Here is a 57,671-nt window from a genome sequence, read left to right on the forward strand (position 1 = left end):
GGCTCGCGGGGCGCGGGGCGGCTCGCGGGGCGCGGGGCGGCTCGCGGGGCGCGGGGCGCGGGGCGGCTCACGGGGCGCGGGGCGGCTCGCGGGGCGCGGAGCGCGGGGCGGCTCACGGGGCGCGGAGCGCGGGGCGGCTCACGGGGCGCGGAGCGCGGAGCGCGGGGCGGCTCGCGGGGCGCAGCGTCCGAACGGAACTGCGAGCCGATGGCCGCGGCCGGACCGGATCCTGGTGCCGGAGGATCGGTAGGCCGGACCGGTTTTCGCGGGTGGTGACCACCCGCGGATCCGCAGCCGCGGGAGCCGCGGGACGGGACCACGCCGGAAGCGGGAAATCTGGGGTTAAAAGCGGTTTCTGGGGGTCAGCCCGCTTTTGGGGGCTTCACCGCGCGGAGTTTGCGGCCTACCTGGCCTTCGCCGAGGTCGGGGACGGCGCCGAAGCGGCCGGCGAGGTAGGAGGTGGGGAGGTCTTCGTGGCGACCAGGCTGGGCGGCGGTGAGCGGGAAGATGTCGCTGCAGCCGATTTTGTCTTTTTCGACGAGCCAGACCTGGCCGGGTTCGAGCAGGCGTTTGCCGCTGGGGGTGCTGAGCACGCTGACGTCGTGGGCGGTGAAGAGGAGCTGGGCGTCGTTCGTGTTGACCTCGGGGTCCTGGAAGAGGCGGACGACCTCGGCGGCGAAGCGCGGGTGGAGGCTGGAGTCGAGTTCGTCGACGAGCAGGACCGCGCCCTCGTCCAGCGCGAGCAGCATCGGGCCGAGCATGGCGAACCAGCTGCGGGTGCCGAAGGACTCGGATTCCCAGGGCATGGGGTACGCCGTGCCGTCCGCGCCGGTGTGGATGAGCTGGACGTCGGTGACCGTGCGGCCGGCGACGCGCGTCTCGATCGGCTCGACGCCCTCGATGCCGAGGTCGGCGGCGCGCAGCAGCGCCTCGATGCGGTCGCGCTGCGGGCCGAGCACGGCCTGGCGGGTGAACTCCTCGCGCTGGTAGCGCTCGTCCTCGGGGGTGAGGAACCAGAGGTTGCGCTCGAACCAGTAGAAGACCGGTGTCAGCTCGGGGTGGTTATTGGTGGCGGCGACGGTGAGGAAAAGCGCGTTGGGCCGGGTCAGCTTCACCATTGCGGCGCGGTCCTTGAGCCGGTCGCCGGGGAATTCGAAAGGCTGGCGGCGGGAGGCGTCGCGGTCGAACCAGACCTGGCGGCGGCCGCGCGGATAGGCGTGCAGCCATTCGGCGACGACGCGATCCGGGCCGAGCTCGAAACCGTAGGTGTAGCGGATTCCGTCGTTGACGAAATCCAGCTCGTACAGCGAGGTCTCGCGTTCCGCGGCGGGGTCGAGCGCGAACAGTTCGCGGGGGACGCCGCGCTGGGTGGCCCACTGATAGTAGGAGTCGAGGACGGCGGTGCGCATCTCGACGAGGCCTTTGAGCAGATTCGACTTTCCGGAGGCGTTCGGCCCGAAGATGCCGATCAGGGGGTAGACGTCCAGCTGCCGTCCGCCGGCCACCGGGACCTGCCGGGATGCGTGGGCGGTCTTGCCCGCGGGAACGGCGAAAGCCAGCTCCCGCTCTTCGCGGAAGGACCGGACATTGGCGACCCGGAACTTCAGCAGCATCTGATCTCCTCAGTCGCGATCAGCGTTGCCTGCCCTCTGGATTCTGATTCGCGGTAGAACTGTGCGCGTGCACGCGGGTGGGCCCTGACGCGACGGCAGCACCCAAAGATGATGCCAGCACCGAGCGGAATCAACAAGATCGTTCGCGTTTTGGTTACTCGCGGGTTCGAATACGTGACGGAATGCTGAAGCCGCACCCCGCAATGAGTGACGGGATGCGGCTTCAGACGATAATTCCTAGATCGATAGCGAGTGTGCCGCCGCACCGACCGGCGCGGGCAGCTGACCCGCCGCGCCGAGGTAGTGGTGCACGGCCGCGGCGGCCGCGCGGCCCTCCGCGATCGCCCAGACGATCAGCGACGCACCGCGGTGCATGTCGCCGGCGACGAACACGCCCTCGGCCGCGGTCTGCCAGGTGTCGTCCGCGTCGATCGCACCGCGCGGGTTGCGGGCGATGCCGAACTGCTCCAGCAGCGGCTGCTCCTCGGTGCCCTCGAAGCCGATCGCCAGCAGCACCAGGTCGGCCGGGAGCACGCGCTCCGAGCCGGGCTTGACGGTCAGCACCCGGCGGCCGTCAATTTTGCTCACTTCGACTTCGGCGATGCGCACGCCGCTGACCTGGCCCTCGCCGTTGTCGACGAACTCCTGGACCGCGACCGCGAACTCGCGGACGCCGCCCTCCTCGTGCGCCGGGTAGTTGCGGATCACGTAGGGCCAGGTGGGCCACGGGTCCCGGTCGCCGACCCGGGCGGACGGCGGCTCCGGGTAGATGTCCAGCTGGAAGACCTCGGTCGCGCCCTGCCGGTGCGCGACGCCCAGGCAGTCCGCGGCCGTGTCGCCGCCGCCGATGATCACGACGGACTTGCCGGCCGCGTCGATCGGGGTGGTGTCCTGCAGGCCCGCGACCACGCGGTTCGCCGGGACGAGGTGGTCCATGGCGAGGTGGACGCCCTTGAGCGTGCGGCCCGGCGTCTCCGGGGTGTCGCGGCCGGCGAGCGCGCCGGCCGCGAGCACGACGGCGTCGTAGTCGGCCTTGATCTGGTCCGCATTCACGGAGACCCCGACGTTGACCCCGGTCCGGAAGACGACGCCCTCGGCCTCCATCTGGGCCATCCGGCGGTCGATGTGCTCCTTCTCCAGCTTGAAGTCCGGGATGCCGTAGCGCATCAGGCCGCCGATGCGGTCGTCGCGCTCCAGCACCACCACGTCGTGACCGGCGCGGGCCAGCTGCTGCGCGGCGGCCAGACCGGCGGGACCGGAGCCGACCACCGCGACCCGCTTGCCGGACTTGGTGACCGGGGGCTGCGGCGTGACGTACCCGTTCGCGAACGCCCGGTTGATGATCTCGACCTCGACCTGCTTGATCGCCACCGGGTCATCGCCGATGCCGAGCACGCAGGCGCCCTCGCACGGCGCCGGGCACAGCCGCCCGGTGAACTCCGGGAAGTTGTTCGTGGCGTGCAGCGACTCGATCGCGCGCGCCCAGCCGCCGGTCCGGACCAGGTCGTTCCAGTCCGGGATGCGGTTGCCGAGCGGGCAGCCCTCGTGGCAGAACGGGATGCCGCAGTCCATGCAGCGGGTGGCCTGCTCCTGGACGAGCTGGTCGCTCGCCTCCGGATAGACCTCCCGGTAGTCCCGGATCCGCACCGGCACCGGGCGGCGGGCCGGCAGCTGCCGGCCGTAGCGCAGGAAACCGTTCGGGTCAGGCACGTGCGACCTCCATGACTGCCTCGTCGACGTCACGGCCGGCGGCTTCGGCGGCACGGATCGTTTCGATCACTCGCTTGTAGTCACGCGGCACCACCGCGACGAACTCCTCGACCGCGTCCGACCAGCGCTTCAGCAGCTGCTCGGCCACGGCGGAGCCGGTCTCGGCGGCGTGCCGCTGGACGAGGCCGTGCAGGAGGGCCTGCTCCTCGTCCGAGAGCGTGGTCAGCTCGACCAGCTCCGGGTTGATCCGGCGCTTGTCCGGGCGCCACAGGAACGCGGTGCCGCCGGACATGCCGGCCGCGAAGTTGCGGCCGTGCGCGCCGAGCACCACCACGGTGCCGCCGGTCATGTACTCGCAGCCGTGGTCGCCGATGCCCTCGACGACCGCGGTCGCGCCGGAGTTGCGGACCGCGAACCGCTCGCCGGCCCGGCCGCGGATGAACAGCTCACCCTGGGTCGCGCCGTAGAGGATCGTGTTGCCCGCGATGATCTGGTCCTCGGCCGTGAACGGCGCGTCCGCGTCCGGCCGGATGACGATCCGGCCGCCGGAGAGGCCCTTGGCCACGTAGTCGTTCGCGTCGCCGAAGATCCGCAGCGTGACGCCGCGCGGCACGAACGCGCCGAACGACTGGCCCGCGGTGCCGTGCAGCGTGACGTCGATGGTGTCGTCCGGCAGGCCCGCGCCGCCGAAGCGCCGCGCCACCTCGCCGCCGAGCATCGCGCCGACGCTGCGGTGGTCGTTGCGGATCCTGGTGGAGATCGTCACCGGCGAGCGGTCGTCCAGCGCCGGCTTGGCGAGCGCGATCAGCTCGTTGTCCAGCGCCAGCTCCAGGCCGTGGTCCTGGTCGCGGACCTTGAACCGGGCCGCGCCCTCCTCCAGCTGCGGCACGGCGAGCACCGCGCGCAGGTCGAGGCCGCGCCCCTTCCAGTGGTCGATCGCGGGCGCCAGGTCCAGCGACTCGGCCTGGCCGATCGCCTCCTGGAGCGTGCGGAAGCCCAGCTCGGCCAGGTATTCGCGCACCTCCTCCGCGATGAACATGAAGAAGTTCTCCACGAACTCCGGCTTGCCGGTGAAGCGCTCGCGCAGCACCGGGTTCTGCGTGGCGATGCCGACCGGGCAGGTGTCCAGGTGGCAGACGCGCATCATGATGCAGCCGGAGACGATCAGCGGCGCGGTGGCGAAGCCGAACTCCTCCGCGCCGAGCAGCGCGGCCACGATCACGTCCCGGCCGGTCTTGAGCTGGCCGTCGACCTGCACGGTGATCCGGTCGCGGAGCTTGTTGATCAGCAACGTCTGCTGCGTCTCGGCCAGGCCCAGCTCCCACGGCGTACCGGCGTGCTTGAGGCTGTTCAGCGGCGAGGCGCCGGTGCCGCCGTCGTGGCCGGAGATGAGCACCACGTCCGACTTCAGCTTCGCCACGCCGGCCGCGACCGTGCCGACGCCGGACTCGGACACCAGCTTCACGTGGACGCGGGACGCCGAGTTGACGTTCTTCAGGTCGTGGACCAGCTGCGCCAGATCCTCGATCGAGTAGATGTCGTGGTGCGGCGGCGGCGAGATGAGGCCGACGCCGGGCGTGGCGTGCCGGGTCCGGGCCACCCAGGGGTAGACCTTGTAGCCGGGCAGCTGGCCGCCCTCGCCGGGCTTCGCGCCCTGCGCCATCTTGATCTGGATGTCGTCCGCGTTGACCAGGTATTCCGTGGTGACGCCGAAACGGCCGGACGCGACCTGCTTGACGGACGAACGCCGGGCCGGGTCGTACAGACGGTCGACGTCCTCGCCGCCCTCGCCGGTGTTCGACTTGCCGCCCAGGTTGTTCATCGCGATCGCGAGCGTCTCGTGCGACTCCGCGGAGATCGAGCCGTACGACATGGCGCCGGTCGCGAACCGCTTGACGATCTCGGTGGCCGGCTCGACCTCGTCCAGCGGGATCGGGGTTCCCGGCTTCAGCTGGAACAGGCCGCGCAGGTGACCGCCCTCGGCCGCCAGCGTGTCCACCTTCGCGGTGTAGCGGCGGAACACGTCGTACTGCTTGCTACGGGTGGCGTGCTGGAGCAGGAACACCGTCTCCGGGTTGAAGAGGTGGATCTCGCCCTCGCGGCGCCACTGGTATTCCCCGCCGACCTCGAGCGCGCGGTGCGTGCGCTCGGCCGGATTCACCGGGTACGCCTTCGTGTGCCGGGCCGCGATCTCCGCGTGGATCTCGCCGAGGCCCGCGCCGCCGATCTTGCCGGGCGTGCCCGCGAAGTAGCGCTCCACCAGCCGCCGGTCCAGGCCGACCGCCTCGAAGACCTGCGCGCCGCAGTACGACGAGACCGTCGAGATGCCCATCTTGGACATGATCTTCTGGACGCCCTTGCCGAGCGCCTTCACGTAGTTGCGCACCGCCTTGCCCGGCTCCACACCGGACAGCGCGCCCGTGGAGATCAGGTCCTCGACGGACTCGAACGCCAGGTACGGGTTGATGGCGGCGGCGCCGTAGCCGATCAGCGCGGCCGCGTGGTGCACCTCGCGGCAGTCGCCGGACTCCACGACCAGCGCCACCCGGGTGCGCGTCTGCTCGCGCACCAGGTGCTGGTGCACCGCGGCCGTGAGCAGCAGCGACGGGATCGGCGCCAGGTCCGCGTTGGAGTCCCGGTCGGAGAGCACCAGGATGCGCACGCCGTCCTCGATCGCCTCCGAGACGTGCCGGCAGATCTGGATCAGCCGCGCCCGGATGCCCGCGGCGCCGTCACGCAGCGGGTAGAGGCCGGAGACGCGCACGGCCTTGAAGCCGGGCAGGTCACCGTCCTCGTCGATCGACAGGATCTTGGCGAGCTCGTCGTTGTCGATGATCGGGTAGGGCAGCACGATCTGCCGGCAGGACGCCGGGCCCGGGTCGAGCAGGTTGCCCTCCGGCCCGATCGTCATCTGCAGGCTGGTGACCAGCTCCTCGCGGATCGCGTCCAGCGGCGGGTTCGTCACCTGGGCGAACAGCTGGTGGAAGTAGTCGTAGAGCAGCCGCGGCCGCTTCGACAGCGGCGAGATCGGCGTGTCCGTGCCCATCGAGCCGAGCGGCTCCGCGCCCGCCTTCGCCATCGGGCCGATGAGGATCTTGAGTTCCTCCTCGGTGTACCCGAACGTCTGCTGCCGGCGCTGCACCGAGTCGTGCGTGTAGACCGTGTGCTCGCGGGCCGGCAGATCCTCAAGGTTGATCAGGCCGGCGTGCAGCCACTCGTCGTAGGGCTGCGCCGCGGCCAGCTCCGCCTTGATCTCGTCGTCCTGCACGATCGTGCCGGCCACGGTGTCGACCAGGAACATCTTCCCCGGCTGGAGCCGGCCCTTGGCCACCACTGACGCCGGGTCCAGGTCCAGCACACCGGCCTCGGAACCCACCACCACAAGCCCGTCGCGGGTACGCCACCAGCGCCCCGGACGCAGGCCGTTGCGGTCCAGCACGGCGCCGACCACGGAGCCGTCCGTGAACGCCACCGCGGCCGGACCGTCCCACGGCTCCATCAGGCTCGCGTGGAAGCGGTAGAACGAGCGCTTCGCCGGATCCATGTCCGGGTCGTTCTCCCAGGCCTCCGGGATCATCATCAGCACCGCGTGCGGAATGCTGCGCCCGGACAGGTGCAGCAGCTCCAGCACCGCGTCGAAGTTGGCGGAGTCGGACGCGTCCGGCGGGCAGACCGGGAACAGCCGCTTGATGTTGCCGGGCAGGTTCTTCGACTGCAGCGCCGCCTCGCGGGCCGCCATCCAGTTCTTGTTGCCGCGGATCGTGTTGATCTCACCGTTGTGGGCGATCAGCCGGTACGGATGCGCGAGCGGCCACGACGGGAACGTGTTCGTCGAGAACCGGGAGTGCACCAGCGCGATCGCGCTGTCCACCCGCTCGTCCTCGAGGTCCGGGAAGAAGACCGGCAGCTGGTCCGGCGTGAGCATGCCCTTGTAGACGAACGTGCGCGAGGACAGCGACGGGAAGTAGGCCGGGATGCCGCGCTCGGCCGTCTCCCGCTCCGCCTGCTTGCGCACGCAGAACGCCACCCGCTCCAGGTCGAGCCCGGACAGCGGCGTGCCGGCCGGGATGCCCGGCGTGGACGCGAGCTGCTCGGCCGCGATGAAGACCTGCCGGATCAGCGGCCGGGCCGCGTCCGCGGAGGCGCCGAGGTCGTCGCTGACCACGGGCACGTCGCGCCAGCCGAGCACGTCCGCGCCCTCGACGAGCGCGTACTTCTCGAAGATCTGCGTGGCGCGGGCCGCGTCGGCCTCGGCGCGCGGCAGGAAAACCAGGCCCGTGGCGTACTGCCCCGCGGGAGGAAGTGCGAAATCGGTGACCGCACGGAAGAAATTGTCCGGTACCTGAATCATGATGCCGGCACCGTCGCCGGTATTCGTCTCGGCACCCCGCGCGCCACGGTGATCAAGACGGATCAACGCGGAAACGCCCTTGGCGACCACATCATGCGAACGCCGGCCGTGCAGGTCCGCGACGAACGCGAAACCACAGGCGTCATGCTCGAACGACGGGTCGTACATCAGGCCGGCCGTTCCGGGGAAACTGCCCGTTGGGGCGGCTCCGGTAACGGGAAGCTGAGCTCCCTGAGGGTACGGAAAAGCCACCGGGCCTCCTGTCGTCGCTCGCTGGTTGAAGATGTCGGGACGACGTCGGCCCTGTGCAGAGTCTCTAGAGTCTACGTGAGTCCGCGCCGTTTCCCACCAATACAGATTGATCACACGTCCACGATCTGAGACATGCGGGCTCACTCGATGTCTGTCGCGGATTTCGATGCATTGGCGCTCTTCATTGGCAGTGACGACGCGTATCCGCTATATGCACGGCCCGCATTGTCGGCGGGAGAAAACGCCGTCCGGCACAGACATTACCGTCGTACGGCGGCGCCGTCGCGGCATCGGCACGCCCGGCGAGGATCCCGGATCCGCTGGCCGCGGCCGGGACGACCGGGCCCGGCGGGTGTGCGGCGCCGCTGACGGCGCTGGATCCGATGACGAATGCATTTCGCCACCGTTAATCACGCGTCAGGCGGGCGGGCGCCAGTCCCCCGCGGTGGTGGCGACGCTGCCCAGCAGGCGGGGCGTGATCGTGCCGAGCGCGGCGTCGCGGGCGCGCAGGGCCAGCCGGCCGCGCGCCTGGATCACCGCGGACATCCGGCGTGTCTGACGCACGATCGTCGCGGTGCGCGGCCGGCGGGCCCGGCTGTACTGCTCGATCGCGGTGGTCAGCGTCCGGCCCGGCACCGCCTCCGCCATCACGGACCGCAGCGTGGCCGCGTCCTCGAACGCGAGGCAGGCGCCCTGGCCGAGGTGGTGCGGCATCGCGTGCGCGGCATCGCCGAGCAGCACCACGCCGCCGGGGCCGGAACCGAAGCCGTACTGCCGGGGCAGCGGGCGCAGCTCCCGTACCTCCTGCTGGATCAGATCCTCCGGCTCGGTCGCGTCGAGCAGCGCACCGATCGGCGCGTGCCAGTCGGCCAGCCAGCGGCGCAGCAACTGCAGCTGGGTGGCGGGCGACTCCGGGCGCGGCGCGCCGGCCACGGTGGCGACCCAGTAGATGCCGCCCCGGGAGGAGCCGCCGGCCGAGCCGCGCTCGCCGAGCGACACCGCCACGAACCGGTAGCCGGCGCCGAGCGTCTCGCCGTTCGGCGGCATGTCGTCGGGCAGGCGGGGGGCGCGGTACCAGGGGATGACGGCGCGCCACGCGGCACAGCCGGAGCTGACCACGGACGCCTCCGGCGCCAGGTGGCGGCGCAGCACGCTGTCGATGCCGTCCGCGGCCACGATCAGGTCGGCCTCGTAACGCTGCCGGCCGTGCCCGACCGACGGCCGGTCACCCTCGTGCAGGTGCACGGTGTCGATCGGCACGCCGGTGCGGATCTCCACGCCGTCGCCGAGCCCGGCGATCAGCGCGTCGTGCAGATCCTCGCGGTGCACCACGATCGGCGGCAGCGTGTCCGGGCCGGGCTGGCGCGGCTGGACGAGCCACTGCCCGTCCGGCCGCCGCACCCCGCGATCGCGCAGCGGCGTGGCGATCGCGTGCAGCCCGTCGCCGAGACCGAGGGAGCGCAGCGCTCGGACGCCGTTCGGCCAGAGGATCAGCGCGGCCCGGTCCACCGGGACACGGTCGCCCCGCTCCAGCACCGTGACCTGCCAGCCGCTCCGGGCGAGAGCGCCCGCCGCGGCGAGACCGCCGATCCCCGCACCCACCACGATCGCCGTGCGCATCATGGATCCCTCCGGCTCGTCCTACTTGTCGTCGCCGCCCGGCGTGGCAGGAGCCTCGTCGGCCGTCTTCTCCCCGTCGTCCGCTTTCTCTTCCGCGACAGCGGGCGAGGCGGGTTCCGGGTCCGGGATCTCGCCGGTCCGACGGTACGTCTCGAACTGTTCCTCGGACACCACGGTGTACCCGGTCGGCGCAACCTGCTGCGCCTTGGCCGGCTCCTCCCCCTCGGTAACCGCGGCCGGCGCCGTCACCGGCAGGACCGGGATCAGGAACTCGCGCGGCCCGCGCGTCCGCAGGAAGTAGATCAGCGCGCCCAGGAACACGACCACGGAGGTGAACACGTTGAGCCGGATGCCGAAGAACGCGTTGGCCGGGTCGGTGCGCATGATCTCGATCCAGAACCGGCCGACCGTGTAGCCCATCACGTAGACCGCGAACGCGCGGCCGCGGCCGAACTTGAACTTCCGGTCCAGCGCCAGGACCAGCGCCGCGACGCCGAGGTTCCAGACCAGCTCGTAGAGGAACGTCGGGTGGTAGAGGCCCGGCTGCAGGATCGGGTTGCCGTCCGCGTCGAGCAGCGCGTGGCCGGGGTTGTCGTCGTCCATCTTGTGGATCTCCAGGCCCCACGGGACCGTGGTGAGGCCGCCGTACAGCTCGTTGTTCCACCAGTTGCCGAGCCGGCCGATCGCCTGCGCCACCGGCAGGCCCACGGCCACCGCGTCCGCCAGGACGCGCAGCGGGAGGCCGTACTGCCGGCAGGCGAACCAGGCGCCGAGCGCGCCACCCGCGATGGCGCCCCAGATGCCGAGGCCGCCCTCCCAGATGTAGAGCGCGCGGATCGGCTCACCGCCCTCCCCGAAATAGGCCTGGGGGGACGTGATGACGTGGTAGATCCTGGCCCCGATGATGCCGGTCGGCACCGCCCAGACCGCCACGTCGAGCGTGACCCAGGGCGCCGCGCCGCGTGCCCGGAGCCTGCGCTCCGTGATCAGCACGGCGGCGACGATGCCGAGAACGATGCAGAGTGCGTATGCCCGGATCGGGAAGCCCGCGACGTGCCAGACCGCGACGCTGGGGCTAGGGAGTGCCTCAATCACGGTTGCACACGCTACCTGCGCGTCGTCGCGCTGCGTACCCCCGGGTTATGCCAAGCGCAGTCCCCGAAAAGGGGTACTGAGCTTATGGTCGTCGCTCCGCTCCTCCGGGCTCGGCGCCGCTCCCGGCGACGACGGGCAGATCCAGACGAAACCGTGTCTGGATCTGCCCGCCGTCTCTGGTCGCCCGCGCCTCACGTGGGTCGCTGAGTTCCGCCGTGGCCGAGGAAAACTGCAGACAAAACAGATCGGCGCCACTCCCGGCGACGACAGGCAGATCCAGACGAAAACCGTGCCTGGATCTGCCCGCCGTCTCTGGTCGCCCGCGCCTCACGTGGGTCGCTGAGTTCCGCCGTGGCCGGGGAAAACCGCAGACAAAACAGATCGGCGCCACTCCCGGCGACGATCAGCGGGTGACGGAGCGTGCGCCCTTGGCCAGGTCGGCGCCCAGGTCGCGCAGGGAGGCCAGGCCGGCCGCGCGGTCCGGGGCCTCCAGCACGCGACGGATGAGCGCGCTGCCCACGATCACCGCGTCCGCGTAGGCGCCCACCTCGGCCGCCTGGACGCCGTCGCGCACGCCGAGGCCGACGCCGACCGGGATGTCCGCGTCCGCGGCCCGGATCCGGGTGACCAGCTCCGGCGCCTCCGAGGAGACGGCCTCGCGGGCGCCGGTGACGCCCATCAGCGCGGTGGCGTAGACCCAGCCGCGGCAGTGCGTGAGCGTCATCGCGAGCCGGGCGTCCGTCGACGACGGCGAGACCAGGAACGTGCGATCCAGTCGGTACGCGTCGGAGGCGGCCAGCCACTCGTCGGCCTCGTCCGGGATCAGGTCCGGCGTGATCATGCCGGTCGCGCCGGCCGCGGACAGGTCGCGCGCGAACGCGTCGACGCCGTACCGCTCGACCGGGTTCCAGTAGGTCATCAGCACCACCGGCGCGCCCGCCTTCGCGACCGCCTCGATGATCCGGAACGTGTCCCGGGTGCGCACGCCGTGCGCGAGCGCGATGTCGCTGGCCTTCTGGATGACCGGCCCGTCCATCACCGGGTCGGAGTAGGGAAGCTCGACCTCGATGACGTCGATGCCGGACTCGACCATCGCGACCATCGACGCGATGCTGTCGTCGACCGTCGGGAAGCCGGCCGGCATGCAGCCGACGATCAGCGGCCGCCCCTCGGCGCGGGCCTTCTCGAACGCGCCGCTGAGGCTCACAGGTTCTCCTCCGGGACGATCGTCTCGTTCTGGTCCAGGATCCCGAAGTACGCGCCCGCGGTGTGCACGTCCTTGTCGCCGCGGCCGGACAGGTTGACGAGCACGACCGGCTCGCGGCCCAGCTCGTCACGCAACACCGGGATGATCTTGACGGCGCCGGCCAGCGCGTGCGCGCTCTCGATCGCCGGGATGATCCCCTCGGTCCGGCAGAGCAGCTGGAACGCGTCCATCGCCTCCCGGTCCGTGACCGGCGTGTAGGACGCGCGCCCGGTGTCGTGCAGCCAGGAGTGCTCCGGGCCGACGCCCGGGTAGTCCAGGCCGGCCGAGATCGAGTGCGACTCGACGGTCTGCCCGTCCTCGTCCTGGAGGATGTAGGTGCGCGCGCCGTGCAGCACGCCGGCCGAGCCGCCGGTGATCGACGCCGCGTGCCGTCCGGTCTCCACGCCGTCGCCACCGGCCTCGAAGCCGTAGAGCCGCACGTCGGTGTCCGGCACGAACGCGTGGAAGATGCCGATCGCGTTCGACCCGCCGCCCACGCACGCCGCGACCGCGTCCGGCAGCGCGCCGGTCTGCGACAGGCACTGCGCGCGCGCCTCGATGCCGATGCCGCCCACGAAGTCGCGGACGATCTCCGGGAACGGCGCCGGCCCGGCCGCGGTGCCCAGCAGGTAGTGCGTGGTCTGCACGCTGGCCACCCAGTCGCGGAGCGCCTCGTTCAGCGCGTCCTTGAGCGTGCGGGAGCCGTTCGTGACCGGCACGACCGTGGCACCGAGCATGCGCATGCGGGCCACGTTGAGCGCCTGGCGCTCGGTGTCGACCTCGCCCATGTAGACCACGCACTCGAGGTCGAGCAGCGCGGCCGCGGTGGCGGAGGCGACGCCGTGCTGGCCGGCGCCGGTCTCCGCGATCACCCGCTTCTTGCCCATCCGCTTGGCGAGCAGCGCCTGGCCGAGCACGTTGCGCACCTTGTGGGCGCCGGTGTGGTTCAGGTCCTCGCGCTTGAGCAGGATCCGCGCGCCGAGCTTCTCGGACAGCCGGCGCGCGGAGTAGAGCAGTGACGGCGTGCCCGCGTAGTCGCGCAGCAGGCCACCGAACTCCTCCTGGAACGCCGGGTCCTGCTTGGCGGACCGGTAGGCGGCATCCAATTCGTCCAGCGCGCCGATCAGCGCCTCCGGCACGAACCGCCCGCCGAACCGCCCGAAGTGCCCGGAAATATCCGGCAGAGCCGGATAACCGGGTAGCGTCGGCGCGGTCATCGGGCCGGCCTCGGCGTCGCGGGGTGGTTGCCGGCGTTGACCAGCGCGGCCACCGCGTCACGGGGACTGCTCTGGGTCACCAGACCCTCGCCGACCAGCACCGCGTCGGCGCCGGCCGAGGCGTACCGGATCAGGTCGTGCGGCCCGCGCACCCCCGACTCGGCGATCTTGACGACCTCGTTCGGCAGGCCGGGCGCGATCCGCTCGAACACGGTGCGGTCGACCTCGAGCGTGCGCAGATTGCGCGCGTTCACGCCGATCACCCGGGCGCCGGCTTCCAGCGCGCGGTCCGTCTCGTCCTCGTCGTGCACCTCGACCAGCGCGGTCATGCCCAGCGACTCGATCCGCTCCAGCAGGCCGACCAGCGCGTTCTGCTCCAGCGCGGCGACGATCAGCAGCACCAGGTCGGCGCCGTGCGCCCGCGCCTCGTGCACCTGATAGCTGGAGACCACGAAGTCCTTGCGCAGGATCGGCACGTTCACGGCCGCCCGCACGGAGTCGAGATCGTCGAGCGAGCCGCCGAACCAGCGGCCCTCGGTCAGCACACTGATCACCCGGGCGCCGCCTGCCGCGTAGTCACGCGCCAGCACCGCCGGGTCCGGGATGTCCGCGAGTTGCCCCTTGGACGGGGACGCGCGCTTGACCTCGGCGATCACGCCGACGCCAGGCTTGCGCAGGGCCGCGTACGCGTCGATCGGCGGTGGCGCCTCGGCACACAGCTCTCTCAGTCGCTCCAGAGAGACCTGCTGCTGCCGGATCTCGACGTCCTCGCGCACTCCGGCCAGGATCTCGTCGAGCACACTGCCGCCGCTGTTGTCCGCAATACCATGCTCAGCTGTCACCAAGGACTCCCCTCTCCGGGTGTCATGGGCCGATGCTAGGTCGCGCCCTGCCGCAGGCCACGCTCGGGGTATGGCGTGCCTCACCGGGTGGGCTCCGGCATAATGCCGGACCTCCCGTAAGTGCGGGGTGACGGTGGGTGTCCGGAATCACCCCGCACGCCGCATTCACCAGCATGATCGCGGCGACCTGGGCATCCATTGATCACTTTGCGTCACGACCATCGTCAACCTCACGGTCATTGACCGGAAACACACCTCGGGCAGCATGGGGAGCAGGCACACTAGTCCGCGGGCCCGTTCCGGCGCCCGTCAGCCAGATCCACCGTGCGGGGTACTCACATGACTTCCCAACGCGCCAACGGCCTCGTTCAGATGACGCGCACCGTCTGCTCCGTCGCGTCCGACCTCGCGGAGAACGTGGAGCGGGCCGTCGTCGGCCACGCCCGCGTGCGCACCGCCAGCGGAAACGCGTGGGAGGCCGTCTGCGCCGACCGCGACCGGGCCCGCCGCCAGGAAGAGATGCGCCGCGTCGCGGAAAAGCTCGCCGCCGCGCGCCGTTAGAAGAACTTTCAAAAATCTGCGGGGGTACGCCGTACCCCCGCAGATCTCGGTCATTCGCCCGTGGGGTCCTCGCCGCGGTCCAGGGCGTCCCAGGCCTGGCGGGTGCCGCGCGGACCGTTCATCGCCGGCTGCGGCTCCTGCGCGGCGCGGGCCGGGCGCTCGTAGCGGGCACCCATCGAGGGCCAGTCCGGGCCGCGGGCGGCCGTCCAGCCACCGGCCGCGAGCACGGCCAGGCCGCCGATCAGCGTCAGCACCGGCCACACACCCACGGACAGGTTCGCGGCGGCGCCGGCCACGATCGCCAGCCCCAGCACCGCCAGCAGCGCACCGACCAGCCGCCGGACCAGGCCGCGCGTGGCGATCACCGCACCCGCGCCGGCCAGCGACACCACGGCCAGCGGCGGCAACCAGGACAACAGATCCCCGCCGGTACGCTCCGCGCGCACCGGCGGCAACGGGGCCGCCCGCGTGGTCACCTCCACCAGCCACACGCGCGTGACGGCGTAGAGCGCCAGGCCCGCGCCGGCCACGCAGAGCACCAGCGCGATCGTGAACGCCCTCCGGTGTGCGGCCGTGCTCATCGCGCCGGGCGCAGGGTTTCGGCGGCCGCGATCGCGGCGAGCACCGCCGCGGCCTTGTTCCGCGTCTCCAGCTCCTCCGAGACCGGATCCGAGTCCGCCACGATCCCGGCGCCCGCGCCCACGTAGGCGTAGCCGTTCCGCAGCAGCGCGGTCCGGATCGCGATCGCCATGTCCATGTCGCCGCCGAAGCCGAAGTAGCCGACCGTGCCGCCGTACAGGCCGCGGCGCGTCGGCTCCAGGCTCTCGATGATCTCCATCGCCCGGACCTTCGGCGCGCCGGACAGCGTGCCGGCCGGGAACGTGGCGGCCAGCGCGTCGAACGCCGTCTGATCCGCGCGCAGCTCGCCCAGCACCGTGCTGACGATGTGCATGACGTGGCTGTACCGCTCGATCGTGGCGAACTCCGGCACCTGCACCGTGCCCGGACGGCACACCCGGCCCAGGTCGTTGCGGCCCAGGTCGACCAGCATCACGTGCTCGGCGCGCTCCTTCGGGTCGGCCAGCAGCTCCGCGGCGAGCGCGGTGTCCTCGGCCGGGGTGGCGCCGCGCGGACGCGTACCCGCGATGGGGTGAAGCAGTGCCTTCTTGCCGTTGACCTTGAGGTGCGCCTCCGGCGAGGAGCCCACGATGTCGAAGTCGTCGAACCGCAGCAGATACATGTACGGGCTCGGGTTCGTGGTCCGGAGCACGCGGTAGACGTCGAGCGGGTCCGCGGTCGTCGGGCGCTCGAACCGCTGCGCCACCACGATCTGGAAGCACTCGCCGTCCCGGATCGCCTCCTTCGCCACCTCCACGGCCTTCTGATATTCACCATCGGGGGTACGGCTGAGCGGCGGTGCCTTCCGGATCGACTCCACGGTCGAGACCATCGGCGGCGTCGGGCGGGACAGCGCGGACGTCATCGCGTCCAGCCGGCCGATCGCCTGGTGGTAGGCGGCGCTGATCTCCGCGTCGTCCGCGTCCTCGCCCACTATCGCGTTCGCCACCAGCGTGGCCGAGCCCTCGTAGTGGTCCAGCACCACCAGGTCGGTCGCCAGCATCATGCCGATCTCCGGCAGCCGCAGATCGTCCTCCGCCTGCTCCGGCAGTCGCTCGATCCGCCGGATCAGGTCGTAGGCCAGGTAGCCGACCATGCCGCCGGTCAGCGGCGCCAGCCCCTCCCCGGCCTCACCGCGCAGCGCCTCCACGGTCGCGCGCAGCACCTCGATCGGCTCACCCTCGACCGGCACGCCCGCCGGGGGCGTTCCCAGCCACACCGCGCGGCCGTCCCGCTCGGTCAGCGTGGCCGCGCTGCGGACGCCGACGAACGAGTACCGCGACCAGGCGGTGCCGGCCGAGGCCGCGCCCTGCTCCGCGGACTCCAGCAGGAACGTGCCCGGCCCGCCGGCCAGCTTCCGGTAGACGCCGACCGGCGTCTCCGCGTCGGCCAGCAGCTTGCGGGTCACCGGCACGACCCGGTGGCCGCCGTCCCGAATACCGGCCCGGAAGGTGGTCTCGTCGGGGTGAACGGCGCCGCTCGTCATGCGGGGGCTCCCTGCTGCTGGATCGTCAGGTCGTTGGTGAAGCAACTGTGGGTGCCGGTGTGGCAGGCCGGGCCGACCTGCTCGACCGTGAGCAGCAGCGCGTCGCCGTCACAGTCGAGCGCGGCGGCCTTCACGTACTGCCGGTGACCGGAGGTCTCGCCCTTCACCCAGTACTCCCCGCGGCTGCGCGACCAGTAGGTGGCGTGCCCGGTCGCCAGCGTGCGGCGCAGCGCCTCGTCATCCATCCACGCCAGCATCAGGACGTCGCCGGAGCCGTGCTCGCGCACCACGGCCGCGAACAGGCCATCGGGGGTACGGCTCAGGCGCGCGGCGATGGCGGGATCCAGGACGGCGGGCGGTGTGGATTCACTGATGTCTGGCACAGTTCTCGATTCTTCCGCATCCCGTCGGCCGGTCGATGACCCGGCCGGGTTCCGCGCGCCACAGTCGAGCGGCGGGCTGCGGTGGCCGGGGCGTCGCGGGCGGTTTCCTGCGGTGCCCCGGGCGGATTTCGTGCGGTGTCGCGGGCGGATTTCGTGCGGTGTCTCAGCGTGACCGATCGGCCCTGGGGAGCGGGGTCGGAAAACGCCCGGCCGCGCATTAAGTCAGACATTTTACCGCGCAAAGGCCCCTCCGGGGTGCTGTGTCGATCACGCGTGGCGGGTACCGTTCGCCTCACCTCACGAGCGGACGGAGAACCCCCATGCCCCCGACGCCCCCCTCCGGAGCCGGCGAAGGCCCTGAGGACGCCACGCCCGGCTGGCAGGCGCACGGGCGTCCGGTTCCGCATCCGCGGCAGGCGGCGGACAGCGCTGCGTTCTTCGAGGACGGCGCCGAGGCCACCCAGGCCTCGGACGCGCCGCTCCCTCCGTACATGTCACAGCTCATCGACCGGCCGGGCAATCCGTGGGGCGCGCCGAGCCCATGGGCGCCGGCGCCCACTCCGGCCGAGCCGCCGACGGTGCCGATCGGGCGCGGCGACGGCTTCTACGACTACGGCGACGACGACGATTGGGAGACCGAGCAGTTCGGCGACCCGCGCGAGCAGCGCTCCTCCGTCGTCGACCTCGCCTCCTGGTCCGGTCTCTCCCCGGCGAACCTGCACCCGGCGGGCTCCGGTCCGATTCCGGTGCAGCCGGCCGGGCCCACATCGGGGGACGAATCCACGTTCGGCGACACGCCGGCCGAGGCGACGCAGGCGATCTCCCTGGCCGACGATCCGGGCGCGACCAGGGCGCTGGGGGTGCAGGGCGCAGGCGGGTCCGAAGCCGCGGCGCCGGACGATCCGGAGGCGACCACGGCCCTTGTTCCGGACGATCCCGAGGCGACCACGGCGATGGGGGCCTTCGTTCCCGACGACCCGGATGCGACCAGGGCGATGGGGCTGCCGGTACCGGAGGCCCGCGGTGGGCCGGGCGCGGCGCCGAAGCCTCCGGCCGAGTTCGCGCCGCTGAGTGCGCAGGCAGAGCCCGCCGGTCCGGTCGATCTCGCCGATCCCGGGGAGCACACGGGGAGAGACACTGCCGATCGAAGCCCGGTGACGCAGCCGGGTGAGGCCGGCCGGAACCTCGGCGGGCTGCAGCCCATCACGCCGGGCGTCCGGCCGGGGACCAGGCGATTCGTGCCGAGCCAGGGTGGTGCTCCCGGGCCCGGGGTTCCCGCCGGTGGTAACGGCGCCGCCGGTCCGTCCGTACCGGTACAGAGCACCGCACAGAACAGAGGACCGGCATCGGAGGGTGCGGCGTTCGCGCCGCCGGCCCCGAGCCCGGACCGGCCGGCTCAGGAGCCGTGGGGCGGCAAGCCGTTCATCCCGGAGATTCCGTCCATCCCGGACACCGCGCGGAGCCCGTGGTCCCCGTTCGGCGGATCGACACCGGTAACCGATCCGGCACCCCTGCCCGCACACGACCTCAACAGCCCTTACGCGCCGCGCATCGACGAGGATCCCCAGGCCGCAGGCTGGCCCGTCGCTCCCCGCACCGCGCCGGACGACTCGGGGGACGCGGATTTGCCTCCTTCCGCGCTCACCGTTGCACCAGTACGAACGGGCGAGACAGTCCGCACCGATGTACCGGCACAATCCCGCGGTACTGACACCGACACGGATCTGATCGGCACGGATGCCGGCCCGGCGCGCGGGCCGCAGCGCACCTGGCAGCCGGTTCCGGACGAGACCGCCGCCGGGCCCGCCACCGAGCCACCGGTGCAGTCCGGTGCGGAGGGACCGTCGCCCAGCGACGACGTCCTCGACGGGGACCATCCGGCCCGCATCGACGATGCCGAGGCCGACCGCCACCGCGCGACGACCGGCGAGAGCCGATCGACCCGCCACGGCGGTGCGGACGACGCCGCTCTCACGGACGACGCCACTCCTGTGGACGGCACCGCCCGCATGGACGACGACGCCGCCCGCACGGTCGACGTCACTCGGGTGGTCGGCACCACTCACGCGGACGACGCCGCCCGCACGGACGACGCCACCCGGGTGGACGACGCCACTCGGGTGGACCGCCGCCGACAGTCGGACCGGGGCGACCAGTACGACGATCGCTACCCGACGGATTCCGAGGAACAGACCCGGCCGCAGGACCTGGCAGCGGTCCGAATGCAGGAAGATGATCAAGTCCCGGGTCAGGCCGGCGCACACTCCCTGACGGACGCCGCCGACCAGGCGAACTCCTTCCGCCGGGCAGACAGCCATGACGGAGTGGCCCGTCATGGTCAGGCGGAGAATTCTGGGGCTTCATCCGCTGACGGTGAAGCGCTGCCGCCGCTGGGAGCGGCGGATGCCGGTCCCGACGGCGCAGCGACGACCACCGCCAGGACCAGGCCGCCGGTGGAGATTCATCTTGAGGTCTTCCAGCCGGCCACAGCGGCCGTGCCGGCGACGAGCGACGCCCCGGCAAAGACGGCGCCGCTCACGGAGGGTCCGCAACCGCTCGCGGAAAGTGCACAGGTAGCGGAGAACGACCTACCCGTGGAGGCCGCACCGACCCCACGCACCGACTCGACGGCCGCCACCGATATGACGGAAGCCGATCTAGCGGAAGCGAACCTGGCGGACGCCGGGCGGACGGCCCCCGGGCGGACGGATGCCGATCTGGCGAACCCCGGGCAAGCACACGCCGATCTGGCGGACGCCGGACGAGCAGAGGCCGGACGAGCGGACGCCGATCTGGCGGTGGGGAACGAGTTGTCTGCTGACGGCGAGTTGATCACGAGGGTGGCATCAACGCCGGGCTTCGACATGGCGCTGGGCCCACTGCCGCCCGGCATCGAGTTGGAGGCAGCCGCGGGAGCCGCACCGGGCGCCAGCCCCCGCTCAGAAAACATACAAACGACGTATTCCGGACCAGACGCGAACGCGGACACCACACCGGTCACGGTCGAATCGTCCGCTGCCGGAAATCGACCGGCCATCGAAGACGGGCCGATCGCGGAGGCCGGCCAGATGGCAGCGGCTGAGTCGGACGCGGGAATCGATCGCATCGCGGAAGCCGATCAGCCGGTGGAAGCCGGGCCGGCTGAGTCCACCACGCTGACGGCAGGCGACGAAGCGGCGACCGGGAGCACGACGTCGTGGATCGCGGACGGCGAGGCAGACGAGGCTGCCGGCATCCAGGCGGGTCCGGAACTGGACGCGGAACTGGATCCCGACGCCGACATGAGCGGTTCCGGGACTGAACACCCGGCTCCGGTGTGGGTCAATGCGACCCGCCTGCAGCCTTTCCATCTTCCGGCCGACCGGGACGAGGCAGGCGCGTTCGCCGAGCAGACCGACGCGCGGCCGGCTGCCGATCACGATGCGCGGCCGACACGCGCGGGTCGCCGGCGGGCGGATCCCGCCGAAGACCTTCATCGGGACGACGAGACACCGGTCGAGGTCATCGCGGCGATCGCGGAGGCGCTGCGGGAACGTACCGGCGCCCACACCCTCGCCACGGACACCACCCGGGATCGAAACGAAACGACGTTGTCCGCCGAGGCCACGGCCGACGCCCTGCGCGAGCAAGACGCCCTGCGCGAGCAAGACGCTCAGCGCGAGCAACAGGAACACGACGGCCTGGGCGAAAGGGGCGCTCTGGCCGCAGCCGGCCCCTGGACGGAAGCAGCAGCCGACACCGGGGACGCACCCAGTTCTGAAGCGCCAGCCGGCTCTGCGGTCACTGTCGGCTCGGAAGCCGCCAGCCCCGGCCCGCAAGCCAGCGTCGGCTCGGAAGCCAGCGCCGGCTCCGAGGTGGCCACCGGTTTGCCGACGGCGGCTGCGGCGCCTGCCGGGGAGCGGAATCCGGCCGAACCCGGGCCCGCGGCCATTCGTCCGGCGGCGTCGGGTGGGGTGAGCCTCTCCTCCGAGCGAAGTGCCGAGATCGGTGCGGCCGTGGCCGCGCTTCGCTCGGGAGCCCGGAAGGCCGGCAGCATCGTCTACACGCCGGCATCGCCGGCCAAGCGACGCATCCCCGTGCCGACGACGGACGCGCAGGCGGAGACCGCGACCGATACGAGCGCGGACGTCGAACTCCCCACCGCCACGGACACACCGATCACGGAACCGGACGCGGCAGCCGAGCAACTCACGGAGTCGCACCTCGCGAACGCACAGGTCATGGAACCGGAACCCGCCGTCGCCGAGATCACGGCACCGAACGCCCCAGATCCACAGCTCACAGAGCCAGCCCGCGGATCGACGCAGCCCACAGAGCCCGACCCCGGATCGGCGCAGCTCACAGAGCCGGATCACGGATCGGCGCGGGCCACAGAGCCGGATCACGGATCGGCGCAGCTCACAGAGCATGACCTCGTGAGCATGGAGGAGGCGAGGTCGGCTGGCGCCGCCGCATACGACACCGACGCGACGCGGGTGGCTGAGCACGACACCGAAGCAGATTCCGCAGGCACGCAACATGTGGACTCGCTCGCCGCCACCGCCGCACAGGGCGACGTCGTGCATGGCGAGTTCCACCGCGACGGAGATCCGGCCTCTGCAGAACCGTCCGCAGCAGAAGAGGTCTTCGCCGAAGTGCAGGACGCGGAGCCGGCACTCGCAGCCACCGACAACGCGGAGCCGACACTGGACGCGAAGCCGGCCTGGGCAGACACGCAGCTCGTAAACGCTGCCACCACCGACACACCAGGTACAGACCCGAACCCACCAGACATATACGACACGGATCCTGCCCGGATCGCAGAAACGGACCTCGCGGAAACGCCGACCGCGGAAACACCGACCGCGGAGACACCGACCGCGGAGACGCCGACCGCGGTCGCGCACGATGCGGACGTGACCGCAGCCGCCGCATCGGTCGTGCAACCGGACCCGCAGGAAACGGAAGCAGCCGCGCAGGAGAGCGAAACAGGCACGCCGGCCCACGGGAATGTGCCCGCCACCGAGGCGCCACCGGACGAGCTGGAGTCAGCCTCCCAGGCCGCCGACCCGCACGACGCACATGATGCGGACGATGACGAGCGGGACTCCGCACGGACGACATGGGCACGCACCCCGGTCGAACCGCCGGTCACCGGCGGATGGGCCGGCACCACCGAGGCCGCCATGGCAGCCATGGACGAACACGACCTCGGCCCGACCGACGCGAACACCGATCCCGAGCCCGAGCCTGATGCCCTCGAGCCCGAGCCCACCCACGAGCCGGCCCACGAGCCCACCCACGAGCCCGCCCGGCCCGTACCGTTCGACGATCGTGCACGTGATGACGACGAGGATTATGGGGATGACGACGTGACTCTGCTGAGCACGAATCTGGACCGCGACGACGACCGGACCACCGAGAAGGACGACCCGGACGCGCCGCAGCTGCGCCCCGGGGACGTCGTGGAGACGCCGATCTCGGTGTGGACGGACGAGGCGGCGGCGCCGTTCCGGCAGCAGTGGCATGAGATCAAGGCGCAGTTCGTGGACGACCCGGTGGGCGCGCTGGCGCAGGCGCAGACCGTGTGCGCGAACGCGGTGCACGACCTGGCCGACTCGCTGCTGGCGGAGCAGGCCGGCCTGGACCCGCACAAGACGAACGCCACGCCGGACACCGAGAGCATGCGGATCGCGATGCGCCGCTACCGCGAGTTCCTGGACCGCATTCTCGCCCTCTGAAGCCCGAAAGCCCTGGGAAAAGCCAGGACCCCGAAGCGCCCCCGCGGTCACGCCGCCGGGGGCGTTTCGGCGTTGCCAGGAGGGACGCGCAGGTCTACCGTGCATTTCAACACCCGTTGAATTACACACCCCACGAGGGGGTACGGCCATGGAGACCGCCATCGAGATCGACGACCTCGTCGTCGCCCGCGGCAGAAAGCACGTCCTGCACGGCCTGTCCTGCACCATCCCCCGCGGCCAGGTCACCGGCCTGCTCGGCCCGTCCGGTTCCGGCAAGACCACGCTGATGCGTGCCGTCGTCGGCGTCCAGCTGGTCCGCAGCGGCACCGTCACGGTCCTGGGCGAGCCCGCCGGCAGCAAACCCCTGCGCCGCCGGATCGGGTACATGACGCAGGCGCCGAGCGTCTACGCCGACCTGACCGTCCGGGAGAACGCGCGTTACTTCGCCGCCCTGCACGGCCTGCCGAAGCCGGAGGCGGACAAGGCGGTCACCGCCGTGGGGCTGGAGGACGCGGCACACCAGCTCGTCGGCAGCCTCTCCGGCGGGCAGCGCAACCGGGCCTCGCTGGCGTGCGCGCTGGTCGGCCGCCCGGACCTGCTGGTGCTGGACGAGCCGACCGTGGGCCTGGACCCGGTGCTGCGCGTCGACCTGTGGGCGAGATTCCACGCGCTGGCCGCGGAGGGTGTGACGCTGCTGGTCTCCAGCCACGTGATGGACGAGGCCGGCCGCTGCGACCGGCTGCTGCTGATCCGCGAGGGCCGCCTGATCGCGGACGACACGCCGGCGGCGATCCGCGCGGCCACCCGGCAGGACGACCTGGAGCAGGCGTTCCTGGAGCTGATCCGGACGGAGGCGCACGCATGATCATCGCGACGGCCCTGAGAATCCTGCGTCAGCTGCGCCACGATCGCCGTACCGTGGCGCTGTTGGTGGTCGTCCCCACCGCATTGCTGGCGCTGCTCTACTTCATGTACGACGGACAGCCCCGCGCGTTCGACCGGGTCGCGCTGACCATGCTGGGCATCTTCCCGTTCGTGGTGATGTTCCTGGTGACCAGCATCGCGATGTTGCGCGAGCGCACCTCGGGCACGCTGGAGCGCCTGCTGACCACGCCGCTGGGCCGGCTGGACCTGCTGTTCGGCTACGGCATCGCGTTCGGCCTGGCCGCGACCGTGCAGGCCGCGGTCGCCACCGCCGCGGCGTACCTCCTGATGGGTCTGGAAACGGCCGGGAACACCGCGCTGGTCGTGCTGATCGCGGTGGCCGACGCGGTGCTGGGCGTGGCGCTGGGCCTGTTCTGCAGCGCGTTCGCGCGGACCGAGTTCCAGGCCGTGCAGTTCATGCCGGTCGTGGTGGCGCCGCAGCTGCTGCTGTGCGGCCTGTTCGTGGAGCGGGACGCGATGGCCGGCTGGCTGGGCGCGGTCAGCGACGTGATGCCGATGTCCTACGCGGTCGAGGCGCTGCAGGAGGTCGGCGCGCATCCGGATCCGACCGGCACGATGTGGCGTGACCTGGCCGTGGTCTGCGTGGCGAGCCTGCTGGCGCTGATGCTGGCGGCCGCGACCCTGCGTCGCCGGACCGCATGACGGACCATGGAGGGGCACACCGCATAGATCAAGGGAGCTCCGCACATGGCAGGACGGTCCGGGCGCAGGCCGGGTAATCCGGACACCCGGGAGGCGATTCTCGGCGCGGCACGGTCGGCCTTCGCGGAACGGGGCTTCGACAAGGCGTCGATCCGCGCGATCGCGTCCGCGGCCGAGGTCGATCCGGCGCTGGTGCACCACTATTTCGGCACCAAGGACCAGCTGTTCCTGGCCGCGATGGAGGCGCCGATCGACCCGGCCCAGCTGCTGCCGGACGTGCTGGCCGGCGGCCTCGACGGCGTGGGCGAGCGGATGATCCGGATGATCCTGCGCGTGTGGGACGGCCCGGCCGGGAAGGCGGGCGTGGCGCTGATCCGGTCCGCGGTCACGAACGACTGGACCGCGCGCCTGTTCCGCGAGTTCATCACCACGCAGGTCCTGCGCCGCGCGATGACGGAGCTCAAGGTGGATCCCGAGGAGGCGCCGCTGCGGTCGGGCCTGATCGCGTCGCAGATCGGTGGCCTGATCATGATGCGGTACGTGATCCGGCTGGAGCCGCTCGCGTCGACCTCGCCGGAGGCGATCGCGGCCGCGATGGGCCCGACCGTGCAGCGCTATCTGACCGGTGACCTAAGCGGCGTGTGACGAGGCCGAGTCCGCCGAGCAGCGCGGGCAGAGCACCGGGTGCAGCAGGCGGGCCAGCTCCGCGCGGTCCGCGACCGGGTGGGCGTAGGCGAGCCGGACCGCCTTGGCCGCGCCGATGTCGACGAGCATGCCGTACCGGTCCATCCGCACCACGCGCGGCTCACGGCCGTCGTAGGGCATGCCGGCCTTGTCCAGCTGGGCCTTCAGGAAGACGGTGACCTCGGGCTCGTGGTGGTCGGCGAGGTCGCTGAGCAGGTCCCACTCGATGGCGTGCAGCGGGTCCGGCTCGGCCTCCGCGTACTCGTCCGGGTCGACCTCGATGGTCACGCCGCCGCGCTCCAGGCGGACCTCGGCCACGTCCAGCCGGTGCAGCACGAACTCGCCGGACACGTCGAGCAGGTCACCCGTCGGGTCGACGGCGGCGAACTCGATCGCGGCCTCGCGCGCCTCCTCGCCGGTGAGCGCGACGGCCCAGCCGGCGATCCAGGCGCGGCCCAGCGACGGCGCGCCGGCGACCGGGGGCACGTCCGTCACGTCGAGCACCATCGCGGTGTCGTCCGCGCCGTCCGTCGGGATCAGCGCCTCGGTGAGCGTGCCGTCGCGGCGGCTGAGCATGAGCACCCGGCCTGCGCCGTCGGTGACGTGCCGGACGGGGTGCGGGCCGGGACGGCAGGCGATCGTCGCGCTGCCGGGCAGCCGACCGGCGGCCAGCGTTCGGGCGACCTCGGCGGGGCTGGGGTGCATGTTCTGGTCCCTCCGACTTACGTTAGGCTTGCCTTAGTAAGGGAAGGCTAACTTACTCGGCCCGGGAAGCCAATCAGCCCCCGGGTCCGCGGACAAACCACCTCTGGGAGCGCATCACGTGAACCAAGCCAGACCCAAGGTCCGCATTTCCCGTGCCCTCGGCATGCCGCTGACCCGCAAGTGCGTCAAGTACTTCGAGAAGCGGCCGTACCCGCCGGGCGTGCACGGGCGGTCCCGTAAGAAGCCGTCGGACTACCAGGTCCGGCTGCTGGAGAAGCAGCGGCTGCGGCACCAGTACAACATCTCCGAGACCCAGCTCCGGCGCGCGTTCGACGACGCCGTGCGCAAGCAGGGTCGCACCGGCGAGAACCTGCTGCAGATCCTGGAGAGCCGTCTCGACGCCACCGTGCACCGCGCGGGCATGGCCCGGACGATCTACCAGGCCCGCCAGCTTGTCGCCCACGGCCACTTCACCGTGGACGGCAAGAAGGTCGACCGGCCGTCGTACCGGCTGAAGGAGGGCCAGATCATCGAGGTCCGCGAGCGCAGCCGCGTGAAGCCGCCGTTCCAGGTGGCGGCGACCGGCGCGCACGTGGACGGCCCCACCGCGCCGTACCTGTCGACCTCGCTGGACGAGCTCAAGACCACCGTTCTGCGCAGCCCCGCTCGCACCGAGATCCCGGTGCTGTGCGACGAGCAGTTGGTCGTCGAGTTCTACGCGCGCTGATCCGTCCCGGGTCCCGTTCCGCCGGCCGTGGCTTCAGGCCCCACGGCCGGCGGAACGCTTTCGTTTTTCGGAACCAAGATCAAAATCTAGAAGCGGATTCTCCCGCTTCCGCCGGAAGTAGAGCGTCTACTCCTGACAGGGGCGGGGGTCGGGGCGGCAGCTGGGCGCGTGCTCCCGCGGGCCGGCGGATCCGTGGCAACACGGTCAAGAGCACCTAGCGGGTCTGCTCCAACCAGCTGGCGTACAGCTTGCCGTACACCGAATCCGGCTCTTTCAGCAGTTCGTCGTGCGGACCGCGTTGCACGATCCGGCCCGCGTCGAAGACCAGCACCTCGTCCGCGGCCTGGGCGGTGGAGAGCCGGTGCGCGATCGCGATCGTGGTCCGGCCGCGGGTCACCGTGTCCAGCGCCTGCTGCAACCGCACCTCGGTCGCCGGGTCGACCGCGGACGTCGCCTCGTCCAGCACCAGCAGGTCCGGGTCCGCGACGTACGCCCTGGCCAGCGCCACCAGCTGCCGCTCCCCCACGCTCAGCGCCTCGCCGCGCTCGCCGACCCGCGTCGCCGTGCCCGCGGGCAGCGCGCCCAGCCAGTCCGCCAGGCCCAGCTCCGCGAACGCGGCCACCAGCTCCTCGTCGGTCAGGCCGGGCCGGGCGAACCGCACGTTCTCCGCGATCGTGGCGTCGAACAGGAAGCCGTCCTGCGGCACCATCACCACCCGCGCGCGCAGCGAGTCGAACCGGACCGTGGTCAGCGGCGTGCCGGAGAGCAGCACCTGCCCGGCCGTCGGGTCCATCAGGCGGGTGAGCAGCTTCGCGAACGTGGTCTTGCCGCTGCCGGTCTCGCCGACCACCGCGACCTTGGTCTTCGCCGTGATGTCCACGCACACGTCCTGGAGCACGCGCGGCCCGTCCGGGTAGTGGAAGTTGACCGCGTCGAACCGCACGTCCAGCGGCCCGTCCGGCAGCTGCGTGCCCGTCTCGCCCGGGTCCGCGACGTCCGGCTGCACGTCCAGCACGTCCAGCACCCGGCGCCAGCCCGCGATCGCGTTCTGCGCGTCGTTGAGCATCTCGGTGGCCATCTGCACCGGCTGGATGAACAGCGTGACCAGGAACAGGTACGCCGTGAGCTGACCGATCGTCAGGCTGCCGCCGACGCCGAGCGCCACGCCCGCGCACACCACGCCGGCCAGCGCCAGACCGGTCGCCACCTCGCCGGTGGAGAAGCTGGTGACGCTGGTCCTCATGGCGGAGCTCTGCCGCACGCGCACGTCGCCGATCGCCTTGTCCAGCCGGCCCTCGGTACGCCCGGAGATGCCGTACGCCCGGATCACCGCGGCGCCGACCACGCTCTCGGACACGACCGCCAGCATCGCGGCCATCCGCGCGCGGACCTCGCCGTACGCGCCCGCGAGCCGCTTCTGATAGGCCCGGATGACGATCGCGGCCGGCACGAACGCGGCGAACACCACCAGCGTCAGCTGCCACGAGTAGATCGCCATCACCACGGTGGTGACGATCAGCTGGCCGCCGCTGACGATCAGCTGCACGCCGCCCATCTGCAGGAACGTCGTTATCTGGTCGACGTCGCTGGTCACCCGGGACACCAGCGAGCCGCGCCGCTCGGACTGCTGGTGCAGCATCGACAGGTCGTGCACGTGCCGGAACGTGCGCACCCGCAGCCCGGCCAGCGCGGTCTCGCTGACCGTGAACAGCCGGCGCATCATCCAGTAGCCGCTGGCCGTGGTGACCACCAGCACCGCGAGCGTGGTGCCGGCGATGATCGCGACCGTGCCCACGTGCGGGCCGCCGGGCGCGGTGATCCCCCTGTCGATGCCCTGCTGGATCGCGATCGGCGCCGCGACCCGGCCGATCATCGAGATCAGCGCGAGCACCAGCGTGCCGGCCAGCCCGCCGCGCAGCTCGGGCGAGAGCGCAAGCCCGCGCCGGAGCGTGGCGTAGGTGCCCTCGTCCTCAGTCATTGAGTGCTTCCGCCTTCTCGTAGGCCGTGACCAGGTCCTTGTAACCGGGCACGGTCGCCAGCAGTTCGCTGTGCGTGCCGCGCGCCAGGATCCGCCCGTTCTCCAGGTAGACCACCTCGTCGGCGAGCGCGATCGTGGCCCGCCGGTACGCGACGACCAGGATGCTCGCGCCCTCGCCGGCCGAGGCGCGCAGCGCGCCCAGGATCGCGGCCTCCACGCGCGGGTCGACCGCGCTGGTCGCGTCGTCCAGGATCAGCAGCCGGGGCCGGCCGGCCAGCGCGCGGGCCAGCGTGAGCCGCTGCCGCTGCCCGCCGGAGAGCGAGGTGCCGCGCTCGCCGACCTCGGTGTCCAGCGACTCGGGCAGCCCGGCGATGAACGAGTCGATCTGGGCCAGCCGCAGCGCGGCCCACACCTCGGCGTCGTCCGCGGCCGGCCGGTCGAGCGCGATGTTCGCCCGGACCGTGTCGTCGAACACGAACGGCAGCTGCGGGACCAGCGCGACGCTGCGAGCCAGCGACTCCGCGGTGAGCGTGCGCAGGTCCGCGCCGTCGAGGCGGACCGTGCCGGCGTCCGGGTCGACCAGCCGGACCGCCAGCGACGCGATCGTGGACTTGCCGGACCCGGTCGGGCCGACCAGCGCCACGGTCTTCCCGGCCGGCACCGCCAGCGTCACGCCGGACAGCACCTGCTCGCCGGTCGCGTAGGTGAAGTCGACGTCCTCGAACGTGAGGCTCGCCGGGCCGGTGACGTCATGATCGACGGCGCCGTAGCGGGTGGATCCCTCGGCCGCGAGCACCGCGTGCACCCGCTCGTAACCGGCGACACCGCGCGGCAGGTCCCCGACCAGCCAGGCGATCGCACGCAGCGGGAACGCCAGCACCGTGAACAGGAACGCGACGCTGACCAGCTGGGACACGGTGATCGCGCCGGTGCTCAGCCGCCAGGTGCCGAGCAGCAGCACCGCGATCGTGCCCACGCTCGGCAGCGAGTCCATCAGCGGGTCGAAGAGGCCGCGCAGCCGTCCCACCGCGATGAGCGCGTCGCGCAGCTCGCCGACCCGGGCCGCGAACCGTGCGGTCTCCGCACGCTCCCGGCCCATCGTCTTGATCACCAGCGCGCCGTCGAAGCTCTCGTGCGCGATCTCGGCGACGCCGGCGCGCAGCTTCTGCGCGCGCATCTGGCGTGGCGACATGCGCCGGGAGTAGGCCACGTTCAGCGCGAACAGCGACGGCACCAGTACCAGCCCGACCAGGCCGAGCACCCAGTCGGTCCAGAGCACGCTGCCGAGCGCGCCGATCAGCATCACGACCGTGCCGACCGCGAGCGGCAGCGGCGCGAACGGCTGGACCGCGGCCTCCACGTCGGAGGTGGCCGTGGACAGCAGCGAGCCGGCCGAGTTGCGCTGGTGCCAGGCGAGCGGCAGCTCCAGGTATCGGCGGGTGATCCGTTCCCGGTACCCGGCCTGGAGGCGGAACATCATGGCGCCGGCCGCGAGCCGGCGGGCGAACATGGCGGCCACCCGGAGGCCGCTGATGCCGAGCAGCACGGCCGCGGCCAGGCCGAGCGCGCCGACGTCCGCGCGGTTCTCCGCGAACGCGGGCGTGATCACCCGCCCGACGATCGCGCCGATCACGTACGCATTGCCGACCAGCATCGCACCGTGCAGCACGCTGCCGGCCACCGAGACCGCGAACAGCCTCGGTTCCGCCGCGATGCCGTCACCGAGAATGCGCAGGCCACGCAGCAGCACATCGCCGCCGGACCTGCTCGTCCTGCTGGTGTCTTCGGTGACACTCACCCCGTAGATCCCCCGCCTCGGCCGCGCCCGCCGGCCTGGCAGCCGGTAAGCGTTACAACCGTTTCAATCCCTTACCAATGTTTACTCCTGCGCGCGCGATGCCCGGTGACCGCCCCTGTGTGGCCGCGTTCACAGCGCGGCCGTCCGGACCGGACGGTTCTAGGATCAGCCCCATGACGCGTCATTCGATGACCGAACGGGCCGCGCTCGCCGATCTTCTGCACTCCGTCGGACCGGACGCACCCACGCTCTGCGAGGGCTGGAACGCCCGTGACCTGGCCGCACACCTGATCGTCCGGGAACGCGCACCGATCGCCGGCCTCGGGAACTTCATCCCACCCATGCGGGGGTACGGCGAGCGCGTGCTACGCCGACGCGCCGCGCAGCCGTTCGAGGACCTGATCTCGCAGCTGCGCAACCCGCCGTGGTGGAGCCCGCAGAGCAATCCGCTGGCCGATCCGTACGCGAACACCGGCGAGTTCTTCATCCACCATGAGGACGTGCGGCGCGGCGCACCCGGCTGGCAGCCCCGCGCGCTAGACCCGGACTTCGAGCGCGCGCTCTGGGGCAACGTCCGCCTCTTCGCCCGGTTCGCGCTGCGGCGCTACCCGGCCTCGCTGACGCTGCAGGCGCCCGGCCTCGGGGAGATCACCGCGGGCACGGGCGGCGAACCGGCACGGCTGATCGGCGCACCGGGCGAGCTGGTCCTGTTCATCGCGGGCCGGCAACGCGCGGCCCGGGTGCAGATCGAGGCGGCCGAGGGGGTCGCGGACCGGTTGCGTACCGCCAATTTCCGGCTCTGAGGGTCATTCCGCACAAACCGTGGGTTACCTCGTCGAATGACCAACTTGATCATCCGCTTCCCGGCACAAGGGCCACACGCTGTGTGAATTCGGGTCTCGACGAACGGCCGCCGCCGCAATACCCTTCGGTAACACAGATTTAACGAGACGCCGGTCACGTTCACATATCCCACCAGAGGCGGCCGATATGACCCTTGACGTTCCTTACCGGTCAATTGCGGACATGTTGCTGCAGCGGGTGGCCGCGACGCCCGACCGGCACGCGTTCGCGCACCCCAGCGCGGACGATTCGGGCCCGGTCTGGCTGAGCTGGGCGCAGGTGGGAGAGCGTGCCAAGGCGATCGCGGCCGGCGTGCGCGCGCTCGGCGTCGGCGCGGAGGACCGGGTCGCGATCCTGTCCACCACGCGCCTGGAGTGGGTGCTCGCCGACCTGGGCGTCATGCTCTCCGGCGGCGCCACCACCACGGTCTACCCCACCACCGAGGCCGCGGACGCCACGTTCATCGTCAGCGACTCCGGGTCCAAGGTCCTGATCGCGGAGGACCCGGTCCAGGCCGCCAAGATGACCGGCGCGACGCTGCCCGCGCTCACCCACGTGGTCCTGATCGACGGCCAGGCCGACCCGCACGCGCCGATCCCGCAGCTCACGCTGGCCGACCTGGAGGCGAAGGGCCGCGCGGAGCTGGCCGCGGACCCGTCCATGATCGACCGCGTGGTGGAGAGCATCACGCCGGACCACCTGGCCACGCTGATCTACACGTCCGGCACCACCGGCCGGCCCAAGGGCGTGGAGCTGCTGCACCGCGGCTGGACCTGGGAGGGCGTGGCCCAGTCCCAGCTCGGCCTGCTGCTCGAGACCGACCTGCAGTACCTCTGGCTGCCGCTGTCCCACTCGTTCGGCAAGACGCTGATCTGCGGCATCATCCACGTCGGCGTGCCCACCTACGTCGACGGCCGGGTCGACAAGCTGATCGACAACCTCGCCGTGATCCGCCCGACGCTGATGTGCTCCGCGCCGCGCGTCTACGAGAAGGTCTACAACAAGGCCGTCACGAACGGCACCGCCGCCGGCGGCCTGAAGGCGAAGATCTTCACCTGGGCCGTGTCCGTCGGCAAGGAGAAGGTCGCGCACGAGCAGACCCACCAGCCGCTGCCCGCCTCGCTCAAGGCGAAGTACGCGATCGCGGAGAAGCTCGTCTTCAGCAAGCTCCAGGCCCGGCTCGGCGGCCGCATGCGCGCGCTGGTCTCCGGCTCCGCCGCGCTCAGCCCGCAGATCGCCGAGTTCTTCGCGGCCGCGAACCTGCCGATCCTGGAGGGCTACGGCCTCACCGAGTCCAGCGCGGCCAACTTCGTCAACCGCCCGGAGAAGGTCAAGATCGGGTCGGTCGGCAAGCCGCTCGGCGACCTGGAGTGCCGCATCGACTCCGACGGCGAGGTGCTGCTGCGCGGCGCCCCGGTCATGCGCGGCTACCACAACCTGCCGGAGGAGACCGCCGCCGCGTTCACGGAGGACGGCTTCATGCGCACCGGCGACATCGGCGAGCTCGACCCCGACGGCTTCCTGAAGATCACCGACCGCAAGAAAGACCTGGTCAAGACGTCCGGCGGCAAGTACGTGGCGCCGTCCCACATCGAGGGCATGTTCAAGGCCATCTGCCCGTACACGTCGCAGGTCGTGGTCGTCGGCCAGTCCCGCAACTTCTGCACCATGCTGATCGCGCTCGACCCCGACGCGCTGGCCGGCTGGGCCGCGGGTACCGCGCACGAGGGCAAGTCCTACGCCGACATCGTCGCCACCCCCGAGGTCAAGGCCATGGTCGACGACTACGTGCGCCAGCTCAACGACCACCTGAACCGCTGGGAGACCATCAAGAAGTACACGGTCCTCCACCGCGACCTGACCATCGAGGACGGCGAGATGACCCCGTCCCTGAAGATCAAGCGCCGCATCGTCGAGGCCAACTTCTCCGACGAGATCGAGTCCATGTACGAGGGCTCCCTCGCCCACCTCTGACCCGACCTCCCCCGAGGGCGGCGCTCCCCAAGATCCAGCCCTTCCCCCGGGGGTACGGATCGGGAGCGCCGCCTTTCGTCTCCCCCTGCCCCGCTCCCACGCGCCTGCCCACCCGCACGCCAGCGCTCCCGCGCCTGCCTGATCCTCGGTTTCAGGTGGGGCGCGACGAGCGCTCAGGTGATGACCTCCGGCGTGCGCCAGCGGGAGCCGGTCCGGATGCGGTCCAGGTCGTAGCGGATCTCCGCTATCCGGCGGACGGCCTCGACCAGGTCTTCCGCGGACAGCGTGAACGGCAGTCGCAGGTAGCGCTCCAGCGTCCCGTCCAGCCCGAACCGCGGGCCCGGCGCCAGTCGCACGCCCACGTCCTCGGCCGCGTGCGACAGCGCGCTCGACACCGGGCCGTCCAGCTCGGCCCAGAGCGTGACGCCGCCGGACGGGACCACCACCCGCCACTCCGGGAACGTCGCCCGCACGGCCGCGACCAGCGCGTCCCGCTGTGCGGCCAGTTGCAGTCGGCGGGCGCCGACGATGGTCTCGCGCTGGCGCAGCAGCTGCACGGCGACCAGCTGGTCCAGCACCGGGCTGCCCATGTCGACACCGACGCGTGCGGCCGCGAGGCGCTGCACCACGGGTGCGGACGCGCGGACCCAGCCGATGCGCAGGCCGCCCCAGTACGGCTTGCTCATGCCGCCGATGGTCAGCACGCGTGAGTGCCGGTCGAACGCGGCGACCGGCGGCGGCATCGGCGTGCCGTCCAGCGGCAGGTCCACGAAGGACTCGTCCGCGACCACGTCCGTGCCGGTGGAGTGCGCCACGCTCGCCAGTTTCTCGCGCAGTTCGACGGGCATCAGGCGACCGGTGGGGTTCTGGAACTCCGGGATCACGTACGCCAGCCGCGGCCGGGTCTGCTTGAGCGTGCTGAACAGCATCTCCGCGTCCCAGCCCGCGGCCGGGTCGAGTCCGTGCGTGCCGATCCGGGCCCGGCGGGCGGCCAGCGCGGCCAGCGCGTTCGGGTAGGTCGGCGACTCCACCAGCACGCCGGCGCCGACCGCCACGTGGTGCCGGAGCACGAGGTCGAGCGCCTGCTGCGTACCGCTGGTGACCATGATCTGCTCTGGGCTCGTCGGCAGCCCGCGGGCCCGGAACCCTTCCGCGATCGCCTCGCGCAGCTCGATGATGCCGGTCGGGTGATAGCCGGCGTCGCCGAGGTAGCACGGCAGCTCGTCCGCGGCGGCGCGCGCGGCCGGGACCAGCTCCGGCGGCGCGGGCAGCGCGGCACAACCGAGGTCGATCATGCCGAGCGCGTCGTTCGGCGTCCACAGCCCGGTGGTGCTGACCCGGTGGCCGGACGGGAGCGTGGTCCAGCTGCCGGCGCCGCGACGGCTGGCCAGGTGGCCGGTCTCGCGCAACTCCCGGTACGCCGCGGTGACCGTGGTCCGGGAGATCGACAGCGCCTCGGCCAGCTCCCGTTCGGCCGGGAGCCGGACGCCGAGCGCGAGCCGCCCGTCGGAGAGCAGACCGCGCACGGCCTGGGCGAGTGCGGCGTACTCCGGGCTGCGCCGAGTGCCGGGCAGCGGGTGCCACTGACCGAGCATCCGGGCCAATTGGCTGCCTCGGATCACCACCGACATGAGCCACCTCCGCAGAATTGGACCTTTGATCGGGAATGATTGGCCACCAGAGTGGCACTTATGACCACCGTGAGCAACCAGGCCGGCGTGCCCCTCGCGCTCCGCGACCGCTTCCCCCGGCGCTTCACCCAGCTGCAGGCCGGGCTGATCGCGTACGGCGTGAGCATGGCCTTCATGATCGAATCGCACCTCGGGCTGGACCCGTGGGACGTGTTCCACCAGGGCCTCGCGCGCCGCACCGGGCTCTCGTTCGGCACGGTCACGATCGTGGTCGGCGTGCTGGTGCTGCTGCTCTGGATCCCGCTGCGGCAGCGCCCCGGCCTCGGCACCGTGTGCAACGTCATCGTGATCGGCCTGGTCGTCGACGCCGCGCTGTGGCTGGTCCCCACGCCGGACCCGATGTGGATGCGGATCGGCTTCCTGATCGGCGGCATCGTGCTGAACGCGTTCGCCACCGGCCTCTACATCGGCGCGCGCCTCGGCCCCGGCCCGCGCGACGGCCTGATGACCGGATACGTGGCCCGCCACCCGCGTGCCTCGATCCGACTGGTCCGCACCGCGGTCGAGGTGACCGTGCTGGCGCTGGGCTGGCTGCTCGGCGGCGCGGTCGGCGTCGGCACCGTCGCCTACGCGCTCTCGATCGGCCCGCTCACCCAGCTCTTCCTCCCGCGCCTGACGGTCGCGGCCCTCGCTCAGGTTGTCGCCACACCGGAACAGTGATCAATTCGGAATGATTGAACCGTTTCGATGCCGGATCGCTTACCTGAGTGGTCAGACAGGCGGTTCGTCTTCATCGGTTCGTCAAGAGCGCGTCATGTTGATGATCGCCGAGTCACACTTTCTTCACGAGTCTCGGGGGATCAGGGCATCATGTCGTCATGGGGGACGTTGGCTGGACCTGGTCCGACGCGTGGATCTTCGTTGCGGTGGTCATCGCCGACCGCACCGAACGTGACCGGGCGTCCTCCATCGGCCTGCCCGCCGCCGGCGCCACGCTGGCCGACGTGCTCTCCGCCGCCGACTTCCTGCACCGTAGCCTGCCCCAGCGCGCCGAGGTCGAACTGGCCCTCCAGCGTCTCGCCGGCGCCGGCCTGGTCCTCATCGAGGACGACCTCTTCCAGGTGGCCCCCGCCGGCGAACACCTCTGGCGCACCCGCCCGTTCAGCGGCCTCTCCGCCGCCGTCGACACGCTCCAGGCCCAGCTCAACCGCAACAGCGCCCCGACGGCACCCGCCCCCTGGGCCCTCGAACCGCGCGACTACGCCATCGCCGTCCGCGAGTTCTCCGCCCGCGGCGCCCGCTGACCTCCCGCCTGCCCGCTTCGCGGCATTTCACCATCCAGTTAACCGGCTTCGTCGTGGCGCTCGTGCGCGCCCGGCTCGCGCCCTTGGCATGGTCCGGCCCGCATGCTCCCGCGGGCACTTGAGCCTGCCCGGGGGCGACCCCAGACCCGGATCCGCGGGCGCGAACGTCCGGACCGCGCCTCCCCGCCTCACCGGCGACAAAATCCAGACCCAGATCTTCCCGCTTCCGGCGTGGTGCGGCAGCGCTGCTCCCGCGGGCAAACCTCCGGCGGGCTCCACCTCCGCTTCGCTCCGTTACGCACGCCGATTCGGAGCCGGTCCCGCCGTGGTCCAGAAAGACCCGGGCGCGCGCAGACCCCACGACGATGCGCAGAAGACCGGCCCTGCGTTGCTCGCGAGGATCCGCGGTCAGATACCGATGGATACCTGCCCGGCGCCGGCGGGGCCTGCAGGCGCCATCGAGGAGATCGCTGTTGCGCTCACTGCTGTTTCAATCCACCGGAAAGAGCAGGGAGCGCAACAACGATCTCCGCCGTCCCTTCGGCGGGCGTCGCTCCCCGCTCGAGCCCGGAGACCTGCGCATCCGCCGGGCAGGCCGCTGCGGTCTGATCGCGAGCCGCGCCGCCCCAAGCGGGCAGCGGCGGGAGTCGCGGCCTTGGGCCGACCCGCGCGAACCGGCTCCGACGGGGCGGGCAAAGCGGAGCGCCGGCGAAGTCTTTGCCCGCCCCGAGGTTTGCCCGCGGGAGCCGCCCACACACGGTGATGCGGTGGGGCCTGCCTTGCGCAGCGCCGACCGGACAATCCAGGACATGGAAAGGCGGCGCTCCCGATCCGTACCCCCGGCAAAGGGTTTGGGGTTTCGGGAGCGCCGCCCTCGGTGAAGCGGCAGGTCAGCGGCCGGAGACGGCCTTGATGTAGTCGGCGTTGAGGCGGCCGATCAGGTTGAGGGGGATGCCCTTCGGGCAGACGGTGGTGCACTCGCCGGCATTGGTGCAGCCGCCGAAGCCCGCCTCGTCCTGGGCCTCGATCATGCTGATCACGCGGGAGGAGCGCTCCGGCTGGCCCTGCGGCATCAGGCCCAGGTGGGCGACCTTGGCCGCGGTGAACAGCATGGACGAGCCGTTCGGGCAGGCGGCCACGCACGCGCCGCAGCCGATGCAGGTGGCGGCCTCGAAGGCGGCGTCCGCGTCGGCCTTGGGGATCGGCGTGGCGTGGGCGTCCGGCGCGGTGCCGGTCGGGGCCGTGATGTAGCCGCCGGCCTGGATGATCTCGTCGAACGCGCCGCGGTTCACGACCAGGTCCTTGATGACCGGGAACGCGGCCGCCCGCCACGGCTCGATGTCGATCGAGTCGCCGTCCTTGAAGTGCCGCATGTGGAGCTGGCAGGTGGTGGTGGCCCGCTCCGGACCGTGCGCCACGCCGTTGATCATCATGCCGCACATGCCGCAGATGCCCTCACGGCAGTCGTGGTCGAACGCGATCGGCTCGTCGCCCTCGAGGATGAGGCGCTCGTTGAGGACGTCGAGCATCTCCAGGAACGAGGCGTCCGGGGAGATGTCGGTGACCTCGTACGTCACCATCCGGCCCTTGTCCTCCGGGCCCTTCTGACGCCAGACGCGCAGCTTGAGGTTCATTTACTTGTAGCTCCGCTGGGTGGGGTGGACGTACTCGAAGTTGAGGTCTTCCTTGTGCAGCGTGGGGGCGGCGCCGGTACCGGCGAACTCCCACGCGGCGACGTAGCTGAACTCGTCGTCGTGGCGGAGCGCCTCGCCGTCCTCGGTCTGGCTCTCGCCGCGGAAGTGACCGCCGCACGACTCCGCGCGGTGCAGCGCGTCGACGCACATGAGCTCGGCCAGCTCGAAGAAGTCGGCGACCCTGCCCGCCCGCTCCAGGTTCTGGTTGAGCTCGGCGCCGACGCCCGGCACCTTGACCCGGGTCCAGAACTCCTCGCGGAGCGCCTGGATCAGGCCGATCGCCTTGGTCAGGCCCTCCTCGGTGCGCTCCATGCCGCAGTACTCCCACATGATGTGGCCGAGCTCGCGGTGGAAGGAGTCGACGGTGCGGTCACCGTTGATCGAGAGGAACTTCTGCAGCCGCTCCTCGACCTGCGCACGCGCCTCGACCACTGACGGGTGGTTCGCGTCGACCTTCTGGTACGGCCCGGACGCCAGGTAGTTGCCGAGCGTGTTCGGCAGCACGAAGTAGCCGTCCGCCAGGCCCTGCATCAGCGCGGACGCGCCGAGCCGGTTCGCGCCGTGGTCGGAGAAGTTCGCCTCGCCGATCACGAACAGGCCGGGGATGTTGGACTGCAGGTCGTAGTCGACCCAGAGCCCGCCCATCGTGTAGTGCACGGCCGGGTAGATGCGCATCGGCGTGACGTACGGGTCCTCGCCGGTGATCCGCGCGTACATCTCGAACAGGTTGCCGTACTTGGCCTCGACCGCGGGCTGCCCGAGACGCGTGATCGCGTCCGCGAAGTCCAGGTAGACGCCGAGACCGCCGGGGCCGACGCCGCGGCCCTCGTCGCAGACGTTCTTGGCGGCGCGGGACGCGATGTCACGCGGCACCAGGTTGCCGAACGCCGGGTAGATGCGCTCCAGGTAGTAGTCGCGCTCGTCCTCGGGGATGTCCGCGGCCTCGCGGTGGTCACCGGCCTTCTTCGGCACCCAGACGCGGCCGTCGTTGCGCAGCGACTCCGACATCAGCGTGAGCTTGCTCTGGTGCGAGCCGGACTCCGGGATGCAGGTCGGGTGGATCTGCGTGTAGCAGGGGTTCGCGAAGTACGCGCCCTTGCGGTGCGCGCGCCACGTCGCCGTGACGTTGCAGCCCTTGGCGTTGGTGGAGAGGAAGAAGACGTTGCCGTAGCCGCCGGAGGCGAGCACGACCGCGTCCGCGACCTCGGTGCTGATCTCGCCGGTGACCAGGTCGCGGACCACGATGCCGCGCGCCTTGCCGTCCACCATGATCAGTTCGAGCATCTCGTGGCGCTCGTGCATCTCCACGTTGCCGGCCGCGATCTGCCGCTCCAGCGCCTGGTACGCGCCGAGCAGCAACTGCTGGCCGGTCTGGCCCCGGGCGTAGAACGTACGGGACACCTGGGTGCCACCGAACGAGCGGTTGTCGAGCAGGCCGCCGTACTCGCGCGCGAACGGCACGCCCTGCGCCACGCACTGGTCGATGATGTTCACGCTGACCTGGGCCAGGCGATACACGTTCGACTCACGGGCGCGGAAGTCGCCGCCCTTGACCGTGTCGTAGAACAGGCGGTAGATCGAGTCGCCGTCGTTGCGGTAGTTCTTCGCCGCGTTGATGCCGCCCTGGGCCGCGATCGAGTGCGCGCGCCGCGGGCTGTCCTGGTAGCAGTACGACTTGACGTGGTAGCCGGCCTCGCCCAGCGTGGCCGCGGCCGAGCCGCCGGCCAGGCCGGTACCGACCACGATCACGGTCAGCTTGCGGCGGTTGGCCGGGTTGACCAGTTTGGCGGAGAACTGCCGCCGTTCCCAGCGGGTCTCGACCGGCCCGTCCGGCGCGGCGGTGTCGGCGATCGCGTCGCCCTCGGTCCAGAAGGAAGTCATCAGCTCACCAGCCCGGTCAGCACGGCAAAGGGGACGGAGAGGAAGCCGGCCACCAGGATCACGCTGAGGACGAGCGCGATCGTCTTGGCGATGCGCTCACCCCTGGCGGACTGCTGGCCCAGCGTGCGGACCGCGCTGAAGATGCCGTGCCGCAGGTGGAAGCCGATGGCCAGGATCGCGAGCACGTAGAACGCGGTGACGTACCAGCGCTCGGGCGCGAATGCGGAGATCACGTTGGCGTACGGCTTGGCCGGGTCGAACTCCGGGTGCACCGTGCCGGTGGTCATGTCCAGCAGGTGCCAGATGATGAAGAGGAAGACGATCACCCCGCCCCAGCGCATCGTCCGAGCCGCGTAGCTGCCCTGCACCTTGGGCCGGTGCGCGTACCGCACCGGGCGCGCCTTGCGGGCCCGGACCGTCAGCACGGCCGCGGACACGATGTGCGCGATCACGGAGACCAGCAGGCCGACCCGCATGATCCAGAGTGCCCAGACCGGGGGGAGGGCGGGCTCGCCGATCTCCCGCAGCCAGTGCGCGTAGTGATCGAAGGACTCCTGGCCCACAAAGATCTTGAGGTTGCCAGCCATGTGCGCGAAGAGGAAACCCACCAGGACGATTCCGCTGACCGCCATGATGATCTTGAGCACAACAGTGGAGCGGGCGCTTGAGCGCCCGACTGCCGGCTTGCGGGCGCCTGCGGGGCGCCCGGGTCCGGCCTTCTGCCGCGCAGCCTTACCGGCCGGGGCTGAGGTATCTACCGCCACAAACTTGACCGTAGGAACGCCATCGGAATTCGTCCAATGCATGAAACCGATGGACTCGATAGCCATAGGCTATCTGAGTGCAGCTACAACAGCTCCGATACTTCGTCGCAGTGGCAGAACTCCGACATTTCACCCATGCGGCTGACCAGTTGGGGGTTTCTCAGCCGACACTCAGTAAGCAGATTCACACACTGGAGTCGACGCTCGGCGCCCCGCTCTTCGACCGCCACCCCGGCAATGTGCGCCTGACGACCGTCGGCGAGACGCTGCTGCCGCTGGCACGCCGCATCGTCACGGACGCGGACGCGGCCCGGCACGCGGTCCAGGAGATCGTCGGCCTGCGCCGCGGCCGGGTGCGCCTCGGCGCCACACCGAGCCTGTGCACGTCGCTGGTGCCCGGCGTGCTCCGCAAGTTCCGCGAACATCACCCGGACGTGGAACTGCACGTCGACGAGGGCGGCTCCCAGGACCTGGTCGTGGACCTGATCGCGCACGCGCTCGACCTGGCGCTGATCGTGCTCCCGGAACAGGGCAGCGACCCCGCGCTGCACACCGAGCAGATCCTCCGCGAGTCGCTGGTCGTCGCGTCCGTCGCCAGCGGCCCGCCGCCCACCATGTCCGACCGCCTCGCGCTGGACGAGCTGCGCGACACCCCGCTGGTCATGTTCCGCGTCGGCTACGACCTGCGTACCGCCACCATCGAGGCCTGCAACCGGGCCGGCTTCACCCCGCGCTACGCGGTCGAGGGCGGCGAGATGGACGCGGTGCTCGCGTTCGTCGAGGCCGGCCTGGGCGTCGCGCTGGTCCCCGGCATGGTCCTGGCCAACCGCCCCCTGCTGCGCGCCACCCCGCTGGCCACGCCCGGCGTCCACCGCACCATCGCGCTGGCCCGCCGCCGCGAGTCCGTCATGCCCCACGCCGCCACCGCCCTGCGCGCCACCCTGCTCGACTTCATCGCCGCCGGCCCGCTCCCCGCCGGCGTCACGGTCATCCAGACACCCCCGGAAGCGACCTAAGACCAAGATCCAATTCATCTTCCCGCTTCCGGCATGGCCCAGCCCGCATGCTCCCGCGGGCAAACCTCCGGCGGGCTCCACCTCCGCTTCGCTCCGTTACGCACGCCGTTCCGGAGCCGGTTCCGCCGTGGTCCGGAAAACCCGCGCAAGCCACGCGCCCAATCGGCCACCTCCCGCGCGGCGGGTCCGTCGCGGCTCCGGCCACACCCCGGAGCGGGCGCTCCGCGCCCGACATTTCGGCCTCCAGCGGCCGGACGGGTCTCCAGGACCACGGCGGGACCGGTGCCCGCGGGAGCAACGCTGCCGGACCGCGCCGGAAGCGGGTGCGGGTCCTTCTGGGTTTTGGCTGGTCAGGGCGGAGGGCCGCTAGCGGACCGGGTGGCCCGCGCCGCGGAGGGCGGACTTGACCTCGGGGATCGACAGCTCGCCGAAGTGGAAGACGCTGGCGGCGAGGACCGCGTCCGCGCCGGCCTCGATGGCGGGCGGGAAGTGGGCGACCGCGCCGGCGCCGCCGCTGGCGATCACCGGAATGTCGACGACCGCGCGGACGGCGGAGATCAGTGCGAGGTCGAAGCCGGCCTTGGTGCCGTCGGCGTCCATCGAGTTCAGCAGGATCTCGCCGGCGCCCAGCTCGGCGACGCGGCGGGCCCACTCGACCGCGTCCAGGCCGGTGCCGCGGCGGCCACCGTGCGTGGTGACCTCGAAGGTGCCCTGGCCGGTGCGGCGCACGTCCAGCGACAGGACCAGCACCTGGTTGCCGAAGCGGTGCGCGATCTCGGAGATCAGCTCCGGGCGGGCGATCGCGGCCGTGTTCACACCGACCTTGTCCGCGCCGGCGCGCAGCAGCGTGTCCACGTTCTCCACCGAGCGGACGCCACCGCCGACCGTGAGCGGGATGAAGACCGACTCGGCGGTGCGGCGGACCACGTCCAGCATCGTGCCGCGGTCGTCGGAGCTGGCGGTGACGTCCAGGAACGTCAGCTCGTCCGCGCCGGCCGCGTCGTAGGCGGCGGCCAGCTCGACCGGGTCGCCTGCGTCCCGCAGATCGGCAAAATTGACGCCCTTGACCACCCGTCCGGCATCCACGTCCAGGCAGGGGATCACGCGTACCGCCACAGTCATGCCGACGAGCCTATCGGGGCGTGCTCGGGGCGGTTCTCAGCGGTGGGACGCGCGCGGACCAGGAACGGCAGCAGCACGCCCCCGATCACCAGCGCACCGCCGGCGACGTCCTGCGCGTGGATCGGCTCGCCGAGGAGGAGCGCGGCCGAGCCCATGCCGAAGAACGGGACCAGCATGGAGAACGGCGCGACCGTGGACGCGCCGTACCGCTTGATCAGCGCGCCCCACGCGCCGAACCCGCCCAGCGTGGCCACGAACGCGATGAACAGCACCGCGCCCGCCGCGGGCAGCGTCACGGTCCGCAGCGCGGCGAGGTCCGCGGCCGGGCCGTCCACGATCAGCGACAGCGCGAACAGCGGCACCGCGCCCAGTGCGCTCACCCACACCATGAACCGCAGGCTGTCCGGCGGCGCGGCCCTCCGGGTCGCCACGTTCGACAGACCCCACGCCACGGCCGCGGCGATGACCAGCGCGAACGCGAGCGGCGGCCGGTCCGGGCCCAGGCGCGCGGCCACCACGGCGAGGCCGCACACCGCGACCGCCAGCCCGGCCAGCTGCACCCGGCGCGGCCGTTCGCGCAGCAGCAGCACCGCGAAGAGCGTGGTGAACACGGCCTGGCTCTGCAGCACCAGCGAGGACAGCCCGGCCGGCATGCCGGCCTCGATGCCGAAGAAGAGCAGCGAGAACTTGGTGACCGCGAGCGCCAGCGCGACCGCGATCACCCAGCGCCACCGCACCTGCGGGCGACCCACGAAGAACAGCGCGGGTACGGCCGCCAGCCCGAACCGCAGCGCGGAGAAGAGCAGCGGCGGGAAGTGCTCCAGGCCGACCGCGATGACGACGAAGTTGACGCCCCAGATCGCGGCCACGGTCACGGCCAGCGCGATGTCGCGAGGTCTCATACGACCATCGTCGTCTCACCGATGGTGAAGCAACAGCGAATAGTGCTACCCCCACGATGTACCGTCGCTACATGATCGACCTGGGTCGTCTCCGCGCGCTGCACGCCGTGGCCAGCTACGGCTCCGTGCTGGCCGCCGGGTCCGCGCTGCACTGCACGCCGTCCGCGGTCTCCCAGCAGATCGGCAAGCTGGAGCGCGAGACCGGCGCCACACTCGTCGAGAAGGACGGCCGCGGCATCCGGCTCACCGAGGCCGGGCACGTGCTGGCGCGGCACGCCGAGTCCGTGCTGGCCGCGGTGGACGAGGCCGAGGCCGCGCTGGCCGCGCACCGCGACACCGTCACCGGGCGGCTGACCGTGTCCTCGTTCGCCACCGCCGCCCGCGCGCTGCTCCCGCACGCGCTGCACCGCCTCGCCGGTGACCACCCCGGGCTGGTCACCGGCATCGTCGAGGCGAACCCGCACGAGGGCCTGGACAACCTGCAGCGCGGCCACGTCGACCTGTGCGTGCTGGACGACTGGCCGGAGGTGGCGCTGCGCTACCCGCCCGGCGTCGCGCACCTGGAGCTGGGCCTGGACGTCGCGGACCTGATCGTGCCGTCCGGGCACCGGCTGGCCGGGCGCGCGGGCGTGCGGCTGTCCCGGACCCGGGACGAGCGCTGGATCTCCGCACCGGTCGGCGCGATCTGCCACGAGTGGCTGGTCCGGGTGCTGCCCGGCGTCCGCCCGGACTTCCTGGTCGGCGAGTTCGAGACACAGCTGACGCTGGTCGCGGCCGGTCTCGGCATCGCCATGGTGCCGCGCCTGGCCCGGACCGCGCTCCCGGCCGGCGTGAGCGTGGTGACCGTGACGCCGCCACCGACCCGGCGCGTGGTGCTGGCCTGGCGCGAGGCCTCCGCCGCCCGCCCCGCGATCGGCGCGGCGATCGAGGCGCTCCGGGAGGCCTGGTCCCGCCTCCCCGCGTAACGCCGTGATCCAGGCGCGCGTCAGGCGCAGGGGGCGGAGACCGCGCCGGGTTCGGTGCCGAAGATGCGCAGTTCGCCGTGCCACCGGGTCAGGCGGAAGTCCAGGCGCCAGTCCGTGCAGGTCTCGCCGGGACGCTCGGGCGGGCCGAACGCCGCCGCCTGGGTGCTGGTGAACAGGACCGTCGCGATCAGCTCGCCGGGTGCGGCCGCGTCCACGACCTCGCGCAGCCGTACGTCGGAGTCCTGGGTCGTCGCGGTGTCCGCGCTGAAGTTCGCCACCTGGCCGGCGTCGTTCGGATCCACCACGCCGCCGGGCGCGAAGACCTTGGCGGCGACGGTCGGATCGTGCGCGTTGATGCCGGTGAAGTAGTAGTCGAACAGCGCGGCGACCTCGGTGGCGCGCGGGTCGCCGGTCTCGATCGACACCATCCCGACCTGCGACGGGACCGAGGGCGTCTCCTCCGAGAAGGACGGCGACGGGTAGCCGATGCCGCCGCCCGGACCGGACTCCGCGTCCACATCGGTCGTCGACTCCGTCTGCGGTCCGGCGCCCGGCTCCAGACCGGCGCCCGGCTCCAGACCGGCGCCCGGCTCCGGGCCGACGGCCGACTCCGCGCCGGCGTCGGTGGCGGACTCCGCGCCCGCGTCGACCAGCAGATATCCGCCGCCGACCAGCCCGGCCAGGACCACCAGCGCGACGCCGGCCACCCGCCACCGCGCCACGTCCGTCCGCGGGACCGGCCGGCGGACCGGGCGCACGGCAGGGCCGGCCGCCGAGGCGTTCGGCCCGGCGCCGTCGCAGACCACGCAGCGCGAGGTGGCCTCGTCGTTCGCCGTGTCGCATTCGGTGCAGCGCCACTCGGTCATGAAAGGGGCCTTTCTCCGGAGCATTTCGTGACCGCATTCAATAGGCCCCCGACGCAAGGTCACAATGCGTTCCGCGCGAATTGACGGACCCGCCCCGGGACGCGACCGGATGACGGTCCACACAGGCCGAAGGACCACCCTCGTCCGCCGGAAAGACCATGTCACACCGGCTGTCCCACTCGTACCGTCCGAGGTCTGAATCCCTTTCCGGCACTGGTGGGAGCGTATGCACACCGAGGAGAGAACCACCGTGACGGACGCGCGGTTCCATCACGGCGGCGCGGACGACGCGCCCCGGAACGGCCCGCTGTCCGCGATAACGCGTTGCCTGAGCGGCGCGGCCTACACCGTTCCCGGATTCGCTGACCGGGTGATCACGGAATTGCTGCTGGACGGGCACCGTGCCGTTTCCCCGGCCGTCGACTACGACCTGGAACCGATCGTCCGGCACGCGTTCGCGGCCCGGCGGCTCTGGCTCGTCCAGCACGCGGTCGTCACCGCGATCCTGCTGCTCGCGTTCGTCTTCCTGCCCGGCCCCGCGTTCGGGCTGGTGATGGCCGCGATCGCGCTGGCGGTCGTGGGCCGGATGATCCGCGGCGACCTGCCGGGGAACTGGAAGGTCTGGCTGGGTGGCAGCCTCGTCCTGCTGGTGCTGACGTTCTTCTCCGGCCCGCTGCTCAGCGCGCTGGAGCAGGCGGGCGGCAGCGCCGTGGAGACCGTGGAGACCACGGAGGCCGGCGTCTCGCCGCTGGGGCAGATCGCGATCGCGGCGCTGATCGGCGCGGCCGCGCTGATCGTCACGTCCGCCGTGCGTACCGTCATGGTGCGTGCTCTGAGCATTGATCTTCGCCCCGGGCACAGCGACCGCGGCGCGACCGTGGCCAGCGTCCGCATCGAGGACCGGATCGCGCGGCTGTCGGCCGCGCAGCGCGGCAACATCCTGCTGCACTCCGGGAAGAACCCGTTCCTCGGCGCGGGCGGCGTGCTCAACGCCTGGTCGATGGCGATGGAGCTGAAGCCGGACGAGGACGGCGACGATCGCCCCGACCGGCCGCGGCGTGCGGTGGAGGTCGACCCGGTCGCGCTCAACCGGTACGTGAAGCAGCGCCTCGCCTCGCTGCGCTCCACCGACCTGCGTGAGGCCGAGCGGATGTCCGGGCTGACGCTGCGGGACCAGGTGGTGTCCGCGGGCGTCGGCGGTCAGGGCTGGCCGCTGGTCGACACGGACGCGCTGGTGCCCTACTCGCACGCGACGCCGCAGGCGATGGAGTCGGTGATCCGGTCCCCGCAGGCCAGCGTGCGGCACTTCCTCCGGGCCACGGTCGGCGCGAACGTGACGCCGGTCGAGTCCGGCGACGGCCGGCTGCTGATCCCGGGCGAGCACCACAGCATCTCCGTCTCCACGTTCATCCATCTGGCGGTGGAGGGCGGCATGCTCTACGTGGAGACGGTCTCGACCGTGCTCGGGCCGCTGCTGGCGAGGTTCCGTCTGATCGACGCCTACCCGGCCGACACGGACCTGGCCTCCGGCCGGGCGCTGCGGGAGAGCTGCATCGACCTGGGCGAGAACATCGCGCTGGCGCCGTACCGGCTGGCCGTGACGCTGGGGCGGATGCACGCGCTGCGCCGGGCGATGCGGGCCGCGGAGGACGGCGACCAGGGTGACCTCACCGACTTCGGCGCGCGCTTCGACCTGCGGCAGGAGACGTCCGCGCGCGGGCCGGTCACCTACCTGCAGCGGCTGGACGCGGCGAAGTACACCAAGCTGGTCGAGCGCCGGATCAGCGAGGCGGTGATCTGCTACCTGCGCGAGCACGGGATCGACACGTCCGAGTACGAGCGGCGGATGAACGTCTACAACAACAGCGGCGTCTTCATCCGCGGCGACAACTACGGTGCCGCGGCGGGCGGCCCCGAGGCCTCGGCCGTGATGCAGCGCGACGACGACCGGGCCGACCGTCCGAAGAAGGAGAAGGACTGATGGACGGCGTCTTCATCGGCCGGGACAACCACGGCGCGGCCGCGGCCGGACCGCACGCCCGCGCGATCGTCGGCCGGACCGATCCGCTCGCGCCGGTCCTGGCCGCGGTGGAGAAGCTGCACGCCGCGATCGACGCGGTGCCGGAGGCGCTGACCGACCCGGACGCGGCGCTGCGGGAGGTGAACGCGATCGCGGCCGCGACGCAGCGGGAACCGCCGGACACCGCGGCCGTGATGGCCGGTGCCCGGCGGTTGCTGGACCTGATCACCGCGGCCGGCGTGTTCGTGTCCGCCGCGGAGAATCTCCGTGAGGCGCTTACCTGAGCCAGGGCGCCTTCGCGACCAGTGGAGCCCAGACGCCGGCCAGGCTGTACCGGAGGCCGGCGCCGGTGGCCGCGATCCCGGCGATGACCAGCGCGTAGATCAGGTGGTCGTCGAGGAACGGGTTGGTGGCGATCGGCAGGCCGGCCGCCCACATCAGCACCATCATCAGCACACCGGAGACCGCGGCGATGCGCATCCCGATGCCGGCGATGAGCGCGATGCCGATCCCGGCCAGCCCGGCCATGAACAGCCAGTCCGCGATCACGTTGCCGGCCAGTCCGTGGAAGGCGCCGGCGAACGGTCCTTCGACGCTGGACAGGAAGCCCTTGGTGGGCGAGCCGCCCTCGAGCCACGCCTTCGCGGCCGGCGTCGACCTGCCCAGGCCGAACGTCTTGTCCAGGAACGCCCAGAGGAAGATGAATCCGAGGCCGACGCGGGTCACAGCCCAGGCGATCTCGCCGAATGCGTGCGTGGAAGCGGTCTTCGGAGTCGCCACGGCCCCGGTGTGTGCAACGGTCACCACTGTGATCCCCTCCCGGATCAGCTGACGACCTCTGTCGTCACATAAATATTCGCTGGTGGGAGGGGGTCTGCAGCAGGGCCGATAGTCCCGGGACGAAAGGTCCGCGGTCAGCTCTCCGACAGGGCCGACAGGGCCTGGGCCACGGTGAACGCGCCCGCGTAGAGCGCCTTGCCCGCGATCACGCCCTCGACGCCGGCGGACTCCAGCGTGGCCAGCGCGCGCAGGTCGTCCAGCGTGGACACGCCGCCGCTGGCGATCACCGGGTTCGGCGTGGCGGCGCAGACCTCGCGGAGCAGCTCCAGGTTCGGGCCGCGCATGGTGCCGTCCTTGGTGATGTCCGTGACGACGTACCGGGCCGCGCCGGCCTTGTCCAGGCGGGCCAGCACCTCGTACAGGTCGCCGCCGTCCCGGGTCCAGCCGCGGGCGGACAGCGTGCGGCCGCGCACGTCCAGGCCGATCGCGACGCGGTCGCCGTACTCGGCGGCGACCCGGTCACACCAGTCCGGGTTCTCCAGCGCGGCCGTGCCGATGTTGACCCGGGTGGCGCCGGTGGCCAGCGCGCGCTCCAGCGACTCGTCGTCGCGGATGCCGCCGGACAGCTCGACGCGCACGTCCAGGCGGCCGACCACGTCGGCGAGCAGCGCCGCGTTCGAGCCGCGGCCGAACGCGGCGTCCAGGTCGACGAGGTGAATCCAGGTGGCGCCGTCCCGTTGCCACGCGAGCGCGGCCTCCAGCGGGTCGCCGTACGCGGTCTCACTGCCGGCCGCGCCCTGCACCAGGCGGACGGCCTGACCGTCGGCGACGTCGACGGCGGGAAGCAGTTCGAGGGTCACGGATTCTCCTTGATCATGAGTTTCTTCGGTCCAGCGCGATCACGATCAGCGCGGGGAGGGCGAGGATGAGGACCAGCACGATGATCAGGCGCATCACCAGGTCGTCGACCAGGTACCAGACCACCATGACGGACAGCAGCGTGAGCATGACGATCGCGGCCCGCTGGGTGGCGGTCCGCCTCGGCTGCAACCGCCCGGTGCGCCGGTCCGGCAGCTTCGGCGTCAGTTTGTGCGTGATGTCCTTGCGCTTCTGGCGGCGCGACGCCACGGCCGCCCGCGCCGCGCGCTTGTGTTCCGCGTCGGCCAGCCGGGCCGTGCGCCGGAGGGCACGCTCCTTGCTCACAGCTGCGCGATCCAGTTCCGGAGCAGACGGGCGCCGGTGTCGCCGGACTTCTCCGGGTGGAACTGGGCGGCGGACAGCGCGCCGTGCTCGACCGCGGCCACGAACGGCTCGTCGTGCGCGGCCGTGGTGACCAGCGCGTCCTCCAGCGCGTCCAGGCCGGACGCGGCGTAGGAGTGCACGAAGTAGAACCGCGCGTCGTCCGGCATGCCGGCCATCAGGCGGCTGCCGTCCGGCACGGTGACCGTGTTCCATCCCATGTGCGGGATGCGCGTGGCGCGCAACCGGGTCACGCCGCCCGGCAGCAGGCCGAGGCCCTTGGTCACGGTGCCGTGCTCGTCGCCGTACTCGAACAGGATCTGCGCGCCCACGCAGATGCCCAGCACGGGCCGGCCGGCCGCGACACGGGCCGCGACCATCGGGCCGGCGTCGATCGCCTCCACACCGGCCATGCAGGCCGCGTACGCGCCGACGCCGGGCACGACCAGGCCGTCCGCGGCCGCGGCCGCGGTCAGGTCGGCGGTGACCGTCACGTCCGCACCGGCGCGCTCCAGCGCGCGCTCGGCCGAGCGCAGGTTGCCGGAGCCGTAGTCCAGGATCACCACGCGCTTGGTCATGATCGTCAGCCCCCTACTCGGGAATCAGCCACAGGATGCCGCCCGCCGCGGCCAGCACGGCGAGCAGACCGGTGATCACTATCGAGAACGTGGTCGCCTTCTGCCGGCGGAGCGACAACGCCCCACCGGCCAGAATCCCCGCAAGAGCAAGAAGCAGCAGGGGTACGACAGAAGTCACCGCGTGCCCTCGGCCGAGCTCACAGCGTGCCCTTGGTGGACGGGATCGCCCCCGCGTTCCGGGGATCGATCTCCACCGCCTCGCGCAGCGCCCGGGACACGGCCTTGAACTGCGCCTCCACCACGTGGTGCGCGTCCGGGTGGCCGCCCTCGCGCGCGCCGCGCAGCACGGACACGTGCAGCGTCATCTTCGCGGTCTGCGCGAACGACTCCCAGATGTGCCGCGTCATGCTGGTCGCGTAGACCGGCCCGATGTACGGCGTGAGCAGCGGCTCGTCGTGCACCATGTACGGCCGGCCGGACAGGTCCAGCGCGGCCCGGACCAGCACCTCGTCCATCGGGATGGTCGCGGACCCGTACCGCCGGATGCCCGCCTTGTCGCCGAGCGCCTCCGCGAACGCGGTGCCCAGCGCCAGCGCCGTGTCCTCCATGGTGTGATGCGCGTCGATCTCCAGGTCGCCCTCTGTGTGCACGGTCAGGTCGAACCCGCCGTGCTTGGCGATCTGGTTCAGCATGTGGTCGAAGAAGCCGACCCCGGTGCTGATGTCGCCCTTGCCGGTCCCGTCCAGGTCCAGCTCGATGCGCACCTTGGTCTCGTTGGTGGTGCGGTCGATCCGCGCCCGTCGGCTCATTGCGGCAGTTCCTCCATCGCGTTCAGGAAAGCGTCGGTCTCTTCGGGCGTGCCGGCCGTGACGCGCAGCCATCCGGGCAGCCCGACGTCCCGCACGAGAACACCACGGTCAAGCAGCGCGCGCCACGCGGTTTTCTGGTCGGACTTAACCCGATAAAGCACGAAATTGGCGTCACTGTCGGCCACGTCCAGGCCCCGGCTCCGCAGCACCGACACGATCCGGTCCCGCTCGACCTTGATCGCCTCGACCGTGCCGAGCAGCGCCGCGCGGTGCGACAGCGCGGCCCGCGCCGCGGCCTGGGTCAGCGACGACAGGTGGTACGGCAACCGGACCAGCTGCACCGCGTCCACCACGGCCGGGTCCGCGGCCAGGTAGCCGAGCCGTCCGCCGGCGAACCCGAACGCCTTGCTCATCGTGCGCGTGACCACCAGCCTCGGGTGGCCGGGCAGCACCTCGAGCGCGCTGGGCGTGCCGGGCCGGGCGAACTCCGCGTACGCCTCGTCGACGACCACCATGCCGGGCGCGGCGTCCAGCACGGCCGCGACCACGGCCGGGTCCAGCGCGGTGCCGGTCGGATTGTTCGGCGAGCAGAGGAACACCAGGTCCGGCGCGTGCTTGCGGATCTGCTCCACCGCGTGCGCCGCGGAGAGCCCGAAGTCGGCGGCGCGGTAGCCGTCCACCCACGTGGTGCCGGTGCCGAGCGCGAGCAGCGGGTGCATCGAGTACGCCGGCGTGAAGCCGAGCGCGACCCGGCCCGGCCCGGCGAACGCCTGCAGCAGCTGCTGCTGGATCTCGTTCGACCCGTTCGCCGCCCACACGTGCGCGGTGGTCAGATCGTGGCCCAGGTAGTCCGCCAGCGCGGCGCGCAGCGCGACCGCGTCCCGGTCCGGGTAGCGGTTGAGGTCGCGCAGCTCGGCCTGGAGCGCCTTGCCGATCGCGTCGGCCACCTCGTCCGGCACCGGGTACGAGTTCTCGTTCGTGTTCAGCCGCACCGGCACGTCCAGCTGGGGCGCGCCGTACGGGCTCATCCCCCGCAGATCGTCCCGGATCGGCAGGTCGTCGATCGTGGTCACGCCAGCCCTCCCGGGAACCGTGCGGTCACGGCCTCGCCGTGCGCGGGCAGATCCTCCACCGTGGCGAGCGCGACCACGTGCGACGCGACCTCGCGCAGCGCCGCCTCGTCGTACTCGATGATGTGCACGTTCTTCAGGAACGACTGCACGGACAGGCCGGACTGGTGACGCGCGCACCCGCCGGTCGGCAGCACGTGGTTGGACCCGGCGCAGTAGTCACCCAGCGACACCGGCGCATACGGCCCGACGAAGATCGCGCCGGCGTTGCGCACCCGCATCGCCCACGCGCGCGCGTCCCGCGTCTGGATCTCCAGGTGCTCGGCCGCGTAGGCGTCCACCACGCGCAGGCCCTGCTCCAGATCATTGACGAGAACGATCCCCGACTGAGAACCGGTCAGCGACGTGGTGACCCGCTCCGCGTGCTTGGTGGCCGCGACCATCGTGGCAAGCGCCGCCTCGACCGCCTCCGCCAGCGCCGCCGACGGCGTGACCAGCACGCTCGCGGCCAGCGGGTCGTGCTCGGCCTGGCTGATCAGGTCGGCGGCGACGTGCACCGGGTCGGCCGTGTCGTCGGCCAGGATCGCGATCTCGGTCGGGCCGGCCTCCGCGTCGATGCCGACCACGCCGCGCAGCAGCCGCTTCGCCGCGGTCACCCAGATGTTGCCGGGGCCGGTGATCACGTCGACCGGCGCACACCCGTCGCCGTCGAACGCGCCGGTGGAGCCGTAGCCGAGCATCGCGATCGCCTGCGCGCCGCCGGCCGCGTACACCTCGTCCACGCCGAGCAGCGCGCACGCGGCCAGCACCCGGGCGTCCGGCAGGCCGCCGTTCTCCTTCTGCGGCGGGCTGGCCACGACCAGCGCGTCCACGCCCGCGATCTGGGCCGGCACCACGTTCATCACCACGGTCGACGGGTACATGGCCAGGCCGCCGGGCACGTACAGCCCCACGCGGGACACCGGCAGCCAGCGCTCGGTGACCGTGCCGCCGGGCGCGACCTGCGTGGTCACGTCCTGCCGCCGCTGATCGGCGTGGACCTTGCGGACGCGCGCGATCGCCTCCTCCAGCGCGGCCCTGACCTCGGGCTCCAGCGCGGACAGCGACGCGGCGATCGCCTCGGCCGGCACGCGCAGCCGCTCCAGACGCACGCCGTCGAACCGCTCGGTCGCCTCGCGGATGGCCGGGAACCCATGCTCGCGCACCGCCTCCACGAGCGGGCGGATGCTCTCGGTCGCGACCGAGACGTCGAGCTGGGCACGGGGCAGCAGGCCACGCGGGACCGCGGCGTCGGCCGCGCTCCGCAGGTCGATCCGATTCAACACCCTTGGGAGTCTATTCGGCGTGCCCGGCCGGGGCCCCGGCCAGTCCGGCTGCCGGGACGATAACGCAGCGGAACCGTCTCCGATGCGCCACGATGATCGGGTGAGACAGTCATGAGCGATCCAGATCGGGAAGGCCGCGGGGGTCACGGGCCGGGATCGTTCCGCTACGCTCGTGGCGTGGTGACGCGGCTGCCGGTGTTTCCGCTGGGCACGGTGCTCTTCCCCGGCCTGGTGATGCCGCTCCACATCTTCGAGGAGCGGTACCGCGAGCTTGTCCGCGACCTCGTCTCCCGCCCCGACACCCCACGCGAGTTCGGCGTGGTCGCGATCCGCAGCGGCTGGGAGGTGCTGCCCGCGAGCCCCGCCGGCCCCGACGCCGCTGCCGCGCGCGTCACACTCCACGAGATCGGCTGCACCGCCGAGGTCCGCCAGGTGACCGAGCTGCCCGACGGGCAGTACGACCTGCTCACCGTCGGCCGCCGCCGCTTCCGGATCACCGAGGTCATGCCGGACCCGGCGCCGTACCTGGTCGCCCAGGTCGAGTGGCTCCCCGAGCCCGCCGGCGCCGAGGACGTGGCCGACCTGCTGGCCCCGCGCGTGCTCGCCACCTTCCGCGAGTACCTGCGCCTGATGCGCCCCGAAAATCCGGACACCGCCGAGCAGCTGCCCGACGACCCGACCACGCTCTCCCACCTGGTCGCGGCCACCGGCGCCTTCACCGTCGAGGACCGCCAGGCGCTCCTGGCCGCCACCGACACCGCCGCCCGCCTCCGCGCCGAGCTCAAGCTCCTGACCCGCGAGGCCACGCTCTTCCGCAGCGTCCGCGCGGTCCCGGTCCCGCTCTCCGACTACGCCACCCCGTCCAGCCCCAACTGAGGGCGACCGTCAGCAGCCTGCCCGCCTTTTGCGGCACGGGCGCTCCGCGCGAAACGGATCCGGCCGAAACCGCTTCAGACCGATCACTCCAAGATCAAAATCAAGATCTGGATCTTCCCACTCCGCGGGTGGTCCGGCAGCGTTGCTCCCGCGGGCACCGGTCGTCGCTGGCGCTCCTCCCTGCCGGTCCCGTCGCTGGTCCCGAAAAACCCGCACCGGCCCACCGAATCCGGACGACCACAAACCTCAGCTCCGCCTCCACGGCCGGCAAGTCCGACCGCCACACCCTGCCGCCCGTTCACGACGGGCACCGCGAGCGGTAAGGCCCGCGCGATCGCCCCACAAGGACCCGGCACCCGATGCCGGATATGTCATCTCATAGACCGGCGAGAACGTGGCGCCCCCACCCGGACCTCGGCGCGCTCGCGGTCGCCTAGGTCGACGCACCCGCACCTGGACCGCGACGGACCTTGATCAACGGTCGCCTGTACGTTTTCCACGCTTTGACTGCCTGAGACCGTGGAAACCGTACAGGCGACCGTTGATCAAGACCGGAAGCGGCAGTCGGCCCGCTGAAAGAGAAGCCATGAGCCGGGCCTACCCTGCCCAGGAGAGGCACAGAGAGCTAACCGGGAAGCTTCACCATCGAACGGCAACAACGGCGAGCATGAATCAGGTCGTATATGCCGAAATTTCGGGCGCGAGCGTCCGCCCCCGGACGAACCCGGCTCGCCGAGCCGCCCGATTCCGCTGCAGGGAAGACTGCTGCTCGGCCACCTCTCCCCCGCCGACGCGCCCGGTGCCACGCCGGCGGAGTAGTCGGCGCGCGGCGCGCGGCCAGGCGCGGAGCCGCATGAACCCCGTCGCGACTGCTGCGCTCTCGGCGTCGAGGTCTGTACCCGCCCTGATCGACGGGCACTCCGTGCCCGAAATTTCACGAAATAAAGTCCCGCGTGATCCCGGTAGCCCGCCCCTGACACCGAAAGCTCAGTAAGTGCACCGGCAGGAATGGGCAACAGAGTCCCCACAGCCCGCAGATCCCGGCGCCGCGGCGCACGGCTGGGCGCCACCGCCCCCTGCCCGATATTTCGCGTCATCACACCCATTCGCCCGCTATGGGGTTGATCGTGCGACCACGGACCTGGCAGGGAGGAGCGCCAGCGACGACCGGTGTCGCCGGGAGGCCTCGGCAGGTGATGCGAGACCAGATCGGCAGATCAGGCTCTTGAATTTAGGCCTTTGAGGGCTCTTCGGTGCTCTCGCCAGAGGAATCGGCCCGCGGCGTGACCGTTTCGGCTGCGGGCGCGGCCGGAGAAGCGGCAGGCGGCACGGCCGGAACCGAGGGGTCGTCCGCGCCCGGCGTCGTGAGCGCCGACGACGGCTCCGCGCCCGGCACGGCAGGAGCGACATCGGCGTCCGGCGTCACGGAGGCGAAGGAAGGGTCCGCGAGCGCGTAGGGCGCGGGGAAGAAGGGCGGCTCGGGCTCGGGGCGCAGCGAGGGCCAGCGGGACCAGCCGGCGAGCAGCGTGTAGGTGGCGGCCGCGGCCAGCGGCGCGGCCAGCAGGTCGCCGCGGAGGCCGGGGACGTAGCCGAGGAACATGTGCAGCTCGCCGGCGCGCAGATCGGCCGGCTTCGTGAACCGGTCACCGACCGCGGCGGCGGCCTTGAGCTGCTCGTACTCGTCGAGGCCGATGAGCCGGCCGACCTTCCACGCGACGATCGCGGCACCGATCGCGCCGAGCGTCACGCCGGCCAGCGCGATCGCGCCCCGGTAGCGGCGCAGCGCGAACCAGGCGCCGATCGCGATCAGGATGCCGAACGCGACGCCGAGGAACGTGTACCAGGCATCCGCGGCCACGAACTGCTCCGGCTGCGCGGACGTGAGCAGCGGCCCGTTCTCCCCCTGCACGACCGGCACGTCCGGCGCGAGCGCGGCCCACAGCAGGCCGAGCGGCGCACCGAGCACGGCGATCACCAGGCCGGCGCCGACCGACCAGGCGATCTCGCGCCCGAGCGGCGGTGGCGGCGGGCCGGGCGGCGCGACGTCGTCGTAGACCGGCTGCGGTTCCGCCGGGACGCTGCTGAGGCCGGGCTGCCAACTGGACGCGCTCACGGACCGATCCTCTCAGGCCCGCGCGCCCGCGGTGCCGGGACCCGTGCACCGCTCAGCGGGCGAACGGTTCCAGCATCATCGAGGTGGCCCGCAGCCAGGCGTTTCGCGTCTCGGGCTGGAGCTGGTGGTACTCGATGGAAGCACCGGTCTCCAGCGCCGGGTCGTAGGGGACGATCGCGACCGCACGGGTACGCGTCTTGAAGTGCTTCTCCAGGTCGTCCAGCAACGGCGACTTGCCGGGCGTGGGGCAGGAGATGAGCGTCACCGCGTTGGACACAAGGTCGCTCATGCCGACGTCGTCGAGCAGGTCGAGCATCCAGTCCGCGGTGAACGCGGCGTCCTCGCGCGGGACCGTGGTGACCACGAGCTGATCCGCGGCCTGCAGCACGGTCTGCCAGTTCACGCTCTCGACGTTGTTGCCGGTGTCCACGCAGATCACGTCGTGGGTACGCCGCAGCAGCTCCAGCACGCGGCGGACCGTGTGCTGGTCGAGGCGCTGGGCGAAGCGCGGGTTCTCCTCGCCGGCCAGCACGTCGTACGACCCGTCGGAGGCGTGCCGGAGGAAGTCGTCCAGCCGGTCGAGCAGCTCGGCGCCGTGCGTGATCTCGATCTGGGCCAGCTCCGAGATCAGGTGCCGGACCGTGCGCGCGTGCCGGGCGCTGCCGGCCCGCAGGCCGAGCGTGCCGCGCAGCTCGTTGTCGTCCCAGGCCAGCACGCCCTTGCCGCGCACGCTGCCGACCGCGGCCGAGGCGAGCACGGTCGCGGTGGTCTTGTGCACGCCGCCCTTGGGGTTGGCGAACGCCAGCACCCGAGGTCCGCCCAGGTCGCGCTTGAGCACGCTGATCGCGCGCTCGGTCTCCACGTCCAGCGCGGGGCGGGCCGGCTCGGGCGCGTTGCCGAGGAACCCGACGGATTTCGCCTGGAAGCGGCCCGGCTGTTCGGGCTCGGGCGGTGGCGGCGCGACCGGGGCTGCCGCGGGGGCCGACGGCGGCGGAGGCGGCGGCGTGTAGCCGGGCGGGGACAGGATCGAGTAGCGCGACTCGATCGGCGGAAGGTCGCGCGTCTCCGGCGGTGCGGCGTAGGCCTGCGGCACGGCCGCGGCACCGTAGCGAGGCTCCGCGGGTGGCTGAGGGGGCGTCTGCGGCACCGGGGGCGCGGGCGGGTTCGCCGGGTAGCGCGCGGGCGGCGCGGACCCGTAGCGGGAGTCCAGGGCCGCGTAACGCGACTCCTGCTCGTCCGGCCCCGGGGCCACCGGCGGCGGCTGCAGGGACGGGCCGCCACCGTAGGCGCCACCGCTCGGCGGGTACGCCGGACGACGGGGCATGCCCTGGTCACGCGATGGCACGGGCGGCGGCTGCACCGGCTCCTGACGGCCGTTGACCGCGGCCCCGTAGGAGGACGACGACGGCGTGCGCTGCGGGCGGCGCGGCAACGGATTCTCCGGCGGCGGCGCGGGCTCGTAACCGGGCCCGCCGGGCGGTGCCGGATCGAAGTAGTTCCGTCCCTCGGAATACCCGTTAGGGGCGTTGTACCGGTTACCGCCCTCGGGGTAACCGTTCGCGTCCGGATACCCGTTCGCGCCGGGATGCCCGTTATGTCCGTTCGCTGGGTAAGCTGGGTCACCCGGTGCGCCGCGTCCCGTTCGGTCGGCGTTCACCTGGGCATGCTCCCCGGTCCGGCCACCGAGCAGGGCACGGTCAAGAAGC

The 57,671-nt window shown here is 71.8% G+C and carries 46 protein-coding genes (1 of these 46 running past the window's edge); 15 read left to right on the forward strand and 31 right to left on the reverse strand.

Annotated features, from left to right (window positions below):
- Positions 1–362: 362 nt before the first annotated feature.
- From OP04_RS44265 to trpC, 8 genes are all read right to left on the reverse strand, one after another.
- Positions 363–1,613 (reverse strand): AAA family ATPase, encoded by a 1,251-nt coding sequence (locus OP04_RS44265; protein WP_033346056.1) that lies wholly within the window; start codon positions 1,611–1,613, stop codon positions 363–365.
- 237 nt (positions 1,614–1,850) lie between these two features.
- Positions 1,851–3,323 (reverse strand): glutamate synthase subunit beta, encoded by a 1,473-nt coding sequence (locus OP04_RS44270; RefSeq protein WP_033346057.1) that lies wholly within the window; start codon positions 3,321–3,323, stop codon positions 1,851–1,853.
- A complete protein-coding gene (gene gltB / locus OP04_RS44275; protein WP_033346058.1) occupies positions 3,316–7,926 on the reverse strand; it encodes a glutamate synthase large subunit in 4,611 nt (1,536 codons plus the stop codon). The genes OP04_RS44270 and gltB overlap by 8 nt, the downstream gene beginning before the upstream one ends.
- A 417-nt stretch (positions 7,927–8,343) precedes the next feature.
- Positions 8,344–9,546: an FAD-dependent oxidoreductase gene (locus tag OP04_RS44280; protein ID WP_033346118.1), complete on the reverse strand. Its 1,203-nt coding sequence runs from the start codon at positions 9,544–9,546 to the stop codon at positions 8,344–8,346.
- A 21-nt stretch (positions 9,547–9,567) separates the two neighbouring features.
- On the reverse strand, positions 9,568–10,641 hold the full coding sequence (gene lgt / locus OP04_RS44285) for a prolipoprotein diacylglyceryl transferase (RefSeq protein WP_033346059.1): 1,074 nt from the start codon (positions 10,639–10,641) through the stop codon (positions 9,568–9,570).
- A gap of 403 nt (positions 10,642–11,044) precedes the next feature.
- A complete protein-coding gene (gene trpA, locus OP04_RS44290) occupies positions 11,045–11,848 on the reverse strand; it encodes a tryptophan synthase subunit alpha (RefSeq protein ID WP_033346060.1) in 804 nt (267 codons plus the stop codon).
- Positions 11,845–13,104: a tryptophan synthase subunit beta gene (gene trpB / locus OP04_RS44295; RefSeq protein WP_033346061.1), complete on the reverse strand. Its 1,260-nt coding sequence runs from the start codon at positions 13,102–13,104 to the stop codon at positions 11,845–11,847. Before trpB ends, trpA begins: the two co-directional genes overlap by 4 nt.
- Positions 13,101–13,904 (reverse strand): indole-3-glycerol phosphate synthase TrpC, encoded by an 804-nt coding sequence (trpC, locus tag OP04_RS44300; protein ID WP_033346062.1) that lies wholly within the window; start codon positions 13,902–13,904, stop codon positions 13,101–13,103. The genes trpB and trpC overlap by 4 nt, the downstream gene beginning before the upstream one ends.
- A gap of 381 nt (positions 13,905–14,285) precedes the next feature.
- Here trpC and OP04_RS44305 point away from each other — a divergent pair, with 381 nt between their 5' ends.
- Positions 14,286–14,507 carry a hypothetical protein gene (locus tag OP04_RS44305; protein ID WP_033346063.1) on the forward strand — a complete coding sequence of 74 codons (222 nt, stop codon included), beginning with the start codon at positions 14,286–14,288 and terminating at the stop codon, positions 14,505–14,507.
- 50 nt (positions 14,508–14,557) lie between these two features.
- On the opposite strand, the gene OP04_RS44310 is transcribed toward OP04_RS44305, so the two are convergent.
- The 3 genes from OP04_RS44310 to hisI are packed head-to-tail and all read right to left on the reverse strand — an operon-like array spanning position 14,558 to position 16,994.
- The gene (locus tag OP04_RS44310; protein WP_033346064.1) at positions 14,558–15,088 is read right to left on the reverse strand and encodes a Trp biosynthesis-associated membrane protein; all 531 of its coding nucleotides are present in this window, start codon (positions 15,086–15,088) and stop codon (positions 14,558–14,560) included.
- Positions 15,085–16,611, reverse strand: coding sequence for an anthranilate synthase component I (locus tag OP04_RS44315; RefSeq protein WP_033346065.1), 1,527 nt, complete (start codon positions 16,609–16,611; stop codon positions 15,085–15,087). The genes OP04_RS44310 and OP04_RS44315 overlap by 4 nt, the downstream gene beginning before the upstream one ends.
- Complete coding sequence (hisI, locus tag OP04_RS44320) at positions 16,608–16,994, reverse strand: phosphoribosyl-AMP cyclohydrolase (RefSeq protein WP_033346066.1); 387 nt, start codon at positions 16,992–16,994, stop codon at positions 16,608–16,610. Before hisI ends, OP04_RS44315 begins: the two co-directional genes overlap by 4 nt.
- A 320-nt stretch (positions 16,995–17,314) precedes the next feature.
- On the opposite strand from hisI, the gene OP04_RS50820 reads away from it, so the two are divergent.
- From OP04_RS50820 to OP04_RS44350, 4 genes are all read left to right on the forward strand, one after another.
- A complete protein-coding gene (locus OP04_RS50820) occupies positions 17,315–22,714 on the forward strand; it encodes a hypothetical protein (protein WP_051800005.1) in 5,400 nt (1,799 codons plus the stop codon).
- Positions 22,715–22,862: 148 nt separating this feature from the next.
- Positions 22,863–23,579 carry an ABC transporter ATP-binding protein gene (locus tag OP04_RS44340; protein ID WP_033346070.1) on the forward strand — a complete coding sequence of 239 codons (717 nt, stop codon included), beginning with the start codon at positions 22,863–22,865 and terminating at the stop codon, positions 23,577–23,579.
- The gene (locus tag OP04_RS44345) at positions 23,576–24,301 is read left to right on the forward strand and encodes an ABC transporter permease (RefSeq protein ID WP_033346071.1); all 726 of its coding nucleotides are present in this window, start codon (positions 23,576–23,578) and stop codon (positions 24,299–24,301) included. The genes OP04_RS44340 and OP04_RS44345 overlap by 4 nt, the downstream gene beginning before the upstream one ends.
- A gap of 45 nt (positions 24,302–24,346) precedes the next feature.
- Entirely contained in the window at positions 24,347–24,946 is a 600-nt protein-coding gene (locus tag OP04_RS44350; protein WP_033346072.1) for a TetR/AcrR family transcriptional regulator, read from the forward strand.
- Here the strand turns inward: OP04_RS44350 and OP04_RS44355 are convergent.
- Positions 24,932–25,690 carry a hypothetical protein gene (locus OP04_RS44355; protein WP_033346073.1) on the reverse strand — a complete coding sequence of 253 codons (759 nt, stop codon included), beginning with the start codon at positions 25,688–25,690 and terminating at the stop codon, positions 24,932–24,934. The genes OP04_RS44350 and OP04_RS44355 overlap by 15 nt on opposite strands.
- A gap of 118 nt (positions 25,691–25,808) precedes the next feature.
- On the opposite strand from OP04_RS44355, the gene rpsD reads away from it, so the two are divergent.
- A complete protein-coding gene (rpsD, locus tag OP04_RS44360; RefSeq protein ID WP_033346074.1) occupies positions 25,809–26,417 on the forward strand; it encodes a 30S ribosomal protein S4 in 609 nt (202 codons plus the stop codon).
- Between the two features lie 214 nt (positions 26,418–26,631).
- Here the strand turns inward: rpsD and OP04_RS44365 are convergent, their stop codons facing one another.
- Both OP04_RS44365 and OP04_RS44370 read right to left on the reverse strand, forming a co-directional pair.
- Positions 26,632–28,395 (reverse strand): ABC transporter ATP-binding protein, encoded by a 1,764-nt coding sequence (locus tag OP04_RS44365; protein WP_033346075.1) that lies wholly within the window; start codon positions 28,393–28,395, stop codon positions 26,632–26,634.
- Entirely contained in the window at positions 28,388–30,145 is a 1,758-nt protein-coding gene (locus tag OP04_RS44370; protein ID WP_051800007.1) for an ABC transporter ATP-binding protein, read from the reverse strand. Before OP04_RS44370 ends, OP04_RS44365 begins: the two co-directional genes overlap by 8 nt.
- A 221-nt stretch (positions 30,146–30,366) precedes the next feature.
- Here OP04_RS44370 and OP04_RS44375 point away from each other — a divergent pair, with 221 nt between their 5' ends.
- A complete protein-coding gene (locus tag OP04_RS44375) occupies positions 30,367–30,996 on the forward strand; it encodes a TIGR03085 family metal-binding protein (RefSeq protein ID WP_033346076.1) in 630 nt (209 codons plus the stop codon).
- A gap of 187 nt (positions 30,997–31,183) precedes the next feature.
- A complete protein-coding gene (locus OP04_RS44380) occupies positions 31,184–33,010 on the forward strand; it encodes an AMP-dependent synthetase/ligase (RefSeq protein WP_033346077.1) in 1,827 nt (608 codons plus the stop codon).
- Between the two features lie 173 nt (positions 33,011–33,183).
- On the opposite strand, the gene yczR is transcribed toward OP04_RS44380, so the two are convergent.
- Positions 33,184–34,641 carry a MocR-like transcription factor YczR gene (gene yczR / locus OP04_RS44385; protein WP_033346078.1) on the reverse strand — a complete coding sequence of 486 codons (1,458 nt, stop codon included), beginning with the start codon at positions 34,639–34,641 and terminating at the stop codon, positions 33,184–33,186.
- A 60-nt stretch (positions 34,642–34,701) separates the two neighbouring features.
- Here yczR and yczE point away from each other — a divergent pair, with 60 nt between their 5' ends.
- Positions 34,702–35,361, forward strand: coding sequence for a membrane protein YczE (yczE, locus tag OP04_RS44390; RefSeq protein WP_051800008.1), 660 nt, complete (start codon positions 34,702–34,704; stop codon positions 35,359–35,361).
- Between the two features lie 158 nt (positions 35,362–35,519).
- Positions 35,520–35,945 (forward strand): hypothetical protein, encoded by a 426-nt coding sequence (locus tag OP04_RS44395; protein WP_033346079.1) that lies wholly within the window; start codon positions 35,520–35,522, stop codon positions 35,943–35,945.
- 890 nt (positions 35,946–36,835) lie between these two features.
- Here OP04_RS44395 and OP04_RS44400 read toward each other — a convergent pair.
- Genes OP04_RS44400 through OP04_RS44410 form a run of 3 tightly spaced genes read right to left on the reverse strand, consistent with a single transcriptional unit; the run spans position 36,836 to position 40,167 of the window.
- Positions 36,836–37,579 (reverse strand): succinate dehydrogenase/fumarate reductase iron-sulfur subunit, encoded by a 744-nt coding sequence (locus OP04_RS44400; protein WP_033346080.1) that lies wholly within the window; start codon positions 37,577–37,579, stop codon positions 36,836–36,838.
- On the reverse strand, positions 37,580–39,520 hold the full coding sequence (locus OP04_RS44405; protein ID WP_033346081.1) for a fumarate reductase/succinate dehydrogenase flavoprotein subunit: 1,941 nt from the start codon (positions 39,518–39,520) through the stop codon (positions 37,580–37,582).
- Positions 39,520–40,167 carry a succinate dehydrogenase cytochrome b subunit gene (locus OP04_RS44410; RefSeq protein WP_269746746.1) on the reverse strand — a complete coding sequence of 216 codons (648 nt, stop codon included), beginning with the start codon at positions 40,165–40,167 and terminating at the stop codon, positions 39,520–39,522. Before OP04_RS44410 ends, OP04_RS44405 begins: the two co-directional genes overlap by 1 nt.
- Before the next feature lie 194 nt (positions 40,168–40,361).
- On the opposite strand from OP04_RS44410, the gene OP04_RS44415 reads away from it, so the two are divergent.
- Positions 40,362–41,300: a LysR family transcriptional regulator gene (locus OP04_RS44415; RefSeq protein WP_033346082.1), complete on the forward strand. Its 939-nt coding sequence runs from the start codon at positions 40,362–40,364 to the stop codon at positions 41,298–41,300.
- A 366-nt stretch (positions 41,301–41,666) separates the two neighbouring features.
- On the opposite strand, the gene hisF is transcribed toward OP04_RS44415, so the two are convergent.
- Together hisF and OP04_RS44425 are read right to left on the reverse strand one after the other, a co-directional pair.
- On the reverse strand, positions 41,667–42,422 hold the full coding sequence (gene hisF / locus OP04_RS44420) for an imidazole glycerol phosphate synthase subunit HisF (RefSeq protein WP_033346083.1): 756 nt from the start codon (positions 42,420–42,422) through the stop codon (positions 41,667–41,669).
- Positions 42,419–43,324, reverse strand: a complete 906-nt coding sequence (locus OP04_RS44425) for an EamA family transporter (protein ID WP_051800009.1) — start codon at positions 43,322–43,324, stop codon at positions 42,419–42,421. Before OP04_RS44425 ends, hisF begins: the two co-directional genes overlap by 4 nt.
- 71 nt (positions 43,325–43,395) lie before the next feature.
- On the opposite strand from OP04_RS44425, the gene OP04_RS44430 reads away from it, so the two are divergent.
- Positions 43,396–44,289, forward strand: a complete 894-nt coding sequence (locus OP04_RS44430; RefSeq protein ID WP_033346123.1) for a LysR family transcriptional regulator — start codon at positions 43,396–43,398, stop codon at positions 44,287–44,289.
- A 20-nt stretch (positions 44,290–44,309) separates the two neighbouring features.
- Here OP04_RS44430 and OP04_RS44435 read toward each other — a convergent pair whose 3' ends face one another.
- A complete protein-coding gene (locus OP04_RS44435; protein WP_033346084.1) occupies positions 44,310–45,155 on the reverse strand; it encodes a hypothetical protein in 846 nt (281 codons plus the stop codon).
- Between the two features lie 250 nt (positions 45,156–45,405).
- On the opposite strand from OP04_RS44435, the gene OP04_RS44440 reads away from it, so the two are divergent.
- Together OP04_RS44440 and OP04_RS44445 are read left to right on the forward strand one after the other, a co-directional pair.
- The gene (locus tag OP04_RS44440; RefSeq protein ID WP_157241179.1) at positions 45,406–47,136 is read left to right on the forward strand and encodes a hypothetical protein; all 1,731 of its coding nucleotides are present in this window, start codon (positions 45,406–45,408) and stop codon (positions 47,134–47,136) included.
- Positions 47,136–47,459: a hypothetical protein gene (locus OP04_RS44445; RefSeq protein ID WP_033346086.1), complete on the forward strand. Its 324-nt coding sequence runs from the start codon at positions 47,136–47,138 to the stop codon at positions 47,457–47,459. Before OP04_RS44440 ends, OP04_RS44445 begins: the two co-directional genes overlap by 1 nt.
- Here OP04_RS44445 and OP04_RS44450 read toward each other — a convergent pair.
- The 8 genes from OP04_RS44450 to hisD form a co-directional block, all read right to left on the reverse strand.
- Positions 47,452–47,955: a membrane protein gene (locus OP04_RS44450; protein ID WP_033346124.1), complete on the reverse strand. Its 504-nt coding sequence runs from the start codon at positions 47,953–47,955 to the stop codon at positions 47,452–47,454. The two genes, OP04_RS44445 and OP04_RS44450, sit on opposite strands and share 8 nt — an antisense overlap.
- Before the next feature lie 134 nt (positions 47,956–48,089).
- Positions 48,090–48,815 (reverse strand): bifunctional 1-(5-phosphoribosyl)-5-((5-phosphoribosylamino)methylideneamino)imidazole-4-carboxamide isomerase/phosphoribosylanthranilate isomerase PriA, encoded by a 726-nt coding sequence (priA, locus tag OP04_RS44455; RefSeq protein WP_033346087.1) that lies wholly within the window; start codon positions 48,813–48,815, stop codon positions 48,090–48,092.
- Positions 48,816–48,828: 13 nt separating this feature from the next.
- Positions 48,829–49,158: a hypothetical protein gene (locus OP04_RS44460; protein WP_033346088.1), complete on the reverse strand. Its 330-nt coding sequence runs from the start codon at positions 49,156–49,158 to the stop codon at positions 48,829–48,831.
- Positions 49,155–49,772 (reverse strand): imidazole glycerol phosphate synthase subunit HisH, encoded by a 618-nt coding sequence (gene hisH / locus OP04_RS44465; RefSeq protein ID WP_033346089.1) that lies wholly within the window; start codon positions 49,770–49,772, stop codon positions 49,155–49,157. The genes OP04_RS44460 and hisH overlap by 4 nt, the downstream gene beginning before the upstream one ends.
- A 13-nt stretch (positions 49,773–49,785) precedes the next feature.
- Positions 49,786–49,950 carry a hypothetical protein gene (locus tag OP04_RS55115; RefSeq protein WP_198154220.1) on the reverse strand — a complete coding sequence of 55 codons (165 nt, stop codon included), beginning with the start codon at positions 49,948–49,950 and terminating at the stop codon, positions 49,786–49,788.
- Positions 49,951–49,969: 19 nt separating this feature from the next.
- Positions 49,970–50,581 carry an imidazoleglycerol-phosphate dehydratase HisB gene (gene hisB, locus OP04_RS44470; protein ID WP_033346090.1) on the reverse strand — a complete coding sequence of 204 codons (612 nt, stop codon included), beginning with the start codon at positions 50,579–50,581 and terminating at the stop codon, positions 49,970–49,972.
- Entirely contained in the window at positions 50,578–51,654 is a 1,077-nt protein-coding gene (locus OP04_RS44475) for a histidinol-phosphate transaminase (RefSeq protein ID WP_033346091.1), read from the reverse strand. The genes hisB and OP04_RS44475 overlap by 4 nt, the downstream gene beginning before the upstream one ends.
- Positions 51,651–52,976 (reverse strand): histidinol dehydrogenase, encoded by a 1,326-nt coding sequence (gene hisD, locus OP04_RS44480; RefSeq protein ID WP_033346092.1) that lies wholly within the window; start codon positions 52,974–52,976, stop codon positions 51,651–51,653. The genes OP04_RS44475 and hisD overlap by 4 nt, the downstream gene beginning before the upstream one ends.
- Positions 52,977–53,153: 177 nt before the next feature.
- Here hisD and OP04_RS44485 point away from each other — a divergent pair, with 177 nt between their 5' ends.
- Positions 53,154–53,852 carry an LON peptidase substrate-binding domain-containing protein gene (locus OP04_RS44485; RefSeq protein ID WP_033346093.1) on the forward strand — a complete coding sequence of 233 codons (699 nt, stop codon included), beginning with the start codon at positions 53,154–53,156 and terminating at the stop codon, positions 53,850–53,852.
- A gap of 1,231 nt (positions 53,853–55,083) precedes the next feature.
- Here OP04_RS44485 and OP04_RS44490 read toward each other — a convergent pair.
- The gene (locus OP04_RS44490; protein ID WP_051800010.1) at positions 55,084–55,965 is read right to left on the reverse strand and encodes a DUF2567 domain-containing protein; all 882 of its coding nucleotides are present in this window, start codon (positions 55,963–55,965) and stop codon (positions 55,084–55,086) included.
- Between the two features lie 52 nt (positions 55,966–56,017).
- On the reverse strand, positions 56,018–57,671 hold the 3' portion of the coding sequence (locus OP04_RS44495; RefSeq protein ID WP_063746885.1) for a MinD/ParA family ATP-binding protein. Its footprint extends 59 nt past the window's final position; 1,654 of the gene's 1,713 nt are visible here — the last part of the coding sequence; its start codon lies beyond the right edge, outside the window; its stop codon occupies positions 56,018–56,020.

The sequence above is a fragment of the Catenuloplanes japonicus genome (assembly GCF_000717135.1).
In the GTDB taxonomy this organism is placed as follows: Bacteria; Actinomycetota; Actinomycetes; order Mycobacteriales; family Micromonosporaceae; genus Catenuloplanes; species Catenuloplanes japonicus.

Coding starts and splice junctions, on each gene's coding strand:
- OP04_RS44345 (WP_033346071.1), top strand. CDS start 23,576: ATGATCATCGCGACGGCCCTGAGAATCCTGCGTCAGCTGCGCCACGAT.
- OP04_RS44340 (WP_033346070.1), top strand. CDS start 22,863: ATGGAGACCGCCATCGAGATCGACGACCTCGTCGTCGCCCGCGGCAGA.
- hisF (WP_033346083.1), bottom strand. CDS start 42,422: ATGACTGTGGCGGTACGCGTGATCCCCTGCCTGGACGTGGATGCCGGA.
- OP04_RS44350 (WP_033346072.1), top strand. CDS start 24,347: ATGGCAGGACGGTCCGGGCGCAGGCCGGGTAATCCGGACACCCGGGAG.
- OP04_RS50820 (WP_051800005.1), top strand. CDS start 17,315: ATGCCCCCGACGCCCCCCTCCGGAGCCGGCGAAGGCCCTGAGGACGCC.
- OP04_RS44280 (WP_033346118.1), bottom strand. CDS start 9,546: ATGCGCACGGCGATCGTGGTGGGTGCGGGGATCGGCGGTCTCGCCGCG.
- OP04_RS44395 (WP_033346079.1), top strand. CDS start 35,520: ATGGGGGACGTTGGCTGGACCTGGTCCGACGCGTGGATCTTCGTTGCG.
- OP04_RS44365 (WP_033346075.1), bottom strand. CDS start 28,395: ATGACTGAGGACGAGGGCACCTACGCCACGCTCCGGCGCGGGCTTGCG.
- OP04_RS44400 (WP_033346080.1), bottom strand. CDS start 37,579: ATGAACCTCAAGCTGCGCGTCTGGCGTCAGAAGGGCCCGGAGGACAAG.
- OP04_RS44435 (WP_033346084.1), bottom strand. CDS start 45,155: ATGACCGAGTGGCGCTGCACCGAATGCGACACGGCGAACGACGAGGCC.
- trpB (WP_033346061.1), bottom strand. CDS start 13,104: ATGACCGCGCCGACGCTACCCGGTTATCCGGCTCTGCCGGATATTTCC.
- OP04_RS44405 (WP_033346081.1), bottom strand. CDS start 39,520: ATGACTTCCTTCTGGACCGAGGGCGACGCGATCGCCGACACCGCCGCG.
- yczR (WP_033346078.1), bottom strand. CDS start 34,641: ATGTCGGTGGTGATCCGAGGCAGCCAATTGGCCCGGATGCTCGGTCAG.
- hisH (WP_033346089.1), bottom strand. CDS start 49,772: ATGACCAAGCGCGTGGTGATCCTGGACTACGGCTCCGGCAACCTGCGC.
- OP04_RS44305 (WP_033346063.1), top strand. CDS start 14,286: ATGACTTCCCAACGCGCCAACGGCCTCGTTCAGATGACGCGCACCGTC.
- yczE (WP_051800008.1), top strand. CDS start 34,702: ATGACCACCGTGAGCAACCAGGCCGGCGTGCCCCTCGCGCTCCGCGAC.
- OP04_RS44375 (WP_033346076.1), top strand. CDS start 30,367: ATGACGCGTCATTCGATGACCGAACGGGCCGCGCTCGCCGATCTTCTG.
- hisB (WP_033346090.1), bottom strand. CDS start 50,581: ATGAGCCGACGGGCGCGGATCGACCGCACCACCAACGAGACCAAGGTG.
- OP04_RS44430 (WP_033346123.1), top strand. CDS start 43,396: ATGATCGACCTGGGTCGTCTCCGCGCGCTGCACGCCGTGGCCAGCTAC.
- OP04_RS44445 (WP_033346086.1), top strand. CDS start 47,136: ATGGACGGCGTCTTCATCGGCCGGGACAACCACGGCGCGGCCGCGGCC.
- OP04_RS44310 (WP_033346064.1), bottom strand. CDS start 15,088: ATGAGCACGGCCGCACACCGGAGGGCGTTCACGATCGCGCTGGTGCTC.
- OP04_RS44265 (WP_033346056.1), bottom strand. CDS start 1,613: ATGCTGCTGAAGTTCCGGGTCGCCAATGTCCGGTCCTTCCGCGAAGAG.
- OP04_RS44380 (WP_033346077.1), top strand. CDS start 31,184: ATGACCCTTGACGTTCCTTACCGGTCAATTGCGGACATGTTGCTGCAG.
- OP04_RS44315 (WP_033346065.1), bottom strand. CDS start 16,611: ATGACGAGCGGCGCCGTTCACCCCGACGAGACCACCTTCCGGGCCGGT.
- OP04_RS44425 (WP_051800009.1), bottom strand. CDS start 43,324: ATGAGACCTCGCGACATCGCGCTGGCCGTGACCGTGGCCGCGATCTGG.
- OP04_RS44355 (WP_033346073.1), bottom strand. CDS start 25,690: ATGCACCCCAGCCCCGCCGAGGTCGCCCGAACGCTGGCCGCCGGTCGG.